The 56,567-nt window shown below is 72.6% G+C and carries 50 protein-coding genes, 7 tRNA genes and 2 pseudogenes (2 of these 59 only partly in view); 43 read left to right on the top strand and 16 right to left on the bottom strand.

The annotated features are described in order from the left end of the window. Positions 1–887, top strand: the 3' portion of a protein-coding gene (locus tag AMK22_RS22570) for an MFS transporter (protein ID WP_073787737.1). The gene continues 658 nt to the left of window position 1, outside the view; the window shows 887 of its 1,545 coding nt (coding positions 659–1,545); its start codon lies beyond the left edge, outside the window; its stop codon occupies positions 885–887. A 193-nt stretch (positions 888–1,080) separates the two neighbouring features. Here the strand turns inward: AMK22_RS22570 and AMK22_RS22565 are convergent, their stop codons facing one another. Continuing rightward, positions 1,081–1,752, bottom strand: coding sequence for a lysophospholipid acyltransferase family protein (locus tag AMK22_RS22565; RefSeq protein WP_073787735.1), 672 nt, complete (start codon positions 1,750–1,752; stop codon positions 1,081–1,083). Positions 1,753–1,986: 234 nt separating this feature from the next. Between AMK22_RS22565 and AMK22_RS22560 the strand changes: the two genes are divergently transcribed. The 3 genes and pseudogenes from AMK22_RS22560 (at position 1,987) to AMK22_RS22550 (ending at position 4,394) form a co-directional block, all read left to right on the top strand. Beyond that, positions 1,987–3,177 carry a glycerophosphodiester phosphodiesterase gene (locus AMK22_RS22560; protein ID WP_073787733.1) on the top strand — a complete coding sequence of 397 codons (1,191 nt, stop codon included), beginning with the start codon at positions 1,987–1,989 and terminating at the stop codon, positions 3,175–3,177. A 110-nt stretch (positions 3,178–3,287) separates the two neighbouring features. Next, positions 3,288–3,749, top strand: a pseudogene (locus tag AMK22_RS22555) (sigma-70 family RNA polymerase sigma factor); the annotation flags it as partial. A 141-nt stretch (positions 3,750–3,890) separates the two neighbouring features. Then, positions 3,891–4,394: a GNAT family N-acetyltransferase gene (locus AMK22_RS22550; protein ID WP_073787952.1), complete on the top strand. Its 504-nt coding sequence runs from the start codon at positions 3,891–3,893 to the stop codon at positions 4,392–4,394. A gap of 89 nt (positions 4,395–4,483) precedes the next feature. Here AMK22_RS22550 and AMK22_RS22545 read toward each other — a convergent pair whose 3' ends face one another. Both AMK22_RS22545 and AMK22_RS22540 read right to left on the bottom strand, forming a co-directional pair. Next, the gene (locus tag AMK22_RS22545; RefSeq protein WP_073787950.1) at positions 4,484–4,921 is read right to left on the bottom strand and encodes a hypothetical protein; all 438 of its coding nucleotides are present in this window, start codon (positions 4,919–4,921) and stop codon (positions 4,484–4,486) included. 25 nt (positions 4,922–4,946) lie between these two features. Next, positions 4,947–5,306, bottom strand: a complete 360-nt coding sequence (locus AMK22_RS22540; protein ID WP_073787731.1) for a hypothetical protein — start codon at positions 5,304–5,306, stop codon at positions 4,947–4,949. 641 nt (positions 5,307–5,947) lie between these two features. Between AMK22_RS22540 and AMK22_RS22535 the strand changes: the two genes are divergently transcribed. The 8 genes from AMK22_RS22535 to AMK22_RS22500 all read left to right on the top strand — a co-directional run bounded on the left by AMK22_RS22535 (position 5,948) and on the right by AMK22_RS22500 (position 17,338). Beyond that, the gene (locus AMK22_RS22535; protein WP_073787730.1) at positions 5,948–7,021 is read left to right on the top strand and encodes a methionine ABC transporter ATP-binding protein; all 1,074 of its coding nucleotides are present in this window, start codon (positions 5,948–5,950) and stop codon (positions 7,019–7,021) included. Further along, positions 7,018–7,689: a methionine ABC transporter permease gene (locus AMK22_RS22530; RefSeq protein WP_073787728.1), complete on the top strand. Its 672-nt coding sequence runs from the start codon at positions 7,018–7,020 to the stop codon at positions 7,687–7,689. Before AMK22_RS22535 ends, AMK22_RS22530 begins: the two co-directional genes overlap by 4 nt. 88 nt (positions 7,690–7,777) lie before the next feature. Further along, positions 7,778–8,635, top strand: coding sequence for a MetQ/NlpA family ABC transporter substrate-binding protein (locus tag AMK22_RS22525; protein WP_073787726.1), 858 nt, complete (start codon positions 7,778–7,780; stop codon positions 8,633–8,635). 115 nt (positions 8,636–8,750) lie between these two features. Beyond that, the gene (locus AMK22_RS22520; RefSeq protein WP_073787724.1) at positions 8,751–9,428 is read left to right on the top strand and encodes a GNAT family N-acetyltransferase; all 678 of its coding nucleotides are present in this window, start codon (positions 8,751–8,753) and stop codon (positions 9,426–9,428) included. A 115-nt stretch (positions 9,429–9,543) separates the two neighbouring features. Then, positions 9,544–10,773: a precorrin-6y C5,15-methyltransferase (decarboxylating) subunit CbiE gene (gene cbiE, locus AMK22_RS22515; RefSeq protein ID WP_073787722.1), complete on the top strand. Its 1,230-nt coding sequence runs from the start codon at positions 9,544–9,546 to the stop codon at positions 10,771–10,773. 333 nt (positions 10,774–11,106) lie between these two features. After that, positions 11,107–14,970 (top strand): nicotinate-nucleotide--dimethylbenzimidazole phosphoribosyltransferase, encoded by a 3,864-nt coding sequence (cobT, locus tag AMK22_RS22510; protein WP_073787721.1) that lies wholly within the window; start codon positions 11,107–11,109, stop codon positions 14,968–14,970. 187 nt (positions 14,971–15,157) lie between these two features. After that, on the top strand, positions 15,158–16,420 hold the full coding sequence (cobA, locus tag AMK22_RS22505; protein WP_073787719.1) for a uroporphyrinogen-III C-methyltransferase: 1,263 nt from the start codon (positions 15,158–15,160) through the stop codon (positions 16,418–16,420). Positions 16,421–16,519: 99 nt separating this feature from the next. Next, positions 16,520–17,338, top strand: coding sequence for a TrmH family RNA methyltransferase (locus AMK22_RS22500; protein WP_073787717.1), 819 nt, complete (start codon positions 16,520–16,522; stop codon positions 17,336–17,338). Between the two features lie 28 nt (positions 17,339–17,366). Here AMK22_RS22500 and AMK22_RS22495 read toward each other — a convergent pair whose 3' ends face one another. Beyond that, positions 17,367–18,719: a serine/threonine-protein kinase gene (locus tag AMK22_RS22495; protein WP_073787715.1), complete on the bottom strand. Its 1,353-nt coding sequence runs from the start codon at positions 18,717–18,719 to the stop codon at positions 17,367–17,369. A 570-nt stretch (positions 18,720–19,289) separates the two neighbouring features. Between AMK22_RS22495 and AMK22_RS22490 the strand changes: the two genes are divergently transcribed. The 3 genes from AMK22_RS22490 (at position 19,290) to AMK22_RS22480 (ending at position 21,062) form a co-directional block, all read left to right on the top strand. Next, complete coding sequence (locus AMK22_RS22490; protein WP_073787713.1) at positions 19,290–19,499, top strand: hypothetical protein; 210 nt, start codon at positions 19,290–19,292, stop codon at positions 19,497–19,499. Between the two features lie 247 nt (positions 19,500–19,746). Continuing rightward, positions 19,747–20,718 carry an aminoglycoside phosphotransferase family protein gene (locus AMK22_RS22485; protein ID WP_073787711.1) on the top strand — a complete coding sequence of 324 codons (972 nt, stop codon included), beginning with the start codon at positions 19,747–19,749 and terminating at the stop codon, positions 20,716–20,718. A 71-nt stretch (positions 20,719–20,789) separates the two neighbouring features. Next, the gene (locus AMK22_RS22480; protein ID WP_073787709.1) at positions 20,790–21,062 is read left to right on the top strand and encodes a TFIIB-type zinc ribbon-containing protein; all 273 of its coding nucleotides are present in this window, start codon (positions 20,790–20,792) and stop codon (positions 21,060–21,062) included. Between the two features lie 225 nt (positions 21,063–21,287). On the opposite strand, the gene AMK22_RS22475 is transcribed toward AMK22_RS22480, so the two are convergent. The 5 genes from AMK22_RS22475 to AMK22_RS22455 form a co-directional block, all read right to left on the bottom strand. Further along, positions 21,288–21,362 (bottom strand) — tRNA-Val (locus tag AMK22_RS22475). Positions 21,363–21,385: 23 nt separating this feature from the next. Then, positions 21,386–21,457 (bottom strand) — tRNA-Val (locus tag AMK22_RS22470). 18 nt (positions 21,458–21,475) lie between these two features. Continuing rightward, positions 21,476–21,547 (bottom strand) — tRNA-Val (locus AMK22_RS22465). 1 nt (position 21,548) lies between these two features. Next, positions 21,549–21,622 (bottom strand) — tRNA-Cys (locus AMK22_RS22460). Positions 21,623–21,660: 38 nt separating this feature from the next. Then, positions 21,661–21,733 (bottom strand) — tRNA-Gly (locus AMK22_RS22455). Between the two features lie 163 nt (positions 21,734–21,896). Here AMK22_RS22455 and AMK22_RS22450 point away from each other — a divergent pair. From AMK22_RS22450 to AMK22_RS22440, 3 genes are all read left to right on the top strand, one after another. Continuing rightward, positions 21,897–22,946, top strand: coding sequence for a chorismate-binding protein (locus AMK22_RS22450; RefSeq protein ID WP_073787948.1), 1,050 nt, complete (start codon positions 21,897–21,899; stop codon positions 22,944–22,946). Next, a complete protein-coding gene (locus tag AMK22_RS22445; RefSeq protein ID WP_073787707.1) occupies positions 22,946–23,767 on the top strand; it encodes an aminotransferase class IV in 822 nt (273 codons plus the stop codon). The genes AMK22_RS22450 and AMK22_RS22445 overlap by 1 nt, the downstream gene beginning before the upstream one ends. Positions 23,768–23,868: 101 nt before the next feature. Further along, entirely contained in the window at positions 23,869–24,705 is an 837-nt protein-coding gene (locus AMK22_RS22440) for a GNAT family N-acetyltransferase (protein ID WP_073787705.1), read from the top strand. A gap of 295 nt (positions 24,706–25,000) precedes the next feature. Here the strand turns inward: AMK22_RS22440 and AMK22_RS22435 are convergent, their stop codons facing one another. Next, positions 25,001–25,525: a DsbA family protein gene (locus AMK22_RS22435; RefSeq protein ID WP_073787703.1), complete on the bottom strand. Its 525-nt coding sequence runs from the start codon at positions 25,523–25,525 to the stop codon at positions 25,001–25,003. Between the two features lie 304 nt (positions 25,526–25,829). Here AMK22_RS22435 and AMK22_RS22430 point away from each other — a divergent pair, with 304 nt between their 5' ends. The 3 genes from AMK22_RS22430 to AMK22_RS40145 all read left to right on the top strand — a co-directional run bounded on the left by AMK22_RS22430 (position 25,830) and on the right by AMK22_RS40145 (position 27,888). Further along, positions 25,830–26,285, top strand: a complete 456-nt coding sequence (locus AMK22_RS22430) for a hypothetical protein (protein WP_073787701.1) — start codon at positions 25,830–25,832, stop codon at positions 26,283–26,285. Between the two features lie 151 nt (positions 26,286–26,436). After that, entirely contained in the window at positions 26,437–27,459 is a 1,023-nt protein-coding gene (locus AMK22_RS22425; RefSeq protein ID WP_073787699.1) for a LacI family DNA-binding transcriptional regulator, read from the top strand. 273 nt (positions 27,460–27,732) lie between these two features. After that, complete coding sequence (locus AMK22_RS40145) at positions 27,733–27,888, top strand: hypothetical protein (protein ID WP_199883293.1); 156 nt, start codon at positions 27,733–27,735, stop codon at positions 27,886–27,888. A gap of 4 nt (positions 27,889–27,892) precedes the next feature. Here the strand turns inward: AMK22_RS40145 and AMK22_RS22420 are convergent, their stop codons facing one another. Together AMK22_RS22420 and AMK22_RS22415 are read right to left on the bottom strand one after the other, a co-directional pair. After that, positions 27,893–28,465: a CGNR zinc finger domain-containing protein gene (locus tag AMK22_RS22420; protein ID WP_073787697.1), complete on the bottom strand. Its 573-nt coding sequence runs from the start codon at positions 28,463–28,465 to the stop codon at positions 27,893–27,895. Positions 28,466–28,822: 357 nt separating this feature from the next. Further along, positions 28,823–29,236: an SsgA family sporulation/cell division regulator gene (locus AMK22_RS22415; RefSeq protein WP_003959770.1), complete on the bottom strand. Its 414-nt coding sequence runs from the start codon at positions 29,234–29,236 to the stop codon at positions 28,823–28,825. A gap of 190 nt (positions 29,237–29,426) precedes the next feature. On the opposite strand from AMK22_RS22415, the gene AMK22_RS22410 reads away from it, so the two are divergent. Together AMK22_RS22410 and AMK22_RS22405 are read left to right on the top strand one after the other, a co-directional pair. Then, positions 29,427–29,918, top strand: a complete 492-nt coding sequence (locus tag AMK22_RS22410) for a TIGR02611 family protein (RefSeq protein WP_073787695.1) — start codon at positions 29,427–29,429, stop codon at positions 29,916–29,918. A gap of 54 nt (positions 29,919–29,972) precedes the next feature. Continuing rightward, positions 29,973–30,044, top strand: a tRNA-Val gene (locus tag AMK22_RS22405). A gap of 475 nt (positions 30,045–30,519) precedes the next feature. On the opposite strand, the gene AMK22_RS22400 is transcribed toward AMK22_RS22405, so the two are convergent. Beyond that, on the bottom strand, positions 30,520–33,066 hold the full coding sequence (locus AMK22_RS22400) for an SCO7613 C-terminal domain-containing membrane protein (RefSeq protein WP_199883292.1): 2,547 nt from the start codon (positions 33,064–33,066) through the stop codon (positions 30,520–30,522). A 92-nt stretch (positions 33,067–33,158) separates the two neighbouring features. Between AMK22_RS22400 and AMK22_RS22395 the strand changes: the two genes are divergently transcribed. Both AMK22_RS22395 and AMK22_RS22390 read left to right on the top strand, forming a co-directional pair. Next, positions 33,159–33,605 carry an SRPBCC family protein gene (locus tag AMK22_RS22395; RefSeq protein WP_073787691.1) on the top strand — a complete coding sequence of 149 codons (447 nt, stop codon included), beginning with the start codon at positions 33,159–33,161 and terminating at the stop codon, positions 33,603–33,605. A 39-nt stretch (positions 33,606–33,644) separates the two neighbouring features. Beyond that, positions 33,645–33,716 (top strand) — tRNA-Val (locus AMK22_RS22390). Between the two features lie 84 nt (positions 33,717–33,800). Here AMK22_RS22390 and AMK22_RS22385 read toward each other — a convergent pair. After that, a complete protein-coding gene (locus tag AMK22_RS22385) occupies positions 33,801–34,526 on the bottom strand; it encodes a 3'-5' exonuclease (protein ID WP_073787689.1) in 726 nt (241 codons plus the stop codon). Between the two features lie 156 nt (positions 34,527–34,682). On the opposite strand from AMK22_RS22385, the pseudogene AMK22_RS41115 reads away from it, so the two are divergent. From AMK22_RS41115 to AMK22_RS22375, 3 genes and pseudogenes are all read left to right on the top strand, one after another. Next, positions 34,683–34,868 (top strand): annotated as a pseudogene (locus AMK22_RS41115) (hypothetical protein); the annotation flags it as partial. 1,138 nt (positions 34,869–36,006) lie between these two features. Next, on the top strand, positions 36,007–37,992 hold the full coding sequence (gene thrS, locus AMK22_RS22380; protein WP_073787946.1) for a threonine--tRNA ligase: 1,986 nt from the start codon (positions 36,007–36,009) through the stop codon (positions 37,990–37,992). Positions 37,993–38,252: 260 nt separating this feature from the next. After that, on the top strand, positions 38,253–38,813 hold the full coding sequence (locus AMK22_RS22375; protein WP_073787688.1) for an HIT family protein: 561 nt from the start codon (positions 38,253–38,255) through the stop codon (positions 38,811–38,813). Positions 38,814–39,132: 319 nt separating this feature from the next. Here the strand turns inward: AMK22_RS22375 and AMK22_RS22370 are convergent, their stop codons facing one another. Both AMK22_RS22370 and AMK22_RS22365 read right to left on the bottom strand, forming a co-directional pair. Continuing rightward, positions 39,133–40,803 carry a hypothetical protein gene (locus tag AMK22_RS22370; RefSeq protein ID WP_073787945.1) on the bottom strand — a complete coding sequence of 557 codons (1,671 nt, stop codon included), beginning with the start codon at positions 40,801–40,803 and terminating at the stop codon, positions 39,133–39,135. Between the two features lie 158 nt (positions 40,804–40,961). After that, positions 40,962–43,184 carry an elongation factor G-like protein EF-G2 gene (locus tag AMK22_RS22365; protein ID WP_073787686.1) on the bottom strand — a complete coding sequence of 741 codons (2,223 nt, stop codon included), beginning with the start codon at positions 43,182–43,184 and terminating at the stop codon, positions 40,962–40,964. A gap of 428 nt (positions 43,185–43,612) precedes the next feature. Here AMK22_RS22365 and pgsA point away from each other — a divergent pair, with 428 nt between their 5' ends. The 15 genes from pgsA to AMK22_RS22290 form a co-directional block, all read left to right on the top strand. Next, complete coding sequence (gene pgsA / locus AMK22_RS22360; protein ID WP_073787684.1) at positions 43,613–44,284, top strand: phosphatidylinositol phosphate synthase; 672 nt, start codon at positions 43,613–43,615, stop codon at positions 44,282–44,284. Next, positions 44,281–45,261: a phosphatidylinositol mannoside acyltransferase gene (locus AMK22_RS22355; protein WP_073787662.1), complete on the top strand. Its 981-nt coding sequence runs from the start codon at positions 44,281–44,283 to the stop codon at positions 45,259–45,261. Before pgsA ends, AMK22_RS22355 begins: the two co-directional genes overlap by 4 nt. Beyond that, complete coding sequence (locus AMK22_RS22350) at positions 45,258–46,418, top strand: glycosyltransferase family 4 protein (RefSeq protein ID WP_073787661.1); 1,161 nt, start codon at positions 45,258–45,260, stop codon at positions 46,416–46,418. The genes AMK22_RS22355 and AMK22_RS22350 overlap by 4 nt, the downstream gene beginning before the upstream one ends. A gap of 91 nt (positions 46,419–46,509) precedes the next feature. Next, positions 46,510–47,055: a hypothetical protein gene (locus AMK22_RS22345; RefSeq protein WP_073787659.1), complete on the top strand. Its 546-nt coding sequence runs from the start codon at positions 46,510–46,512 to the stop codon at positions 47,053–47,055. A gap of 168 nt (positions 47,056–47,223) precedes the next feature. After that, a complete protein-coding gene (pdxS, locus tag AMK22_RS22340; RefSeq protein ID WP_073787658.1) occupies positions 47,224–48,144 on the top strand; it encodes a pyridoxal 5'-phosphate synthase lyase subunit PdxS in 921 nt (306 codons plus the stop codon). Between the two features lie 6 nt (positions 48,145–48,150). Continuing rightward, positions 48,151–48,744 (top strand): pyridoxal 5'-phosphate synthase glutaminase subunit PdxT, encoded by a 594-nt coding sequence (gene pdxT / locus AMK22_RS22335; protein ID WP_073787657.1) that lies wholly within the window; start codon positions 48,151–48,153, stop codon positions 48,742–48,744. A 63-nt stretch (positions 48,745–48,807) separates the two neighbouring features. Beyond that, positions 48,808–49,560: a YebC/PmpR family DNA-binding transcriptional regulator gene (locus AMK22_RS22330; protein ID WP_073787656.1), complete on the top strand. Its 753-nt coding sequence runs from the start codon at positions 48,808–48,810 to the stop codon at positions 49,558–49,560. A 138-nt stretch (positions 49,561–49,698) separates the two neighbouring features. Next, the gene (gene ruvC, locus AMK22_RS22325; protein WP_073787655.1) at positions 49,699–50,289 is read left to right on the top strand and encodes a crossover junction endodeoxyribonuclease RuvC; all 591 of its coding nucleotides are present in this window, start codon (positions 49,699–49,701) and stop codon (positions 50,287–50,289) included. Next, on the top strand, positions 50,286–50,912 hold the full coding sequence (gene ruvA, locus AMK22_RS22320) for a Holliday junction branch migration protein RuvA (RefSeq protein WP_073787654.1): 627 nt from the start codon (positions 50,286–50,288) through the stop codon (positions 50,910–50,912). The genes ruvC and ruvA overlap by 4 nt, the downstream gene beginning before the upstream one ends. Before the next feature lie 80 nt (positions 50,913–50,992). Then, a complete protein-coding gene (gene ruvB, locus AMK22_RS22315) occupies positions 50,993–52,066 on the top strand; it encodes a Holliday junction branch migration DNA helicase RuvB (RefSeq protein ID WP_073787653.1) in 1,074 nt (357 codons plus the stop codon). Positions 52,067–52,230: 164 nt separating this feature from the next. Then, positions 52,231–52,707: a preprotein translocase subunit YajC gene (yajC, locus tag AMK22_RS22310; protein ID WP_073787652.1), complete on the top strand. Its 477-nt coding sequence runs from the start codon at positions 52,231–52,233 to the stop codon at positions 52,705–52,707. Between the two features lie 146 nt (positions 52,708–52,853). Further along, positions 52,854–54,590: a protein translocase subunit SecD gene (secD, locus tag AMK22_RS22305; protein WP_073787651.1), complete on the top strand. Its 1,737-nt coding sequence runs from the start codon at positions 52,854–52,856 to the stop codon at positions 54,588–54,590. Between the two features lies 1 nt (position 54,591). Then, complete coding sequence (secF, locus tag AMK22_RS22300; protein WP_073787650.1) at positions 54,592–55,692, top strand: protein translocase subunit SecF; 1,101 nt, start codon at positions 54,592–54,594, stop codon at positions 55,690–55,692. Then, complete coding sequence (locus AMK22_RS22295) at positions 55,692–56,246, top strand: adenine phosphoribosyltransferase (RefSeq protein WP_073787649.1); 555 nt, start codon at positions 55,692–55,694, stop codon at positions 56,244–56,246. The genes secF and AMK22_RS22295 overlap by 1 nt, the downstream gene beginning before the upstream one ends. Positions 56,247–56,526: 280 nt before the next feature. Further along, on the top strand, positions 56,527–56,567 hold the 5' portion of the coding sequence (locus AMK22_RS22290) for a RelA/SpoT family protein (protein ID WP_073787648.1). It continues 2,524 nt past the right edge of the window; only the first 41 of its 2,565 coding nucleotides appear in the window; the start codon lies at positions 56,527–56,529; its stop codon lies beyond the right edge, outside the window.

Here is a 56,567-nt window from a genome sequence, read left to right as displayed (position 1 = left end):
TGATCGGTGTCGTGTACGCCGTCAAGGAGTTGGCCGCGCACGGGCTGGGCTGGGGTGCGTCCGTCGCCGGTCTCGGCGGTCTGGCCGCGCTCGGCTGGTTCGTACGCAGACAGCTCACGCTTCCCGCGCCGCTGCTGGACATGCGCCTCTTCCACCACCGCGGCTTCTCCGGCGCGGTCCTCGCGGACCTGCTGACCATCCTCGGCCTGTCCGGTCTGGTCTTCTTCCTGTCCCAGTTCCTGCAACTGGTGCAGGACCGCCGACCGCTGGAGGCGGGACTCGCCGAACTGCCCGCGACGGTCGGGGCCGTCGTCGCGGGTCTGGTCGCCGGGCGGGTGGCCCGCCACTACTCGGTGCGCGCGGTGGTGTCCGGCGGTCTCGGCGCGATCGGGCTGGCGCTCGCCGCGGTCACCGTGATCCACAAGGAGACCGGCTATCCGCTGATCGGTGCCGTGCTGCTGGTCGTCGGCGTCGGCGCGGGGTTCGCGTTCACCGTCACCGCGGACGTGATCCTCTCCAGCGTCCCGAAGGAGCAGGCGGGCGCCGCGGGCGCGGTCTCCGAGACGGCGTACGAACTCGGCGCGGCCCTCGGCATCGCCCTGCTCGGCTCCGTCGTCACCGGCGTCTACCAGGACTTCGTCACCCCGGAAGGCATCCCGGCCGCCGCCGCGGCAGCCGCCCACGACTCACTGGGCGGGGCCGTCGAAGCGGCCCACGGCCTACCGGCGCCGCAGGCCGACGCACTGGTCGCCGCGGGGCAGGAGGCGTTCGTCGAGGGGCTGCGGCTCGCGGCGGGCGCGGGCGCGGCGGTCCTGCTGGCGACCGCCGTCGCGGCCTGGTTCCTGCTGCGCGGCCAGAAGCTGGCGGAAGGCATCGTGCCCGAGTAGCCGCCCACCGCGCCGGCCGCCCCGAGCGGCGGCTCAGCGCCCCGGCCGCGCCCGAGTGGCGGCCCGCCGTCCGCCCGCGCAGCAGGAGCGTCGGGCGTACCGGCGGCACGCACACGAAATCCGGGCGGTGCGCACACGAAAGGGGTCCGTACCCACACCGGGTACGGACCCCCTCGCTCTGCCGTGCGTCAGCTCACGCGGCCTTGGCCTTCGTTGCGTACACGTCGACGTACTCCTGACCGGACAGCCGCATCACCTCGGCCATCACGGAGTCGGTCACCGCCCGCAGCACATAGCGGTCCCGGTCCATGCCCTCGTAGCGGGAGAATTCCATCGGCTCGCCGAAACGGACCGTCACCTTCCCGGGGCGCGGCAGACCGGCGCCGGTGGGCTGCAGCTTGTCCGTGCCGATCACCGCGAACGGCACCACGGGCGCGCCCGTCATCAGCGTCAGCCGAGCGATGCCGGTACGGCCCCGGTAGAGCCGGCCGTCGGGGGACCGGGTGCCCTCCGGGTAGATGGCGAAGGCCTTGCCCTCCTCCAGCACCCGACGGCCCGTCATCAGCGCGGCGACACCGCCCCGGCCGCCGTCCCGGTCCACCGGGATCATGCCGCAGCCCGTGAAGAACCAGGCCATCGCGCGGCCCTTGAGCCCCTTGCCCTTCACGTACTCGTCCTTGCCGATGTAGAACACCGGCCGGTCGCAGCAGATCGGCATGATCATGGAGTCGATGAACGTCAGGTGGTTGCCCGCGAGGATCACCGGACCGTCCCCGGGGATGTTCTCCGCGCCCTCCACCTGGGGGCGGAACATCAGGCGCAAAAACGGTCCGAGCACTGCCTTGATGAGCGCGAGTCGGGACAACGGTTCCTCCGGTGTAGCGGCCGGGCCGGCCGGGGCGCGGGATCGTGACGGTCCATGCAGGTGAGGACGATACTCGCGGGTACCCGCAGACCGCACGTCGGGTTCATCCAACGGATACCGGACGTTGACACGTGTTTGCGCCAAGTTCGTCCGGCTGCCGCTCCCTCGACGGTACGACTGCCTACGCTCGGCCCGCGTCCGACAGGTGCGAGACATCACACGCGAGGAGCATTCATGACAGAGCGCGCGCAGGCGGGTCCCGGCCGCAGAACGATGCTGGGGGCGGGGGCCGCCGTCCTGGGCACGGCCGCCCTCGGACTCGCCGGCGGAACGGCCGAGGCCGCCGGCACGACCGGCCGCGACGCCGCCGAACGGACGGGCCGGCCGGGCACGGGACACGGCTTCCGCCTCGACCTGCCGGTGCCCACCGTCATCGGGCACCGGGGCGCCAGCGGCTACCGGCCCGAGCACACCCTGGGCTCCTACCAGCTCGCGCTCGACATGGGGGCGCACGTCATCGAGCAGGACCTGGTACCGACCAAGGACGGCCATCTCGTCTGCCGTCACGAGAACGACATCACCGCCACCACCGATGTCGCCGCGCACCCCGAGTTCGTGAGCCGTCGGACCACCAAGACGGTCGACGGGGTCTCGCTCACCGGCTGGTTCACCGAGGACTTCACCCTCGCCGAACTGAAGACGCTGCGGGCCAAGGAGCGCATCCCTGGCACCCGGCAGAAGAACACGCTCTACGACGGCCGCTGGGAGGTCCCCACCTTCGAGGAGGTCCTGCGCTGGGCCGACCGCGAGGGCCGTCGGCGCGGAAGGCCGGTCTGGCTGTACGTCGAGACCAAGCACCCCACCTACTTCCGAGGTCTGGGCCTCGGCCTGGAGGAGCCCCTCGCCAAGCTGCTGCGCCGCTACAACCGCCACCGTCGCAACGCGCCGCTCATCCTCCAGTCCTTCGAGCCCAGCAGCATCCAGCGACTCTCCCGGCTCGTCGCCACGCCGGGCGTCGTCCTGCTCTCCGGGCCGTCCGAGCGGCCCTGGGACTTCGTCGCGTCGGGCGACCCGCGCACCGTCGCCGACCTGGTGAAGCCCGAGGGGCTGAAGTGGATCGCCTCCTACGCCCAGGGCATAGGACCCACCCTGGACCTGATCATCCCCAAGGACGCCTCCGGGCGGCTCACCGGGCCGACCACCCTGGTGCGGGACGCGCACGCCCATGGCCTGGTCCTCCACCCGTACACCATGCGCAACGAGAACTCCTTCCTGCCGGCCGACTTCCGGCGCGGCACGGACCCCGCCGCGTACGGCGACGCGTTCGGCGCCTTCCGGACGTACTTCGAGACGGGGATCGACGGCATCTTCGCCGACAACCCGGACACCGCCCTTCTCGCCGCGGCGGACTTCGCCGCCAGGTGACACCGGCCCGTACGCGGGACGTCGTCACCGCCCGGCCGGGGAATGCCCCGGTCGGGTGGTGAGCGCCGGACCGGGCGACCGGTTGTCGGGGCGGGGGAGTTGGTTGGGGCATGACCCTTCCCGATCCTGCCGCCGCGGCGAGCACCGCCACTTCCGCGGCCGTCGTCCACGCCCTCCGTCCGCTGGTGCACGCCGAGGCCGCGGCGGAGGCCACCACCTGCGCGACCGGGGCCGCGATCGAACCCGCCGACCTCGAACAGGCCGTCTGGCTGCGGCTGCTGGAACGGCTCGCGCGGGGCCGGCCACCGGCCGACACCGGCCGCTGGGTGCGCGAGACCGTGCGGGCGGAGGCCCGCCGGGCCCGACGCACCGCCCGGCGCGAACACCCCTACCGCGACGCGGCCTTCGCGGATCCGTCCGATGGACCCGAACGGACCGCCCTCGACGCAGAGGAACGCCGGGCCCTGCGTGCCGCGATCGGCCGGCTGCCCGGCCGATGCGCCCGGCTGCTGGCGGCGCTGCTCGCCCCCGAGGACCCGACCTACCGGGAAATCGCAGGGAAGTTGGGTATGTCACAGGGGAGTTTGGGCCCTATCCGTTCCCGATGCCTTGGATGTCTGCGCAGAATGCTCGCGGCGGAGGTTGTCGCTCCCGGCCCCCGGGGAAGGGAGCGTGAGACAACCGGTGGATCAGGTGGGCGGAGGCATGCGCACATGGGCATGAGCGTGATCATCTCGGCGGCGACGGCACAGGACGCCGAAGAGATCCTGAAACTTCAGTACCTCTGTTTCCAGGGCGAGGCCGAGCTGTACGGCAACTACCGCATCGATCCGCTCGTCCAGACGCTCGACTCGGTACGCGCCGAGATCGCCACACAACTGGTGTTCGTGGCGCGCCTGGGGGACGAGGTCGTCGGTTCGGTCCGCGGGTTCACCGACGAGGACGGCACCGGCCGGATCGGCAGGCTCTGCGTCCATCCCCGGCTCCGGGGACACGGGCTCGGCGCCCGGTTGCTGCGGGCGGCCGAATCAGGACTCGTCGACGAGCGGTCGGCCACCCGCTTCCTGCTGTGCACCGGGCATCGCAGCGAGAACAACCTCCGGCTGTACCAGCGCGCTGGATACGCCGCGGTGGGCAACGAGACCGGACGGGACGGCGTCCGGATGGTCCTGCTGGAGAAGGACGCGACCGCTCCCGTGTACGTGGCCAGCGCGTAGACACCGGGCACGGGGCGGACGGGCAAGGGCGCGGCGGGGTACGGGGGCCGGCGCGGTGCGCACCGGTTCCGCCCGGCGCGCACCCGCGGTCACGCGCTCTTCGCGCGGCGCAGCCAGATCATTCCGGTGACCGGCAGGATCACCGGAATGAACAGGTAGCCCATCCCGAAGTCGGACCAGACGGTGGCGTCCGGGAACGCCGAGGGCGCCACCATCGTCCAGGTCCCGACGACCAGCACACCCAGCAGCTCGGCGGCGCAGCACACCAGCGCCGACCTGCGCGCCCGCTCGCCGCCGCGCGCCAGCGAGTACGTGATGAACCCGTAGACGACAGCGGCACAGGCCGACAGCACGTAGGCGAGCGGCGCCTTGTCGAAGTCCAGGATCATCTGCACGATCGAACGGGACGCCGCGGCGACGGTGAAGACCCCGTAGAACCAGAGCAGCACCCGGCCGGGACCGGTGCCGAGGTCGAAGGGCCGCTGCTCGGCGGAGTCCGTCGCGGGGGTGCGGTCGGTGTCGGTCACGGTCGGTTTCCCCACTTGTCCACGGTCAGTTTCCCCAGATGTCGTAGAGCCGTACTTCGAGTACGGCCAGCACGACCGCTCCCGCCGACACCGTCACCGAACCCCACCGGGTCCGCTCGCTGAGCGACAGGAAACCGGCCGCGGGCACGGCGAGGAAGGCCCCGGCCAGATAGGCGATGAAGATCGCCGTACCCTGCTCCGGCCGCTCGCCGCGGGCCAGCCGCACGATGCCCACCACCAACTGGGCCAGTGCCAGCAGCAGGACCACGGCCATCCCGATGAAGTGCCAGTCCTTGGTCGGCTGGTCCCGGTACGCGGCCAGTCCGCACCAGGCGGCGAGGGCGAGCGCGGACACGGCGACCGCGACCGTCAGGGCGTCAAGCATGAAGCGAGGGTATTACGGGGAAGACGACGCCCCGCGTGCGCCCCCGTCCGACACCGACCGGTCCCGCGCGGACCGGGCCGAGTCGCCCCGCCGGCGCCCGCCGGATGTACGGACCGCGGTGGCGGCCCTCGCCCCGGATCGTGGCCTTGACCACAGCGTGCACCGCCGACGGGCCTGCGGCGCATGGCGCAGACAGCACGTGCCCGGCCGCATTTGTGCAGGTCACGGCCCCAGAAGCAGGAATCGTGGTGAGCGCGGGAGCGGGTCGGCCCGAGTGTCCACGGCTGTCCGCCATCCGGACGTATCGGCCGGGCGGAATCTGACATCTGTTTTACTTGGGACATGACCACGACGAGCAGCCGCACCCTTGCGACCGAGGCGAACATGACGCCCGGTGTTCGTCGTATGTGTCGAATGCGCACCTTCTGAGGGCCCCCGCCCGATCCTCGCGCCCCGAAGCGAGACCGAGCCCGCGCCGTCCGCACCCAGCGGAACGAGCCCTTCCGTGCACCGCCGCCCCGGCCATCACATGCCTCGCGACCGTGCCCGGCCCCGCTCGGGACGTCCGAACAGGTCTCATCAGACGAATGCCCCGTGCCCGGCGGACATCGCGCCGCGCACTCGACAGTGACGGAAACCCTGTGATCACCACTACGGGCCTCACGAAGGTCTATCAGGCGCGCGGCCGTGAGGTCACCGCGCTGGACGGCGTCGACCTGCACGTCCGCGAGGGCGAGGTGTACGGCGTCATCGGGCAGAGCGGCGCCGGCAAGTCGTCCCTCATCCGCTGCGTCAACCTCCTGGAACGCCCCACGTCGGGCACCGTGACCGTGGCCGGACAGGACCTCACCGCCCTCGCCGGCCGGGGACGGCGGGCCGGGAAGGAGCTGCGCGAGGCGCGCAGCCGCATCGGCATGGTCTTCCAGCACTTCAACCTGCTGGCCTCCCGCACCGTCCAGGCCAACGTCGAACTGCCGCTGGAGATCCTCGGTGTCGGCGCCAGGGACCGGTCCCGCAAGGCCCTCGAACTCCTCGGCCTGGTCGGCCTCGCCGACAAGGCCAGGGCGTACCCCGGCCAGCTCTCCGGAGGCCAGAAGCAGCGCGTCGGCATCGCCCGCGCCCTCGCCGGGGACCCCAAGGTGCTGCTCTCCGACGAGGCCACGTCGGCGCTCGACCCCGAGACCACCCGCTCCATCCTCCAGCTGCTGCGCGACCTCAACCAGCAACTCGGCCTGACCGTGCTGCTCATCACGCACGAGATGGACGTCGTCAAGACGGTCTGCGACTCCGCCGCACTGATGCGCAAGGGGCGCGTCGTCGAGTCCGGCACCGTCTCCGAACTGCTGGCCACCCCCGGCTCCGAGCTGGCCCGCGAACTCTTCCCCGTCGGCGGTACGCCCTCCGGCCCCGACCGCACGGTCGTCGACGTCACCTTCCACGGCGAGGCCGCCACCCAGCCGGTGATCTCCCAGCTCTCCCGCACGTACAACATCGACATCTCGATCCTGGGCGCCGCGATGGACACCGTCGGTGGCAAGCAGATCGGCCGGATGCGCATCGAACTGCCCGGCGGCTTCGACGAGAACGTCGTCCCGATCGGCTTCCTGCGCGAACAGGGGCTCCAGGCCGAGGTCGTGACCGACGGCGCCGGGAACACCGCCGGGACAACCACCGGGGGCACCCCCGCACCGCTCACCAAGGAGGTGGCGAAGTGACCTGGTCGGACATGCAGCCGCTGCTGGCCCAGGGGACCGTCGACACCCTCTACATGGTGCTCTGGTCCACCGTCGTCACCGTCCTCGTCGGACTGCCGCTCGGCATCCTGCTCGTCCTGACGGACAAGGGCGGACTGCTCCAGAACGCCGTGGTGAACAAGGTCGTCGGGGTGATCGTGAACATCGGCCGCTCGCTGCCGTTCATGATCCTGCTGATCGCCCTGATCCCCTTCACCACCTGGGTCGTCGGCACCTTCATCGGCCCCACCGCGATGATCGTGCCGCTCACCGTCGGCGCCGTCCCGTTCTTCGCGCGGCTCGTCGAGACCGCCGTCCGGGAGGTCGACCACGGACTCGTCGAGGCCGTCCAGTCGATGGGCGGATCCATCCCGACGATCGTGCGCAAGGTGCTGCTGCCGCAGGCGCTGCCCTCGCTCGTCTCCGGCGTCACCACCACCGTCATCGTGCTCGTCGGCTACTCCGCGATGGCCGGCGCGGTCGGTGGCGAAGGGCTCGGCTCCAAGGCCGTGACCTACGGATACCAGCGCTTCGACAACCAGTTCATGCTCGCCACCGTCGTGCTGCTCGTCGTCATCGTGAGCGTGATCCAGCTGATCGGCGACCTCGTGGTACGGCTGCTGGCCCGCCGCGGCCGCGCCACCACCTGACGCGCCGCCACCCGAGACCTCCGTTCCCCTCAAGCCCGAACTCCTTGTCCGGGCGCATCACCCTCATCACCAGAAAGAGGCACTTTTCGTGCGTAAGAACATCAAGATCACCGCGGCTGCCGCCGCCACCGCCGCCCTGGCCCTCGGCCTCACCGCCTGCGGCACGGACTCCGACCCCGCGTCCAAGGCGGACGGCGCCAAGGCCGACACCTCCAAGGCGCTCGTCATCGGCGCCTCCCCGACCCCGCACGCCGACATCCTGAACTTCGTCGAGAAGAACCTGGCGGCCAAGAAGGGCATCAAGCTGGAGGTCAAGGAGTTCACCGACTACGTCCTGCCGAACACCGCCACCGAGAACGGCCAGGTCGACGTCAACTTCTTCCAGCACCAGCCCTACCTCGACGACTTCAACAAGAAGAACAACACCCACCTGGTCTCCGTCGCCACCGTCCACCTGGAGCCCCTCGGCGTCTACTCCAAGAAGGTCGCGTCGATCGCCGAGATCAAGCCCGGCCAGACCATCGCGGTGCCCAACGACACCACCAACGAGGGCCGCGCCCTCCACCTCCTCGCCGACAACGGCCTGATCAAGCTGAAGGCGGGCGTCGGCACCGACGCCAATCTCGGTGACATCACCGACAAGAAGGGCCTGTCGTTCAAGGAGCTGGAGGCCGCGACCGTGCCCCGCGCCCTGAACGACGTCGACGCCGCCGTCATCAACAGCAACTTCGCGATCGGGGCCAAGCTCAACCCCACCAAGGACGCCCTGGTGCAGGAGAAGGCCGACGGCAACCCGTACGCCAACATCGTCGTCGTGAAGCAGGGCAACGAGAAGGACCCGCGCGTCCGGAAGCTCGTCGAGCTCCTGCACTCCGACGAGGTCAAGAAGTACATCGAGGACACCTACAAGGGCGCGATCGTCCCGGCCTTCGGCACCTCCTCCTGACCCTCGCGCACCCGGCCGCCGCACCGGCCGGACGAGCCCCGCGCACCCCGGCCCACGGGGTGCGCGGGGCTCCGTCGTACCGACCCGCCCATGCGCGCCGCCCGTCCGATGCGCCATGCTGTGCCTTTACACGGTCTTCGGCATGGAGCGGCGCATGACTTCCACCTTCCCGGACATCTCCATCAGCACGGACCGGTTGGTGCTGCGCCCGTTCGACATGGTGGACGTACCCGCGTACATCGAGATGATGAACGACGAGCTGGTCACCGCCTGGATCGACGCCCCCCACCCCTTCGGGCGGGTCGACGCCGAGCGCTGGGTGCGCCGGATCGCCCCCGCGCAGCGCACCACCGGTGACGGCATCGTCCTCGCCGTCACCGAGTTCCTCACCCAACGGCTCGTCGGCTCGGTCCGCCTGCACCGCACCGACTGGCGCACCCTCGCCGCCGAGGCCACGTACATCACCGCCCCCTGGGCGCGAGGCGAGGGATACGCCACCGAAGCCGTACTCGCGCTCGCCCAGTGGCTCTTCCGCGACCAGGGCTTCGAACGCATGGAACTGCGCACCCCCGCCGGAGACACCGCCGCCCAGCAGGTCGCCCAGAAACTCGGCTGCATCAGCGAGGGAGTCCTGCGCAACGCCCGCATAGCCCGCACCCGGACGGAGGACGGCGGCTGGACCGACATCAGGACCGACCTGATCGTGTGGGGCCTGCTCCCCGAGGACCTCGACGGCGTCGCCGAGCAACTCGCCGACGCGGGCGGCTACGGCGCCCGCGGCGACTGGCACTGACCCTTCCCCGGGGGCGCGGGCCCGTACCGGTACCGAGCGGGTACTCTCCCCCTCGCACCCCTTTCACGCATCCACGCACTTTTGACCTGCGACAACTCCAGGAGACTGACGACAGATGGCCGATCGGGTCACCGTGATCGGCTGGGACGGGTCGCCCCTGACCGGAGCGGCCACGGCCGCCCTCTCGGCCGCCACGCTCGTCGCCGGAGCCGCCCACCATCTCGCCCTGCCCGAAGTACCCGCGCACGCCGAACGCATCCGCCTGGGCTCCATCGACCTGGCCGCCCGCCGCATCGCCGGACACCGCGGCAGTGCCGTCGTCCTCGCCGACGGCGACCCCGGCTTCTTCGGAGTGGTACGCAACCTCCGCGCGCCCGTGCACGGGCTCGAAGTCGAGGTGGTGCCCGCGGTGTCGTCCGTCGCCGCCGCGTTCGCCCGCGCCGGGATGCCGTGGGAGGACGCCCGGATCGTCGTCGCCCACCCCCGCACCCTGCGCCGCGCCGTCAACGTCTGCCGCGCCCACCACAAGGTCGCCGTCCTCACCTCGCCCGGCGCGGGCCCCGCCGAACTCGCCCTGCTCCTCGAAGGAGTCCACCGCACCTTCGTCGTCTGCGAGGAACTCGGCACCGCGCGCGAACAGGTCAGCGTCGTCACCTCGGAGCGCGCCGCCGACCACGTCTGGCGCGACCCCAACGTGGTGATCGTCATCGGCGGCGGCTCCGAACCGCAGGCCGCCGGCGCCTGGATCGCCGGCCACGACCCCGGCGGGCCGCGCGGTGTACGTGGCTGGGCGCTGCCCCCCGAGGCGTACCCGGCCGATCCCCGGGGCGCGAGCGGCGAGGGCGAGTCGCCGGGCCTGCGCGCCGCCCAACTGGCCCTGCTGGGCCCCCGCACCGGGGATCTGCTGTGGGACATCGGTTCCGGTGGCGGGGCTCTGGCCGTGGAGGCCGCGCGCTTCGGGGCGGCCGTGCTCGCCGTCGACAGCGACCCCGCCGCCTGTGCCCGGACGGTGGCCGCCGCCCGCGCCTTCGGGGTCCAGGTCCAGGTCGTCGAGGGCCGGGCGCCGCAGGTGCTGGAGCGACTGCCGGAGCCCGACGTCGTACGGATCGGGGGAGGCGGCGTCGCCGTCGTCACCGCCGTCACCGAACGGCGGCCGGAACGGATCGTGACCCACGCATCGACACGCGACGAGGCCGAGGCGCTCGGCGCGGCACTCACCGGGCACGGATACGCCGTCCGGTGCTCGCTCCTCCAGTCCGTCGAACTCGACACATCGGCCTGGTCGGAGCGCGAACGCTCGGTCGTCTTCCTGCTCGCGGCGGCCCGTTCGGACCTCGCCCCCTGACCAGGTCGGCACGGAGCGCGAGGTAGGCTGGCCGATCGTTGCACCGCGGCTGGGCGTTCGTCGCTTCGTTCGTCAATGTCCGGAAAAGGGGACCGTTTTGGTCCCTGTTGTGGTACGGCAGAACCGGGGGACGCGCGACGTGGCGCAGTCCACAGCGGGCCGTGGCGAAATGAGCTGCCGCGGTGGCGAACGACCGGGAGAATGCGGTATGTCCGCGACTCTCTCGTGCCGTGCGGCGCGCCCGCTCGTTCTCATCGACGAGCATCGGCGCGGCGTGGTCGGGCGTCCCGGACGAAGGGCCGAACTAGCACTGACGATGGGCGAGGGGTACGCATGAGTGACACCGGCCAGATCCCGGGTGAGGGACTGCCGGAGAACGCAGGCACGGTGGAGCAGCCGGGCGTCGCCGCCCCGGCCGACTACGCCTACCTCGCCCCCTCCGACTACGCGCCCGAGGACGACGACCTCCTGCTCATGCCCAGCCCCCAGGGCGCCTGGAGCGACCCGCAGCCCGTTCCGGCCCCCGGCCAGTACCCCGACGCCGCCGCGCACGCCTCCGTGCCCGCGCAGGGCGGCCACGCGACGCAGGCGGTGCACGTCCAGGCATCCGACGAGTCGTCCGCGCGACCGCAGGGGTCCGTGCCGGTCCAGGATCCCGCCCGGGCACAGCAGCCCGTCCAGGCGCCGGTGCCGGTACCCGCGCAGGTCCCGGACGCATACGCCGGACAGCAGGCGACGACCGAGCCGCCGCCTGGTACGCACGCGCAGGGGGCCGGTGGCCAGGACTCCGGTTCCGTCGACCCCGGGGGCGCCCGCATTCCCGCGCCCGCCCCGCCCCCCGGGGCGACGCCCCAGCCCAAGGCCGCGCCGCGTCGGCCGCTGCACCGCGGTCCCGTCGCGGCGGACGGGCCGTCCTACGGCGGGACGCCGACCGGCGGTGTGGTCCGTTCGCTCGCCGACCGCGGCCCGGCGGGCGCACCCCAGCCCCAGGCCCAGCCCCAGCCCCAGGTACAGCCCGCGGCCGTCGCGCCGCAGGCCGGACCGCCCACCGCTGGGCCCGAGTACCTCCGGACGCCGGGCGGCGCGTCGGTGCTGCCCGGCCCGCAGCTGGGCCAGATCCTGCCGCAGGGCGGCAGCCCGTGGTCGGCCCCGGCGCCCCAGGCGCCTCCGCAGGCCGCCGCCCCGATGGCGGCGGAAGCCGTCGCGCCGGAAGCGCCGGGCGGGGAGTCCGCGGCCGTGGAGGCCGTCGTCCCGGAAGCAGCGGCCCCGGAAGCAGCGGCCCCGGAAGCAGCGGCCCCTGAAGCAGTGGCCCCTGAAGCGCCGGTCGCGGAAGCGGCTGCCGTGGAAGCCGTCGCTCCGGAAGCCGTCGCTCCGGAAGCAGTGGCCCCGGAGGCCGCCGTCGAGCCGGTCGTGGAACCGGTCGCCGGGCCCGCCGTGGAACCGGTGCCCGTGGCGGCACCCCCGGAGCAGGTCGTCGCGCCGGAGGCCGTGAGCGCCCCGGAACCCGCGAACGTTCCGGTGGCCGAGGCGGCTCCGGATCCCGCCGGGGCCCCGGTCGACGCGCCCGCCGAAGAACCGGTGGGCGCCGCCGCGCCGGTCGACGACGCGGTCGCCGGTGCGCCGGATGCCGGGACCGTCGCGCCGGCGGAGGCCGAGGCGCCGTCGGACACGACGCCGGACGCCGTGATCGAGTCGCCCGAGCCCGAGCCCGAGCCCGTGGCCGATGCGGCCGAGCCCGTCGAGGTCGTCGAAGCCGTAGCCGCACCGGAGCACGTGGAGGCCGGGCCCGCCGCCGAGGCCGTCACGGGCGCCGCACCCGTCGAGGTCCCGGTACCGGCGGACCAGGCGCCGGCTCCCGTCGCCGAGGAGGCCGTCGCGGCGGAGCCCGAGGACGCGGCGATCGCCGCCGAGCCGGTCCCGGCCGAGGCCGTGGAACCCGCGACCACCGAGGACACTGCCGCCCCCGAGGCCACGCAGGCTCCCGAAGCACCCCAGGCACCCCAGCCCGCGCAGGCTCCCGAGGCCCCCCAGGCCGTCGAGAACGCCGTACCGGCCGAGGACGCCTCCGCGCAGGCCACTGAGCAGAGCCCCGAGCAGCCCGTCGCACCGGCGCCCGTCCCGGTGGCCGAGACCGCCGCCGAGGTGCCGTCGGCCGTCGTCCCGGAGCCCGAAGCGGTCCCGGAGGCCCCCGAGGCGGTTGCGGAGCCCGAAGCCGTCCCGGAGCCCGAGGCGGTCGCGGAGGACCCCGAAGCGGTCCCGGAGGCCGTCGCGACCCCGGACGCTTCGACGCCCGCGGGGACCGCCCCCGCGCAGGTCCTCCCGGCCGTCGAGCCGCAGCCGGGACCGGAGGGCCACACCGGGCCCCCGGCGGTGCCGCAGCTTCCCGTGCAGGAGACACAGGCCCCCGTGCAGGAGGCGGAGGCCCACGAGGCGCCCGCGCCCGACGGGACCGGGGCCCCCGCCACTCCGCCCGCCCCCGGGTACGACGACGCCGAGCGCGAGGCCGTGCTCCGCGTCATGCGCGAGCGTCGCGACATCCGCAACGGCTTCCGCAGCGACCCGATCCCGCACGAGGTGCTGCTGCGCGTCCTCGAAGCCGCGCACACCGCGCCCAGCGTCGGCCACTCGCAGCCCTGGGACTTCGTCGTCATCCGCTCGGCGGAGACCCGCCGTTCCATGCACGAACTGGCGCAGCGTCAGCGCGACGCCTACGCCAAGTCGTTGCCCAAGGGCCGGGCCAAGCAGTTCAAGGAACTCAAGATCGAGGCCATCCTCGACACCCCGGTCAACATCGTCGTCACCGCCGATCCCACCCGCGGTGGCCGGCACACCCTCGGGCGGCACACCCAGCCGCAGATGGCCCCGTACTCGTCGGCGCTCGCCGTCGAGAACCTGTGGCTCGCCGCCCGGGCCGAGGGCCTCGGCGTCGGGTGGGTCAGCTTCTTCGACGAGCGCGAGATGGTCCGTGCCCTGGGCCTGCCCGAGCACCTGGAAGTCGTCGCGTATCTGTGCGTCGGATACGTCGACGAGTTCCCCGAGGAGCCCGAGCTGATGCAGGCGGGCTGGTCCAAGCGCCGTCCGCTGTCCTGGGTGGTCCACGAGGAGACGTACGGCCGCCGCGCCCTGCCCGGCGAGGAACCGCACGACCTGCTCCAGGAGACCATCTCCAACATCCGCCCGCTGGACGCCAAGGCGCTCGGCGAGGCGTGGGAGCGCCAGAAGCGGATGACCAAGCCCGCCGGCGCGCTCGGCATGCTGGAGATCATCTCCGCGCAGTTGTCGGGGCTCTCCCGGGTGTGCCCGCCGCCGGTCCCGGAGCCCGCGGCCGTCGCGATCTTCGCGGGCGACCACGGGGTGCACGCCCAGGGCGTCACCGCTTGGCCGCAGGAGGTCACCGGCCAGATGGTCGCCAACTTCCTCGGCGGGGGCGCGGTCTGCAACGCGTTCGCGGCGCAGGTCGGTGCCGAGGTCTGCGTGGTCGACGTCGGCGTGGCCATGGACCTGCCCGCGACCCCCGGTCTCCTCCCGCGCAAGGTGCGTGCCGGAACGGCCGACTTCACGACCGGCCCCGCCCTCACCCGCGAAGAGGTCCTCGCCTCCGTCGAGGTCGGCATCGAGACCGCCCGCGATCTGGTCGCGGCGGGCAACAAGGGCCTGCTGATCGGCGAGATGGGCATCGCCAACACCACCGCGTCGGCCGCGCTGATCTGCGTGTACACGGGCCTGGACCCGGCCGAGGTGACCGGCCGGGGCACCGGCATCAACGACGAGATGCACGCCCGCAAGGTCGACGTCGTCCGCCGCGCGCTGGAGCTTCATCAGCCCGACCCGGCCGACCCGATCGGCGTCCTGGCCGCGGTCGGCGGCCTCGAACACGCGGCGATGGCCGGCTTCCTGCTGGGCGGTGCCTCGCTCCGCACGCCCGTCATCCTCGACGGCGTCAGCGCGGGCGCCGCGGCCCTGGTCGCCCGCGCGATCGCCCCCGAGGCCCTCGCCGCCTGCATCGCGGGCCACCGCAGCGCCGAGCCCGGCCACGTCGCCGCGCTCAACAAGCTGGGGCTGCGCCCGCTCGTCGACCTCGACCTCCGCCTCGGCGAGGGCACGGGCGCGCTGCTGGCGCTGCCGATCGTGCAGAGCGCGGCCCGTGCGATGCACGAGGTGGCGACGTTCGACGCGGCAGGCGTCACGGAGAAGTAGTGCGGTGGGCCTCCCCGGGCGCCGGGGAGGCCCACCCGTCCGCACCGCGGCTCCCGCGTGCCACTTCGGCCCGCGCCCGACGCGTATCGTGGACCCACCCGCGAACCTCGCATCACCCCACGTCACAGCCGCTCCACCGCCGCAGCGGCCGTCGCACTCCGACCCCGCACGAGGAGCCCGCACCGCCATGGCCGAGCACGCAGACCGCGCCGATCACCCCGCGTACCCCGTCGGACTGCGACTCGGCGGGCGCCGTGTCGTCGTGGTCGGCGGGGGCCAGGTCGCCCAGCGCCGCCTTCCCGCGCTCATCGCGGCGGGCGCCGACATCGTCCTCGTCTCGCCGACCGCGACCCCGTCCGTCGAGGCCATGGCGGACGCCGGTGAGATCCGCTGGGAGCGCCGCCGGTACGCCGACGGGGACCTGGCCGATGCCTGGTACGTCCTGATCGCCTCCGACGACACCGCGGCCAACGACGCCGCCTCCACCGAGGCCGAACGCCACCGCGTCTGGTGCGTCCGCAGCGACGACGCCGACGCCGCCACCGCCTGGACCCCGGCCACCGGCCGAGGCGAGGGCGTCACCGTCGCCGTGCTCACCACCGACACCCACGGCCGCGACCCGCGCCACTCCGCCGCCGTCCGCGACGCCATCGTCGAGGGACTGCGCGACGGCAGCATCGCCGCGCCCCACCACCGCACCCGCACGCCCGGCGTCGCCCTGGTCGGCGGCGGCCCCGGCGACCCCGACCTGATCACGGTGCGCGGACGCCGCCTCCTCGCCGAGGCGGACGTCGTCATCGCCGACCGCCTCGGCCCGCGCGACCTGCTCGACGAACTCCCCCCGCACGTCGAGGTGATCGATGCCGCGAAGATCCCGTACGGCCGCTTCATGGCCCAGGACGCGATCAACCAGGCGCTCATCGAGCACGCCAAGGCAGGCAAGGCCGTCGTACGGCTCAAGGGCGGCGACCCCTTCGTCTTCGGCCGCGGCATGGAGGAGGCACTGGCGCTGGCCGCCGAGGGCATCGCCTGCACGGTCGTCCCCGGCATCTCCAGCTCCATCTCCGTGCCCGGCGCGGCGGGAATCCCCGTCACCCACCGGGGCGTCGCCCACGAGTTCACCGTCGTGAGCGGCCACGTCGCCCCCGACGACGCACGCTCACTGGTCGACTGGCAGGCCCTCGCCAGGCTGCGCGGCACGCTCGTGCTGCTGATGGCCGTCGACAAGATCGGCGCCATCGCCCGTACCCTCATCGCCCACGGCAAGGCCCCCGAGACCCCCGTCGCCCTGATCCAGGAGGGCACCACCGCCGCCCAGCGCCGGGTCGACGCGACGCTCGCGACCGTCGCCGAGCGCGCCGCCGCCGAGGACGTACGCCCCCCGGCCGTCATCGTCGTCGGCGACGTCGTGGCGATCGGCACGGACACCGCGCCGCCCCGCGCCGAATGACCGGCACCCACACCTCCCGCCCCGCACAGAGTAACCGGCGGTAACGGAACTTCCGTCAAGCCGTTGGCACCACACACCGGACAAGGCAGTATCGAACCCGTGGCTGACCTCATCACCGTCGACGACCCCGACGACCCCCGCCTGCGCGACTACACCGGACTCACCGACGTCGAACTCCGGCGCAGACGGGAGCCCGCCGAGGGCCTCTTCATCGCCGAGGGCGAGAAGGTGATCCGACGCGCCCGGCACGCCGGGTACGAGATGCGGTCGATGCTGCTGTCCGCGAAGTGGATCGACCTGATGCGCGACGTCATCGACGAGGTCCCCGCCCCGGTGTACGCGGTCAGCCCCGAACTCGCCGAACGGGTCACCGGCTACCACGTCCACCGCGGCGCCCTCGCCTCGATGCAGCGCAAGCCGCTGCCGGACGCCGCGGAACTCCTGGCGAAGGCCCGCCGGGTGGCCGTCATGGAAGCCGTCAACGACCACACCAACATCGGGGCGATCTTCCGCAGCGCCGCAGCCCTCGGCATGGACGCCGTCCTGCTCTCCCCGGACTGCGCCGACCCGCTCTACCGGCGCTCCGTCAAGGTGTCGATGGGTGCGGTCTTCTCCGTGCCGTACGCCCGTCTCGACACCTGGCCCAAGGGGCTGGAGACGGTACGGGAGGCCGGCTTCGAACTCCTCGCCCTGACTCCGGACGAAAAGGCGGACAGCATCGACCGGGCGGCCCCGCACCGGATGGACAAGGTGGCGCTGATGCTCGGCGCCGAGGGCGAGGGACTGTCCACCCGGGCCCTCGTCGCCGCCGACCGATGGGTCCGCATCCCCATGGCGCACGGCATCGACTCGCTGAACGTGGGAGCGGCCGCCGCCGTCGCGTTCTACGCCGTGGCCTCGGGCCGCCCGCAGTCCTGAGCGGCCGTGGGAGCCTCCGCGGCCGGCCCTAACGGAGCCCCGGGCCCCGGATTCCGCTCGCGTCCGCGTCGGTCTTCCCGGTCCCGCTCCCGTCGTGCCGCTGCGGCTCGACCTGCGTGCGTTCCGTGCCCAGTCCTCGGGCCGGACCCTGGCAGCCCTGCGCCACCGCGATGCCCAGCGCCACCAGCAGCGTCACCACGACGAAGACGACGAGGCGCTGGCGCAGCAGCCGCGGGTTGGCGGGGCGACGGCCCGTCGAGGTCGTGCGGGTCCCGGGCCGGGTGCCCGGACGGCCGTTCGTCCCGTGCGTGCGCCTGCCGGACCGGGTGGTGTCACGCACCTGCTGGGGCCGCGAACCGCCCGTGCGCGGCGCCCCGGGACGCGACGGCGCCACCTGCCGACCGCTCTGCGGCTGCCTCTGCTGCTGTTGTCGCCGGCGGGGCGCCGGGGGAGCCGTCCGCCGGGTCCGCTGCTCGGTGTACGGGCCCCCGCTGCGGCCCGTCGGCCGGTCCAGCTCCCGCGCCGAACGCTGCACCGGAGGGCGGCTCTCGTGCAGCCCCTGTGCCTCCCGCGCCGCGATCTCCTTGAGTCGCATGGAGAGTTGGAGCGTGCTCGGGCGTTCCTGAGGGTCCTTCGCCAGGCAGGCGCTCACCAGCGGCGCCAGCGCGTCGTGCACGTCGTACAACTGCGGTTCCTCGTGCACCACGCGGTACAGCATCACCTCGGAACTGCCGTGTCCGAAGGGCGAGTCCGCCGTCGCCGCGTACGCCAGCGTGGCACCGAGCGAGAACACGTCCGTCGCGGGTGTCACGGCAGCGCCGCGCACCTGCTCGGGAGCGAGGAACCCGGGCGACCCGACGGCCGTGCCGACGTGCGTGAGCGTGGAGGCCCCGGTCGCCCAGGCGATCCCGAAGTCGATGATCCGAGGGCCCTTGGGGGAGAGGAGGATGTTCGACGGCTTCAGGTCGCGGTGGACGACCCCCGCCTCGTGCACCGCCACCAGCCCCTCGGAGAGCGCCGCCCCGATCGAGGCCACCTCGGCCGCCGACAGCGGGCCCTCCTCGGCCACCTTGTCGTGGAGCGAGGGCCCGGGCACGTACTGCGTGGCGAACCACGGGCGGTCCGCGTCCAGATCGGCGGCCACCAGCCGTGCCGTGCAACCCCCGCGGATCCGCCGCGCGGCGGACACCTCGCGAGCGAACCGCGAACGGAACTCCTGGTCCTCCGCCAGATCCGGCCGGATCACCTTGAGCGCCACCCGCTGTCCCCGCCGGTCCGAACCGAGGTAGACGACACCCATTCCGCCCGCGCCGAGCCGCCGGTGCAACCTGAACGAGCCGACGACACGCGGGTCCTCGCGCCGGAGCCGCATCATCGCCATTTTCTGCCCATCCCCGCTGCCTGGTACGCCTGACGAGCACAGCTTACGTACCCGGCGCCCGGGGCGCTCAGAGGCCGCGCCCTCGCCCGCCGATCGTTTACCGGTGCATGGCACGGTCCATGACGACGTGTGGGCGCGCTGCGGTTCCCTCGACGTGTGGAACGGGGCATCAAGAGAGGTGTGCCGACGTGGTGTTGACGCCGGGGCCGCGGTCCGGACGAATCGGCCCCCGCACTCCGGGCACGGTGCGCCCGGAGCCGCGGGGACCGTGCGGCGCACCTGGGGCCCGCCGCTCCCGGGGCGCGACGCGTGAGTGACATCACGCCCGCGGGGCCGGTCACCGGGACCCGCCGGTTCGTCCCGGTGAATCCCCGGGGGACCCGGCGGCCGATCTCCACCCAGGGGAGTACGACGACCGGCCGCGGCTCCTCCTCCGGGATGCCCGGCATTCGGTACGCGGGCATGACGCCGTCCCTCTCCCGCCTCCCTAGTGTTGGGATCAAGCGGTGGGCGGCACTCGTCCCCCGAGGTCACTCGCCCGCCGCCCCACATTCGGTCAGGAGAGGAAACATGGCGGACACGGCAACGCGGACCATGATCCGTGCACGGGGAAGCAGGCTCCACGCCTCCTTCCGCCGTCGCTCGTCGTCCGGCCACCGCCACCCGCTGGTGGCGACGGCGATGGTTCTTCCCCTGGCGGCCCTGCTCGTGGTCGTCTTCGGCGGCTGGGACGCGGTGGTCACACAGGCGTCGTCCGTGGGCGTGATGCTGGGGCGCTGAGCGGCGCCCCGGGTCCGGAAGAGCGGTCCGGACCGGGACATCCGGCCAACAACCCCGTGGGGACGGGGGTGCGGCGGACGGCAGCGTTTGTCCGGTCAGCTGGGGAGCTGACCGGACATCGCGCTGTCCTGGTCCTTTCCGGCCGCGTACGCTCGTCGCCGGGCACGGTGCGACGGGCCGGCCCGCGTCCGTCCACCACCGGGCCCCGCACGGACCGGCCCGCGTCCGTCCGCCACCGGGGGAGACCGTGACCACCGCAGTCGTACGGGCGCTGGGCGCCCTCGCCCACCGGGCCGCCCACCCGCCGTCCGGGACCGCCTGCGCCTGCCCACCGCCAAAGACGCTCGCGGACCGGGCGGACGGAACGGTGGTCCGCAGCGGACCCGTCGTGGCCAAGGCCCACGCCCCCGGCACCCCCGTCCCCGACCTGCTGACCCGTATCGCCCTCGCGGACCACCCCCGGCTGACCGGCATCCTGCTCGCCCCGCTGCGGCCCCGGCCCGACGAGGCGTCCGCCGTTCTCCACGGTCGCCCCGTCACTCTGTGGCCGCACGGCGAGCCCGTCGACCCGGACGATCCCGATGCGGCCCCCTGGGGGGAGGCGGCCGCGCTGCTCGCCGCGCTGCACCGCACCCCGCCCCCTTCCTCCCTCGCCCTCCCGCCCATGCGGGGACCCGCCAAGGCGGCGCTCGCCGTCGCCCGGATGCGCGCCGCCCGGCCCGACGACCCGGCGACCGCCCCCGTACTCGCGGCCTGGCTGCGCCTGCCCGCCTGGGCCCGCGGCGAGGCCACGCCGCCCGCGCACCGCGCGCGCTTCCTCTGCCACGGCGATCTGCACCTCGGACAACTCGTCCGCCACCCCGCGCCGCAGGGCCCCTGGACGCTCATCGACATCGACGACGCCGGACTCGGCGACCCCGCCTGGGACCTCGCCCGCCCCGCCGCCTGGTACGCGGCCGGGCTGCTTCCGCCCGACGTCTGGCTGCGGTTCCTCGATTCCTACCGGGCGGCGGGTGGACCCGCCGTACCCGCCGGGGGCGACCCCTGGCCCGAACTGGACGTCCCGGCCCGGGCCCTCACCGTGCAGACCGCCGCGCTGGCGTACGCCAAGTCCGCGGCGGAGGGCCGGGCTCCGGACGAGGTGGAGCGGGCGGTGATCGACGCCTGTGTCCGAATCGCCTCCCTCCCGTCCGAGTTGGCGGCCGAACACACGTCGTAGGCTGAACCGGCCGTCGGCGGGTAAGCCGTCCGGCGGCGGCCACCCGACGGCGAGGAGTTGAGAGTCGAATCATGCAGTGTCCCAAGTGCCACGCACCCATGCACACCTACAACCGCAACGGCATACAGATCGAACAGTGCAGCGGCTGCCGGGGGATCTTCCTCGACTACGGCGAGCTGGAGACCCTGACCCGCATCGAGGCGCAGTGGACGCAGCAGGCCCCGCCCGCGCCGCCCGCCCCCCAGGCGTACCCGGCCGCGCCGGCCCCCGCCTGGGGCGCGCCGCAGCACCACGGCGGTCACTACCGTCACAAGAGCTTCGGCCGCATGCTCTTCTCGTCCTGATCCCCGCCCCCGCGGGGGCGGACACCCGTTCTCCCGCGCGGGGGACACCGGACTCTCCTCAGTGGGGGACACCGGCCGACGACGCACCGCGGGTCCGGACACCACCCGTCCGGGCCCGCGGTGCGTTCCCGCCCCGCCCCCGCCGTCCACGGGCGTGACGCGGAGACCATGGCGTGCCGCGGAAACGGAAAAACCCCCGGTCGTCAAGACGACCGGGGGTTTCGGTGGTGCGCGATACTGGGATTGAACCAGTGACCTCTTCCGTGTCAGGGAAGCGCTCTCCCGCTGAGCTAATCGCGCAGGGTGAACCCGCGTGTACTGCGTGCGCGATACTGGGATTGAACCAGTGACCTCTTCCGTGTCAGGGAAGCGCTCTCCCGCTGAGCTAATCGCGCGGGATCCTTGCGGACCAGTGGACGATACTGGGATTGAACCAGTGACCTCTTCCGTGTCAGGGAAGCGCTCTCCCGCTGAGCTAATCGTCCTTGGAGGTGGAGACGGGATTTGAACCCGTGTAGACGGCTTTGCAGGCCGTTGCCTCGCCTCTCGGCCACTCCACCACGAGTGAGGGTTCGGGAAGACCCCCCACCTTTCTGCGAGCGGACGACCAGGTTCGAACTGGCGACCTCAACCTTGGCAAGGTTGCGCTCTACCAACTGAGCTACGTCCGCTTGTCTTTCCCGGTCCGCTTCCGCGTCCCGGCGACGTGTTGAACTCTAGCGGATTCCCGGGCCAGTACAAAAACACGTTTGTGCAGCGTGCTGGCGCGCGTCCGTCCCGGAAGCCCTACGGGTGCGCCGTTCTAGACTCGACGACGTGCACGACCTCGCTCCCATGGCCCGCTTCGGCGGTCTCGTCGCGTCCGGCCTGCGGGACGTGACCAGTGATCCCGCGGCCCTCGAATCGTCCGGCTTCTGGGCCGTCTCCGCCGACTTCGAGGGCCGCCTCGTCTGCGCGCGCTTCGACACCGTGCGTACGCAGGAGGTGCCCGCGCCGGTGCGCGGGGCCTGGCGCGGACCCGCCGCCGACGCCTGGACCTCGTCCCTGGACCGTGCCGCGTACATGGAGGGTGTACGCCGGATCCGTGCGTACATAGCGGCGGGCGAGGTCTACCAGGCCAACCTCTGCCGGGTGCTGACCGCGGTACTGCCCGACCCGGCGGCGGACGTGGACGCGCTCACCGCGCTCCTGGCGCGCGGCAACCCCGCCCCCCACGCCGGAACGATCCGGTTGCCCGCGCACGGCGTGGAGATCGCCACCGCTTCCCCCGAACTCTTCCTCGGCCGGGACGGACGCACCGTGGAGTCGGGCCCGATCAAGGGCACCGGGCGGACCGAGGACGACCTCCTGGACAAGGACCACGCCGAGAACGTGATGATCGTCGACCTGGTCCGCAACGACCTCGGCCGGATCTGTGCCACCGGATCGGTCACGGTCCCCGACCTGTGCGTGGTGGAGAAGCATCCGGGCCTCGTCCACCTCGTCTCCACCGTGCGCGGAGAGCTGGCCGAGGGAGCCGGGTGGCCGGGACTCCTCGCGGCCGCCTTCCCGCCCGGTTCCGTCACCGGGGCGCCCAAATCCAGCGCCCTGCGCATCATCGAGGAGCTGGAGACCGCGCCGCGCGGCCCCTACTGCGGCGGCATCGGCTGGGTCGACGCCGATCGCCGCAGGGCCTCCCTGGCCGTCGGCATACGGACCTTCTGGATCGACCGGACATGGAGCGCGCCGGTCCTCCGGTTCGGCACCGGGGCCGGCATCACCTGGGGCTCGGACCCCGAGCGAGAGTGGGACGAGACCGAACTCAAGGCGTCGCGGCTGCTCGCCGTGGCGTCGGGCGAACACGAAGCGACCGACGAACACGAACCGACTGGAGGAATCGCGTGATGAGGATGTGGGTCGACGGCGCACTGAGGGACGCCGACGAGGCCCGGGTGTCCGTGCTCGACCACGGGCTGACCGTGGGCGACGGCGTCTTCGAGACGGTCAGGGCCGTCGACGGCAGGCCCTTCGCCCTCACCCGCCACCTCGACCGGCTGGCCCGCTCGGCCCGCGGCCTCGGCCTGGCCGAGCCCGACCTCGACGAGGTGCGCCGCGCCTGCGCCGCCGTCCTCGACGCCAACCCGATGCCGCTGGGCCGGCTGCGCATCACGTACACCGGTGGGGTCTCGCCGCTCGGCTCCGACCGCGGCGACGCCGGTCCGGGCCTCTTCGTCGCCCTGGGCGAGGCGACCCGCCGACCCGACAGCACCGCCGTGATCACCGTTCCCTGGACGCGCAACGAGCGCGGCGCGCTGGTCGGGCTCAAGACCACGTCGTACGCCGAGAACGTCGTGGCGCTCGCCCGTGCCCATGAGCACGGCGCCTCGGAGGCCCTCTTCGCCAACACCGTCGGACGGCTCTGCGAGGGGACCGGTTCCAACGTCTTCGTCGTGCTCGACGGGCAGCTGTACACCCCGCCCGTCGCCTCCGGCTGTCTCGCCGGAATCACCCGCGCGCTGGCCGTGGAGTGGACGGGGGCCCAGGAGACCGACCTGTCGTTCGACGTCCTGGAGCGGGCGGAGGAGATCTTCCTGACCTCCACCCTGCGCGATGTGCAGGCCGTCCACCGGGTGGACGGCCGGGAGCTGCCCGGTGCTCCCGGACCGGCCACCGCGAAGGCCATGCGGATCTTCGACGAGCGGGCCGGGAACGACCTCGACCCGTAGACGTGTTCGCCCGCGGTTTCGCGGACCGCGGTGCCGGGTCCGCGGAACCGAATCCGTGAAACGGGGTGACGAGCCGGGCGTCGGCGGATAGAACAACACCGATGACCACCACCATCCGGCCGACCGGGCCGATTCGGGAAGGCACCGACGGTGCGAGGAACCGCGCGTACGACGTGTGCGACAACGGACGGCCCGTGGGGACCGTCGAGATCGGTACGGATCCGGCGTTCGGTACGACAGCCGGTGTGCTGCGTTCCCTGAACATCGCCGAGCCGACGCGGCGGCGCGGGCGCGGCACCATCGCCGCGCTCGCCGCCGAGGAGGTGCTGCGCGCCTGGGGCTGCACCCGGGTGTCCGTCGAGGTGCCCGCGGGCAACGAGGCGGCGGCACGACTGGCGGCCGCCCTCGGCTACACCGAGCGCGGCCGCAACATGACCAAGGACCTCGGCCCGACGGCGCCGCCGTTCCCCGAGGGCGTCGCCGCCCGGCCGATGACGCCCGAGGAGTTCGCGCACTGGCACGAGACCGCCGTCGAGGCGTACGCGCGGTCCTGGACCGAGCGGGGCGTCCCGGCCGAGCAGGCGATGCGCAAGTCCCGGTCCGACCACGCCCGGGATCTGCCGGACGGCCTGCGCACCGAGGGCGCGCACTTCCACGTCCTCGTCCACGACGGTGTGGTCGTCGGGTACGTCTGGGTGACGGTGCGGGGGACCGGCCGGGGCGGACCGGCCGGGTACGTCTTCGACGTCGGGGTGGGGGAGGAGCACCGGGGTCACGGCTTCGGGCGCGCCCTGATGCTGCGGGCGGAGCACATCACGCTGGACGCGGGCGCCCGCAGCCTCGGGCTGCACGTCTTCGCCGCCAACACACCGGCCCTGCGGCTGTACGAGTCGCTCGGCTACCGCACCACGCGCCACCACCTGACCAAGCCCCTCTAGGCCCCTCCAAGCCCCTCTGGGCCGCGTCGTCGAAGTGCCGTCGTTCGGCCGGAGGCCGGGCCGTGCGGCGTCCGGTGCTTCTCCCCGGGTTCTCGGCTACGCTCGAACGGGCCGGACCCCGTTGCAAGGCGGAGGATCGCCCCCGCACCGGACGTACGAGGACGGGTCCGACAGCGCCGCGAGCGTGTGCGCCAGGCGTCGCACGGCAGACGGCACTTCGACGACACGACCTGGGCCCCCGGCGCCCCTCTCGGCACCGGTCCGCTCCCGGGCGGAGGCCGCGCGGTGCGGCGGGTCAGCCCCGGTCGGTGCCTTCGGCGAGCAGCCGGTCGGCGATCTCCTCGATCCGTTCGCGCAGCCCGTCCTGGCTCTTGCCGCCGTCCAGCCGCTCGCCGCCGATCACGTACGTCGGGGTCCCGGTGACCCCGATCGCCTTGCCCTCGGCCTGATCGGCGTCGACGATCAGCATGTGCCGCCCGTCGATCAGTGCGGTGTCCATCTCCTCGGCGTCCAGGCCGAGTTCGCGCGCCACCTCGATCAGCAGCGGCTCACCGGAGCGGTCCAGGTCGCCGCAACGGGCGAGGACCGCCTCGACGTACGGCCGGCCACGGCCCTGGGCCGCGGCCTCCTCGGCAGCCTGCGCGGCGGCGTAGGCGTGCTTGTGCTTCTCCAGGGGGAAGTGCCGCAGCCGCACCTCCAGCCGGTCTCCGTACCGGGCCCGCAGGGCCTGCACGTCGGAGAGGGCGCGGTGGCAGTCGGGGCACTGGAGTTCGCACCAGACGTCGAGGACGAGAGGGGCCGCGGGGGTCGAATCGCTCATGCGGCCAGTCTCGCAGGGCCCGCCGCGACGGCCCAATCGGCTCCGGGGCCGCCGGAGCCGTACCGGGAACCGCCGGTACGGCGGACCGGGTGGCGCCGAGACGGCGGATCCGGCGGAGTGCTCCTCGGGGCGCCCGAGGAACCTCCCCGGGGCGTGCCCGGATCGGCACCTGGGGAGGATCCCGGCCCTGAGATCACCCTGAAGTGATCCGGGACCGTGGCCGCCCGGCCGTCGGCCGGTGCAGGATGGAAGGGACGTTTCTCTCGTGGGGCGTCAGACGTTTCGCTCGTACCTGGAGGCTCCGATGCTTGCCGAGACCATCTGCTCCGCGGCGTCCGCGGCGGGCCTGGGCATCGCCGCCGTCACCGCGTACCGGAAGCGTTTCCTCGCCGCGACCCGGATCGCCGCCTACTCCCTGGTGCCGATTGGCCTGGTCCTGACCGGTGTCGTGGAGTGGGTCGCCGGGATCGCCTTCAGGCCGAGCGTGTGGCTCGGCTTCGGACTGCTCGCCGTCGCCTGGGTGCTGTTCATGACGACCCGCGCCGTCGAACGCCGGGGGTCCGGCACCCGCAAGGAACGCAGGGCGGCCGAACGGGCGGCGCGCGGCGGAGCCGTCGCCCCCGCCGCGTCGGCACCCTCGCTCGGCTCCCCGGGCGCCCGCACGCAGCCGGTTCCGGGTACGAAGACCAGGCAGTCGTCCGCGTCCCCCGACGACGACTTCAGCGACATCGAGGCCATTCTGAAGAAGCACGGCATCTGAACGGCGCGCCGCCCCGCCCTCCACCCGGTGGGGCGGCGTGGGTCCGCCGGCGGGCCCGCCGGAGCCGCGACGCGGAGCCCGCGCGACGGCTTCGTACGATGGGGCGACGCCGCGCACCGGCGCGGCGGAGGGCATCAGTGGGGCAGGGCGAGTGGCGCGCGTGGCAGGGATCAAGGATGTGGCCCGGCAGGCCGGGGTCTCCGTGGGCACCGTGTCCAATGTGATCAACCGGCCCGAGGCGGTGTCGCCGGAGACCCGGGCCCGGGTACTGGCCGCCATCGAGGAGCTCGGCTACGTGCGCAGCGAGTCGGCCCGTCAGCTGAGGGCGGGCCGCAGCCGGATCGTGGCGCTGCTCGTCCTCGACATGGGCAACCCGTTCTTCGTCGACGTGGCGCGGGGTGCCGAACGCGCCGCCCGGGACGCCGGGCTCGGAGTGATGGTCTGCAACAGCGACCAGAGCCCGTCGGAGGAGGCCGAGTACCTGGGTCTCTTCGCCGAGCAGCGGGTGTGCGGGGTGCTGGTCACCCCGGCCGATCCGACCGGTCGCAATCTGGAGGCGTTCCGCCGCCACGGGATCCCGTACGTCCTGGTGGACCGGGTGGCGTCCGGTGCGGACGGGTGCGCGGTCTCCGTCGACGACGTGCGCGGCGGGGTTCTGGCCGTCGGACATCTGCTCTCCTCCGGGCACCGCTCGGTGGCCTATGTCAGCGGTCCCGACGACCTGCAGCAGATCAGGGACCGGCGTGAGGGTGCGCTGTCGGCGCTCGCCGACGCGGGACTGCCGTCCGAGGCCCTCGTCGAGATTCCCTGCGACCGGCTGGACGTGACGGCGGGCCGGGACGCCGGGGCCCGGCTCCTCGGCCTGGCGCCCCGGCCCACCGCGGTGTTCTGCGCCAACGACCTGCTCGCTCTCGGTGTGCTGCAGGCGCTGTACGCGGCGGGCGTGCGGGTGCCGCAGGACGTCGCCCTCGTCGGCTACGACGACATCGAGTTCGCCGCCGCCGCTGCCGTACCGCTCACCTCGGTCCGCAGGCCCGCGGCCGTGATGGGCCGGATGGCCGCGGAACTGCTGCTCGAGGAGGCCGACGACGCCGGCGGCACGCACGAGCACCGCAGCGTGGTGCTCCGGCCGGAACTCGTGGTGCGCGCCTCCAGCACGCCGCCGACGAGCTGACCGGGCCGGACTCGGCCCCTCTCGTCATGGTCGGATTCGGTCCCTCCCGCCACGGTCGGACGCCCATTCCGCGTACGCCAATTCGCTTCGAAGAGGGCGGAGTTGGGAGGTGTCGCCGTCAATAGCGGGATTCCGCACGGCCGTCGGGCCGAATGGCTGGCGGAAGATCGGACGGAGAAGCGAACGCATGTGTCCCTGAAGCGGGTGAACTCCCCTTCCGAGAAGGATGGTTGGCCGTGAGCAGGCTCCGAGGTGCGTCATGATCGTTCCGAGATGGTCGACACTTCCCGGGGCGATGTCCCCGCAAGCCCTGCCGAAGAGCCGCGTGGTTGCCTCTTCGCGCTGTCCCAGCCCCCTTTGATGATCTTCCTCGGGGTGATCGGCAGCCTGCTGCTGATGGCCGCGTTGCATGATCTGTTCATGCTGTGAGCGGTCAGCCGGCCGCTTCCTTGCGGCGCGCCCGGTACGCGGCCACGTGCAGACGATTACCGCAGGTGCGGCTCGAGCAGTAGCGGCGTGAGCGGTTGCGGGAGAGGTCCACGAAGGCGTGCCGACAGTCCGGAGCCTCGCAGTGGCGCAGCCGCTCCTGCTCGCCCGCCACCACGATGAAGGCCAGTGCCATGCCGCAGTCGGCCGCGAGGTGGTCGGCGATCGAGGCGTCCGGCGCGAAGTAGTGCACGTGCCAGTCGTAGCCGTCGTGGTTGCTGAGCTGGGGCGTGGTGCCGGCGGCGGCCACGAGGCCGTTCACGAGCGTGGCGGCGGTCTGCGCGTCGTCCGTCGCGAAGATCGTGGCGAAGCGTGTCCGCACGTCCCGTACGGCCCGCAGGTCCTTCTCGTGCAGCTCGCCCACGCCGCTGATGCGATGGCGGCGCGCGAAGTCGTGGAGCGCCGCGACGTCGGGGAGGCCGTCGGCCTGCCCGCCCTCCGGCCGCCCGTTCGCCGGTGCGGTGTTCAGCAGATCGACCACCGTGTCGAGGGCGATCCGGGTGTCGTGGGGGATCAGCACGCTTTCGCTCCCTGGCCTCCGGCGGGCGGCGCCCGCAGTCGATGCCGGCTGACTCTACTGGCTCGGTGCCGCCGCACAGAGGGCCCGGAGGGCCCCTGAACGGCCGGAAGAGCGCATACCGGCCATGCCCGGGCGGTCGAGACGGCGAGTGCTCGTCCGGGCCCGGGGCGGGCCGCCGCGGCCGGGAAGGGGGGCGGTGCCGGGCGACGGTGGAGGGAAGCGTGCTCCGGAGGGGGCGTGCGCCGACGCCGTCACCACGGTGGATTCCGTGATGACGGCGTCGACGTCACCCTGTGTGGTTTTCCGCGCGGCGCCGTCTCCCCGAGTCGGACGGCGCCGTGCAGCTCTCGGCCTGGCTCAGCTCTCGGCCAGGATGTGTGAGAGCTCCGTGTCGAGGTCGAAGTGACGATGCTCGGTGCCGGGTGGAACCGCGGCGTCGGTCCTCTTCAGGAACGACTCCAGGGCCCGTGCCGGGGCCTCGAGCAGGGCTTCGCCCTCCGGGGAGCTCAGTGCGATGCAGACGACCCCCTGGCCGTGACTACGAGATGGCCAGACGCGGACGTCTCCGGTGCCGGTGGGCCGGTGCAGCCCTTCGGCGAGAAGGTCACGGGCAAAAACCCATTCGACCGTTTCCTCCGCTCCGGTGTGGAAGGTGGCGTGCACGGCATAAGGATCGGCCGTGTCATACCGCAGGCCCGCAGGTACAGGCAGTGATGACTCGCTCGACACAACGAGGCGCAGGTGCAGCTCGCAGCTGACCGTGGTGTTCATAAGCGCCAGGGCCTTTCGCTCAGTGTGCGCTCGGGGATTCGCACGTCGGCGAAATCGACATGCCACCTACGGTGGCGTTGTAAACCCCTCTGACCTTTTTGTGTTCCTTCGGGTCGCTCGTACGGCGCTGTGTAACTTCGGGTTATACGGCCATTCCGGTGATGAAGTCCGTTCCGGTAGGTTGGCTGTCGTGAATGCGGAGAGCGATGAGCGGGCCGGTGACGCCGCGGCGGCGGAGCCCGGACGCGCCACGGGGGACGTGGCCGAGGGGACGCCCGAAGACACCTCGGGGAGTGTGACGAAGGAGGAGGGCGCGCTCGGCTCCCGGGCGCCCGGCTTCATCAAGGCCTCCAGGGCCCTGCACCTGAGCTGGCAGGTCGGCGTCTTCGTGGTCGGCCTCGCGGTGGTCGTGGCCGGGGTCGTGATGCTGCCGCTACCGGGCCCCGGCTGGCTGGTGATCTTCGGTGGCATGGCGATCTGGGCGACCGAGTTCGTCTGGGCGCAGCTGGTCCTGCGCTGGACCCGGCGGAAGGTCACCGAAGCCGCTCAGCGAGCCCTCGACCCCAAGGTCCGGCGGCGCAACGTCATCCTCACGGTGGTCGGCCTGGTGATCGCCGCGGTGCTGGTGGGGATCTACGTCTGGAAGTTCGGCATCACCATGCCCTGGAAGATCCACGAGTGACCCCGGAGTGGTCATGAGGGGCCGCTGACATGGGGTAATGTTTGGCCTGCGCCCGGGCGATTAGCTCAGTGGGAGAGCGCTTCGTTCACACCGAAGAGGTCACTGGTTCGAACCCAGTATCGCCCACCGGGACGAAGGGGCCCATGAGACCGAAGAGTCTCATGGGCCCCTTCGCGTCGTGCGGAACGACCGGATGCCGGGCGCGTTCGAGAATTCCTGCTCCGTCCTCGCGCGCGAGAAGACGGAGTCCTTTGTTGGGGAACTGTCGTTCGAATCTTGGGTCGGTGCGGCTTCCGGCGCGCCTCATTCGCATTTCCCTCGCGCACCGCTAAGAGGACGGCCCTTTGGGCAAGCGGAATTCCCGGCGAGTTCGGTGCGCGGGACCGCTTGAACGCAGTTCCCCGGCGGCTTGCCGAACTCCGCCACAATTCCCGGCCGGTGCGACGGAATTCGCTGAATTCCGTTCGGGCCGGGGACAGTTCGGCCGAGCGCCTGCGCTTCTGCGGGTGGTGCCGGGGCAGGGCGTCCGCGGCGCACGGGCGGGGGACCGGACCGGCCCGTGGCCCGTGGGGGCGACCGGACCGGCCCGTACGGCGGACCGTCAGCGCATGCGGCCCAGAGCCTCCTTGAGACGCCGTGCGTCGCGCAGCCGCTGCTCGTACGTGGCACCGACCACCAGCAGCAGCACCCCGGCCAGCGCGGGCGGCACCCAGCGTGGCAGGGCGTCGACGACCTGGACGACGTACGGCGCGAGTTCGTGCACGGCGTCCAGGGCCAGCACCGCGCCACCGATCAGCAGCAGGGCCTGAAGCCGCAGCCGCGCACCCAGCAGCGTGATCACCAGCGCCGCCGTGCCCAGCAGCAGCGGCCGCGGCCAGTCCGGATCGGACCACGCCGCGAAGAGGCTCGGCACCAGCGTGGCCGCGAGCCCCGCCCCGTACGCCGTCCACGACGACGCCTCGGGATCACGACGGCGGCGCAGCTCGCCGACCACCAGCGCGGGCACCGTCACCGGCAGGGTGTACGCCTCGGGGGCGAGGACGCCGGAGGCCGACAGCCTCAGCCAGGCCGCCAGGACGAACAGTGTCGTCGCCGCGTACCCGGCGACCGGCCGCCGCTCGGGCCGCAGGGCCGTACCCGCCGCCAGCACCCCGCACAGCGCCAGCACCAGGGCCAGGAACGCCCGGTCCGGGACCGCCATGCCGACCGCCACCACCGCGGCCACGGCCCCGGCCGCCTCCACCGCGAGCGCCGGGGGCCGGCCCCGCAGCCACGCCCCGACCAGCACCGTCAGCGCGGGGACGACGAGCACTACCGGGGCCGCCCGGTGCGCGTCGAGCCCCAGCGACGCCCCGGCCGCGAGGGCCAGCACCGTCGCGCACGCCACCGCCCCGCACGCCGCCACCGCCTGCGCGATGTGCAGCACGTCCTCCCGCCGCGCCGCCCGGACGGTCGGTGCCGCGGGCCGATTCCTTGCCGCCGAAGCCGCCACGTCGCCGATCACCACCGCGACCGCCCCCGACACCACCAGCAACACCCCGAACACCGCGTACGTCGTCGCTTCAGCCGCGAGCGACAGCAACCCCGTACTCCCTGCGCCGACCAGACCGCACACCAGCGCGGCCGTTCCCACCGCGCCGTTCCCGCGACGCAGCGCCCGCACCGCCCCCGCGAACAGCGCGACGACCAGCAACAGCCACACCGCCACGGCCGCCGCGTACGACAGTCCGAGCACCGCCGGGGTCACGGTGAGCCCCGCCCAGCCGAGCACGACCGCCACGGCCCCCGCCACGCCCCGCCACGCCGGGCCCGGCGTCGCGCCGACGATCCGCACCGCGCGCGTCCACCACCGGTGCGCCGCCGCGGCCAGGACGGCCACCAGCAAGAGCACCACCGGGGCCGAGCCCATCCGGGACCACGCCAGGTCCGCCGCGCCCAGCGCGCCCCGGGCACCGCCGTCCGGCGCGCCCGCCCACACCCGCGCCAGCTGCGACACCGCGCCCGTCAGCGACAGGACGACCGGAGGCAGCGAGGTCAGCACAGCCGCCGCGACCACCGACGCGGAGGACCACACCACCCCCTGCCCGACCCGGCGCGGCAGCGGGGCCCGCACCACCGCCGACAGCGCCAGCCCGCACAGCAGATAGGCGAGCACCGACCAGCCCCAGGGCTGCCCGGCGCGCAGCACGCCGCCCACCGCGGCCACGGTGCACCACCCGGCCACCACACCACCGCCGACCGCGAACCCGGTCGGCGCGCGCCACGCCGCCGACACCGCGACCGCCGCCCCCGCGAGCAGCAGCGCCGCCGGGGCCAGCGCGGCCCCCGCCGTACCGGACGTCAGCGACAGCGTCAGGCCGATCAGCAGCCCCACCGGGCCCGTCATCCAGCACCCCGTGCAGGCCGTCACCTGCACTTCGAGACTCTTGCCCCGCAACGCGATCACGCCGTCCATCGCCGCCGTCACCAGCAGCGCCCAGCCGAACGCCGAGGCCCCGGCCCCCGCCGACCACGCCCACAGCAGCAACGGGAACTGCGCGCTCACCACCGCCAGGGGCAGCGGCAGCCGCAGCCGGTCCAGCAGCAGGCCGTACCCGGCCCAGAGCGCCGCCAGCACCGCCGAGGCCACCGCGGCGAACCCGGGGCCGTCGGCGTCCGGCACCGCCACCCGGTGCAGCGCGTACGCGTCCAGCACCATCAGCACCGAGGCCAGCGCGGCGACCGATTCCGCCGTCGCGGGCAGCCCGCGACGCAGCAGCACGGCGGGCACGCCCAGCGCCGCGAACGTCACCACCGCGAGCACCGCCGAACGGCCGGCGATGCCCATCTCGCCCCAACTGACCAGGGTGAACGCGATCGCCGCGACCGTCAGCAGCAGGCCGCCCAGAGTGAGCAGCACGTTGCGGACGCCGCGCTGCCCGGCCGGCGTGCCGGACACACCCGGCGGGGCCGCGAACGGGACCGGCGGACGGTCCGGAGACGGCCCGGGCGGAGCGGCGTACGGCGGCGTGGGCGGCACGGCGGGTCGCGACAGCACGCTCACCAGCCAGGCACGGCGGACGAGCAATTGGGACCGGCGGGCGTCCAGTCGGGCCAGTTCGCGATCGAGGAGCGCCAATTCCTCCGCGGGCGGCGGCACGTGTTCCATGAACGGGAGTGTGGCCGTGGCCCCGGCATCGGACATGCGTGCGGATACTCAGATCCCCGCATGAGTACACCGCGGCCACGGAGACTGGGGGCATGGACTGGAACCGCTACCGCTTCACCAGCATCTGGGACCTGCCCGCCCCGCCCGCCGCCGTCTACGCGGTCCTCGAACGGGCCGACGACTACCCGCGCTGGTGGCGGCAGGTCCGCGAGGTCACCCCGCTCGATGCCGCCACCCGCACCACCCGGATCCGCTCCGTCCTCCCGTACGGCCTCGTCGTGACCATGCGCGAACGGCTCCGCGACCCCCGCGCCGGCGTGCTGGAGGCGGAGCTCGGCGGTGACCTGGAGGGCTGGGCCCGGTGGACGGTCACCGCGCGCGGCACGGGCAGCCGGATCGTCTACGAACAGGAGGTGGAGGTGCGCAGGCGGCTGATGCGGCTTCTCGCGGTGCCCGGGCGCGTCGTGTTCCTGGCCAACCACGCCTTGATGATGCGTGCCGGACGCCGGGGTCTCGCGGCCCGGCTGGAAGCGGTTTGAACCGGAGCCGCCGGGCCCTGTATGGTTCAACCCGTTCCCGGGCGATTAGCTCAGTGGGAGAGCGCTTCGTTCACACCGAAGAGGTCACTGGTTCGAACCCAGTATCGCCCACCGGGAGAGGCCGGTCCGTCAGCGGAAACGACGGACCGGCCTCTGTTGTCGTGTCACCGCGGCCCGCGACGTGTCTCGGCGGGCTCACGCCGCGCTGGGGAGCGCAGGGCGCAGCGGCCATGCCGGATCCACCGCTTCCTCCGTGCCGTTCTTCGCGAACCACGCCTGCAGGCCGCGCGCCTGCGCCGCGTGCCACACCGCCTGCAAGGAGTGCAGTTCGGCCGGCGTGAGCCGCTCCAGGCGGGAGGAGAAGCGCCGTCCCACCGCCCGCACCAGCTCCAGCGATGCCGTCGCGTCGGCCGAGGCGTCGTGCGCGCCGTCCAGGGCCACCCCGTACAGCGCGCAGAGATCGGTGAGCGTCCGCCGCCCCTTGCGGTAACGGTCCAGGTGTTTGTCGAGCACGCGCGGATCCAGCACGCACAGCGGCACGTTCTGCAGGCGCCCGGCCAGTGACGACGCCCGGTGCCTCCTCAACTCGCGGTCCAGCAACGTCAGATCGAACGGAGCGTTCATCACGACGAGCGGCCGCCCGGCCGTGCACTGCTCGGCCAGCGCACGCGCCAGCTCCTCCATCACCGGTGCCGGCCAACGGCCGTTGCGCTGGAGGTGGTCGTCCGTCAGTCCATGGATCTCGGTGGCCCGGGGCGGCACGGGAACCCCCGGATTCACCAGCCACCGGGTGACCTGCACCCGGCCGCCCGCCGTTTCCTGGACGACGAGGGCGGCCGAGACGATCCGGTCCTCCTCGACGTCCACGCCCGTCGTCTCCGTGTCGAAAGCGGCCAGCGGCCCCTCGTACCAGTGAGTCATCCCCGAACTCCTCGCACCCGTAAGGCGGATGGCGGTCCCCGCCCGCATCGCTGATACCCGCGCCCGTGGTCCCGTACGCCGGTTGCGGGCCGTCCCGTGTGGTGACAACTCAGCTCCCGGGCAAGGAAGTTGCCCGGGACCTCCATCGAAGAACCCATGGGAGCGGCCCGGAAGCCGCCCGCAGCCGTGGCGCTCGCGCGGTCCGAACCGAGCGGGCTGGTGCCGCGGCGGACCGCACCGCCGCGCGGCACACTCGCCACCGCCTGCGCGGAGACCCTTCAGGTGGGCCACCTGCACGCGGTCGCCGCGGCGGCGGGATGCTCCCTCTCACAGCCCTTCCCCGGTGGGACGCGGCTCCCGGACCGGCCGGGGACGTCCCCGCCCCGGCCCGGTCGACCCCGCCGTCCTCGGCACGCTGCTCGCACGGCATGGCTGACGCCGGGGCGGGGCCGCCGGGCGCTACGCGGCGCTGTCCGCCCGGGCGCGCGCCGGGCACCGCGGGGCGCGCCGCCGCCGGGCACGGGCGGCCCTCGCGGGCGTCCTCGTCGGCCCGGCGTCCGACGGCCGCAGGCTCGCCGCGTTCGTCCCCGCGGATACGGGGCGTGCCGTCGCCGTACGGCCCCGCCACGCCCTGCACACCACCAGGGCGGCCGTGGACCACAGCGGGCGACTGGCCGCTTCGAGGCGTTCGACGACGCGGTCGCGGCCGGTGTGTGCCGGGAGCTCACCGAGGCCGTCGTCGCCCCGGTCCGGGGATCGGAGGGGGCCCGCGTCGCCCTGGAACGGACGCCCGCGGCCGGTGTCCCCCGAGGGCCGCCCGCCCCGCCCCGAGCCGGTCGAGTCCACCCCCGGCGAGCTGCCCGCCCTGCGCGGGGCCGACGCCCGCCACCTCCGGGACGAGCCCGTCGTCAGCGTGCGGATCACCGGCACCGTCGTCCGGCTGCGCCGTTCGCAGCCGCGTGGTGCGGGGATCGTGCGGCTGAGGGCGCCGACCGGTGCCGAGGTGCACCACGTGCGGCTGGAGCCGGACGGGCAGGCGTACGAGATCGCCGGCCACGTGCACCCGGCGGGCCTGCCGGTCCGGGGGAGGGCCGGCTGGAGAGCCGGGGCGGGTTCCGGCGCCCGACCCGGGGTCTCGCGGGTGGCGCCCGTGCGCGTCGACGAGGCGGAGCGCCACCGGCTCATGAAGACGCTCCGGGGCGGCGCCGACCCCGTCGAGGAGGAGGCACGCGGACGAGGAGGGGCATGCGGGCCAGGACGGGTGCGCGGGCGCATAGCGCCGTCCGCCCCTCCCGCCCCTTCCGCCGTGCGCGCACCACCGTCCGCGCGTCCGCACGGACCCGTTCGGGAGGGCGCCCGCCGGGGGAGCGGCGGGCTTCGCCGCCAAACCGTTTCGCAGAGGGGGCCCGCGGCTCGGTACGATTCGTATCGCACGCCCATCGACGAGAGCGTGCGTTCCCCCCTGAGTCAGGAGAGACCGGTGTCAGACGTCCGTGTGATCATCCAACGCGATTCCGAGCGGGAAGAGCGCGTGGTGACGACGGGCACTACGGCCGCCGAGCTCTTCCCCGGCGAGCGCACCGTCGTCGCGGCCCGGATCGCCGGTGAGCTGAAGGACCTCGCGTACGCCGTCGCCGACGGCGAGGTCGTCGAGCCCGTCGAGATCTCCTCCGAGGACGGCCTGAACATCCTGCGGCACTCGACCGCGCACGTCATGGCGCAGGCCGTGCAGCAGCTCTTCCCCGAGGCCAAGCTGGGCATCGGCCCGCCGGTCAAGGACGGCTTCTACTACGACTTCGACGTCGAGAAGCCGTTCACGCCCGAGGATCTCAAGGCCATCGAGAAGAAGATGCAGGAGATCCAGAAGCGGGGGCAGCGGTTCTCGCGCCGGGTCGTGACCGACGAGGCGGCGCGCGAGGAGCTCGCCGACGAGCCGTACAAGCTGGAACTCATCGGTATCAAGGGCTCCGGTTCCGTCGAGACCGCGGGCGACGGCGCGGACGTCGAGGTGGGCGGCGGCGAGCTGACCATCTACGACAACCTCGACCCGAAGACCGGCGAGCTGTGCTGGAAGGACCTCTGCCGCGGCCCGCACCTGCCGACCACACGGTTCATCCCGGCGTTCAAGCTGATGCGGAACGCAGCGGCGTACTGGCGCGGCAGCGAGAAGAACCCCATGCTCCAGCGCATCTACGGCACCGCCTGGCCCACCAAGGACGAGCTGAAGGCGCACCTGGAGTTCCTGGAGGAGGCCGCCAAGCGCGACCACCGCAAGCTCGGCAACGAGCTGGACCTCTTCTCCTTCCCGGACGAGATCGGCCCGGGTCTCGCGGTCTTCCACCCCAAGGGCGGTGTCGTCCGGCGCGCCATGGAGGACTACTCGCGGCGGCGCCACGAGGAGGAGGGCTACGAGTTCGTCTACTCGCCGCACGCCACCAAGGGCAAGCTCTTCGAGAAGTCCGGTCACCTGGACTGGTACGCCGACGGCATGTACCCGCCCATGCAGCTCGACGACGGGGTGGACTACTACCTCAAGCCGATGAACTGCCCGATGCACAACCTGATCTTCGACGCGCGGGGGCGTTCGTACCGCGAACTGCCGCTCCGCCTCTTCGAGTTCGGCACGGTGTACCGGTACGAGAAGTCCGGCGTGGTGCACGGTCTGACCCGCTCGCGCGGCTTCACGCAGGACGACGCGCACATCTACTGCACCAAGGAGCAGATGGCGGACGAGCTCGACCGCACGCTGACCTTCGTCCTGAACCTGCTGCGCGACTACGGTCTGACCGACTTCTACCTGGAGCTGTCCACCAAGGACCCGGAGAAGTTCGTCGGCTCCGACGAGGTGTGGGAGGAGGCCACCGAGACGCTGCGCCAGGTCGCCGAGAAGCAGGGCCTCCCGCTCGTCCCGGACCCGGGCGGCGCCGCGTTCTACGGCCCGAAGATCTCGGTGCAGGCTCGGGACGCGATCGGCCGCACCTGGCAGATGTCGACGGTGCAGCTCGACTTCAACCTGCCCGAGCGCTTCGACCTGGAGTACACCGGCCCGGACGGTTCCAAGCAGCGCCCGGTCATGATCCACCGCGCCCTGTTCGGTTCCATCGAGCGCTTCTTCGCGGTGCTCCTGGAGCACTACGCGGGGGCGTTCCCGGTGTGGCTGGCCCCGGTGCAGGCGGTCGGCATCCCGATCGGCGACGCCCACATCCCCTACCTCCAGGAGTTCGCGGCCGAGGCTCGGAAGCGGGGCCTGCGGGTCGAGGTCGACGCCTCGTCCGACCGGATGCAGAAGAAGATCCGCAACGCGCAGAAGGCGAAGACGCCGTTCATGATCATCGTCGGTGACGAGGACATGAACGCGGGCACGGTGTCGTTCCGGTACCGCGACGGCTCGCAGGAGAACGGCATCGCCCGTGACGAGGCGATCGCCAAGCTCGTCGACGTGGTGGAGCGCCGCGTGCAGGTGTGACCCGCCGGTCCGGGAGCCCGCCTTCCGGACGGTCCGCGCCGGTGAGCGCGGGAGCAGGGCCCCGGGAGCCGACCGCCCCCGGGGCCCTGTGCCGTTCCGCCCGCGGCGAGCGCCCGCATCGGGGCGCTTGGCGGCGGGAGCCGCCTACGGCGCGGTCCGCGACGCAGACCCCGCCGGGGCGGCCGGGCGCCCGTCGCCCCGGACTCGGAGTGCGCCCGCGGGTGCGGCCCCGGCCACTCGTCGCCACGGAGCGAAGCAATATGCTGATCGGCATGACGAGTGAGCCGGAGCAGCAGATCGGAGTGGGGACGCCCGACGCCTTTCAGCGCCTGTGGACGCCCCACCGGATGGCGTACATCCAGGGCGAGAACAAGCCGACCGGTTCGGAGGCCGGTGACGGCTGTCCGTTCTGTGCGATCCCGTCGAAATCGGACGAGGACGGGCTTGTCGTCGCGCGCGGTAGCAGCGTCTACGCCGTCCTGAACCTGTATCCGTACAACGGTGGGCATCTCATGGTGGTGCCGTACCGGCACGTGGCCGACTACACGGAGCTGGACGGTCCCGAGACCATGGAGCTGGCGGACTTCACCAAGCGGGCGATGGTCGCCCTGCGGGTGGCGTCCGGGGCGCACGGGTTCAACATCGGGCTCAACCAGGGGGCTTCCGCGGGGGCCGGTATCGCCGCTCACCTCCACCAGCACCTGGTGCCGCGCTGGGGCGGCGACACCAACTTCATGCCGGTCATCGGGCATACGAAGGTGCTGCCGCAGTTGCTCGCCGACACGCGCGCGATGCTGGCCGCGGCCTGGCCGACGGACTGATTCCGGTGGACGGACCGGTCCCCGGCGGCGGGCCCGGCTCCGGGCGGCCGACCGGCCGGACCCGGTCCTGACCGACGGACCGGATCCGGCCGCGTGCCGGGCCGCCGGCCCGTGGGTCCCGGCGTGGGCCCGCGCGTCCGGCGGTTCGAGTCCGGCCGTGACCATGCGGAAAGGCCGCCCCACGCGCCGGACGACGGTGTGTCGTCCGGCATGCGGGGCGGCCTTCGTGCGTCCGGACCCGTGGCGCGGACCGAGCCGGGGCGGCGGTGCCCGTCGTCCGCGCCGGGCCGCGGGAGCCCGACGCGATCCGCAGGCGGTGTCACGCGTCGTACAGGTCGGCCTTGCGCGGGGTCGGGTCCTGCACCATTCCGCTCAGCACCATCGAGCGGTTGTCGAAGCGCTCCGTGTCGACGCCGTTCTCCTCCAGGACATGCAGCGCGGCGCTGTGCACGGCGCGCAGCACGGGAGTGGCCGCGCGCATCGCGTCGTCCGCCATGAAGCGGTGCCGCCACGGCTTCTCGGCCCAGGCGTGGCGCAGACCGAACGGCTCGGGCAGGGCGATCTTGCCGCCCAGGTAGTCGAGCAGCGGCGGATACCAGGTCAGCGGGGCGCGCAGGGCGAGACGCACGACCTCGGAGGCATCGACCAGCGGGAGGGTGATGTCGCGCGTCTCCCAGAACCGGACGGTCTTGTTGACCGTCTTCGTCTTCGCCGAGGGCTTGCTGGTGAAGAGCGAATGGACCGGGCCGAGCGCATGACCGGTGACCTCGATGCGCAGGGTCTCGTAGAGCACCGTGACCGTGATCATCATGGTGATGACCAACTGGCCGTCCCAGAGGGTGAACTGGACGCCCAGATAGTGCCGGTCGCCGCCGCCGAACTGCTGGTGGTTGCAGATCCGCTGTATCTCGTGCGGCTTGATCTGGAACGTGGCCACGTCCTCGCCGTCCGGACGGGACACCGAGTCGGCGTTCTCACCGACGGGCGACACGATCCAGTGGGTGACCGACGGCGTGGGGAATCCCCCCGTGTTCAGTGGGCCGCGCTCCAGCTGCTTGAGCTGGTCGTGGACGGCTCGAATCAGATCCCAGCTCCGGAAGCGGTTGAACTCCTTGTCGGGGTCCTTGGAGACGAGTTCCTCGGCGAGCTGCCAGCTTCCCCACCGGGTCCCCATGCCGAGGATCCCCTTGGGGCCCGCGTAGAAGACCGAGTTGGACTGCTGCTCCGCGGAGAGCTTCTCCAGGCTCTGGCGCAGCGCCTCGCGGGAGGTCTCGCTGGGGTTCTTCGGCGAGGCCTCGGGGACCTTGGCGACGATGCCGCCGCCGGAGAGCAGCCCCTCCCAACGGGCGCGCAGGTCCTTGGCGGAGGACTCGGCGATCCGTTTGGCGACGTACCAGCCGATGACGGGCGCGACGATCATCGCCCGTGCGTAGATCGCCAGGAAACCGGTGAGCGGGAGTTGGAGCAGGAGGAGCAGGGCCACGATGCCGACGACCGGCAGCAGGAGGTTGCCCAGCGAGGAGAGCGCCTTGTCCTTCGTCCTGCCGAGCCCGTCGCGCAGCCTGAACGCGATGACCCACAGGAGCATCCCGGGCAGGAAGAGAACGCCGAACAGGACCGTGACGGCGGTCAGTTTGATGTCGCGGGCCCGGCGCAGACGCGTCGCGGACAGGCAGTGCTCGACGACCATCCGCGGGTCGCTCCCGAAGGACTGGATGAGCGCCTTGCGGGCACCGCCCAGTGTGCGTTCCTGCACGGCACGGGAGAACGCCTCACCGAGGTTGGGCTTGAAGTAGTCGGACTTGAAGAACTTCGAACGCCCCGCTTTCACCTCCGACTTGTGCCACTCGCTGTTGGCGTCGAGGATCTTCTCCACGGGGCTGTCGCGGTACGCCGCGGAGGCGAGGGCGTTCGTCGCCACCGCCGCTCCGCCCGAACCCTGGATCGGGATCTGCGCTCCGGGAGAGAAATCGAATCCTTCGTTGGCCACCGTCGCCCCCACTCACCGCCGAGGAACCACTCCTGCGGCTGTTTCCCAACTGCCGTGCCCCGCACACCTTCTGAGCTGGGACCACAGGGTAACGTCCGGACCCCCGCGTCGTCCGCCCCTGTGGACAAACGGCGGACGGGGCAGGGCGGTGTGAGTGATTACACGCCAACGGGGCTGATTTCCTGCTGCTCGCGGATACGTTCCGCCAGCCGCGGGGGCATCGGTTCGTGCCGGGCGTACGCCCGGTCGAACCGCCCGGTGCCGTGGGAGAGGGAGCGCAGGTCGACGGCGTAGCGTCCGATCTCCAGCTCCGGGACCTCGGCTCGCACGAGCGTGCGTCCGGGGCCGGACTGTTCGGTGCCGACGACCCGGCCGCGCCGCCCGGACAGGTCGCTCATCACCGGCCCCACGTACTCGTCGGGCACCAGGACCCGGATCTCGGCGACCGGTTCCAGGAGCTGGATGCGGGTGTCCGCCGCGGCCTCGCGCAGGGCCAGCGCGCCCGCGGTCTGGAACGCGGCGTCGGAGGAATCCACCGAGTGCGACTTCCCGTCCCGCAGTGTGACGCGTACGTCGACGAGCGGATATCCGGCCGCCACTCCGCGGGCCGCCTGGGCGCGCACCCCCTTCTCCACGGACGGGACGAACTGACGGGGCACCGCCCCGCCGACCACCTCGTCGACGAACTCGAGGCCCGACCCCGGCGGCAGCGGCTCCACGTCGATCTCGCAGATGGCGTACTGGCCGTGCCCGCCGGACTGCTTCACGTGCCGGCCCCGTCCGCCGGCAGGCGCGGCGAAGGTCTCGCGCAGTGCCACCTTGTGCGGCACGGCGTCGACCCGGACCCCGTAATGGCTGCGCAGCCGGTCCAGGGCGACGTCCTGATGGGCCTCGCCGAGACACCACAGCACCACCTGGTGGGTGTCCTGGTTCTGTTCGAGACGCAGGGTCGGGTCCTCCGCGACGAGCCGTGCGAGCCCCTGGGAGAGCTTGTCCTCGTCCGCCTTGCCGTGGGCCCTGACGGCCAGCGGCAGCAGCGGGTCCGGAGCGGCCCAGGGCTCCATCAGCAGCGGCAGGTCGCTGCCGGAGAGGGTGTCCCCGGTCCCGGCGTCGCCCAGCTTGGCGACGCAGGCCAGATCACCGGCGACGCACGCGGTGAGCGGGCGCTGCTGGGCGCCGAAGGGCGAGGAGAGCGCCCCGACACGCGCCTCGGACTCGTGGAAGGGGGTCTCCCGGCCGGGTTCGGCGAGGCCGTGACCGAAGATGTGGACGGTGTCGTCGGGGCGCAGCGTGCCGGAGAAGACCCGTACGAGCGACATCCGGCCGACGTACGGGTCGGAGGTCGTCTTGACCACCTCGGCGAGGAGCGGGCCCTCGGGGTCGCAGGTCAGGGCCGGGGCCCGGGCGCCGTGCAGCGGGGTGACCGCGGGCAGGGGGCGTTCCCGCGGGGCGGGGAGACCGCCGGTGATCAGGTCCAGGAGTTCGACGGTGCCGACGCCCTGACAGGCCCCCTCCGCGGCGGGGGCAGCGGCGAGGACGGGGTGGAACGCGCCGCGCGCGACGGCGCGTTCCAGGTCGCCCAGGAGCGTCTCGACGTCGATGTCGGCGCCGCCCAGATAGCGGTCCATCAGGGTCTCGTCCTCGCTCTCCGCGATGACGCCCTCGATGAGCCGGTCGCGCGCCTCACGGAGCGGGGCCCGCCCGCTCTCGTCGGGGGGCGTCTCCCGGCGCTCGCCCGAGGAGTAGTCGAGGACACGCCGGGTGAGGAGCCCGGTGAGCCCGGTGAGCGGGGCGTGGCCGTCGGCGCCCGCGGGGCCGTGCACCGGCAGGTAGAGCGGGAGCACGGCGTCGGGGTCGTCGCCGCCGAGGGCCTCGCCGCAGATCCGGGTCATCTCGTCGAACGAGGTGCGCGCGGTGTCCAGGTGGGTGACGACGATGGCGCGCGGCATGCCGACGGCGGCGCACTCGTCCCACACCGCCCGGGCCGTGCCGGCCACCGCGTCGGCCTCCTGGGCCGCCGACACCACGAACAGGGCCGCGTCCGCCGCCCGCAGACCGGCCCTGAGCTCCCCGACGAAGTCGGCGTACCCCGGGGCGTCCAGCAGATTGATCCGGCAGCCGCCCCAGACGACGGGCACCACCGAGAGCTGCACGGAACGCTGCCGCCGCCGTTCGATCTCGTCGTAGTCGGAGATGGTCGCGCCGTCCTCGACCCGGCCCGCCCGGTTGACCGCCCCGGCCGTCTGCGCCAGTGCCTCGACGAGGGTGGTCTTGCCGGAGCCGCTGGGGCCGACCAGCACCACGTTCCGCAGGGACGGGGGCGGGTCGGCCGTCGCCGCCCCGCCGGCGGCCCCGGTGTGTGCGTGTGTCCTGTCGCCCATGATGCGTGCCTCCCAGGTAGTGGCCCGGATCGGGAAGGAGAACCTGCGCGATGTGGGAAGAAGGCCGCACGGGCACGGGGAGCCCACGCGGCGGCCACCGCCGACGCCCGCGGTAATTCGAGCTTTCCACTCGGGCCGGGCCGCGTCCATCCGTCGCCGTCCCCGGCCCGTGTCCGACGCCGTGACCTGCGGTGTCCGCCCGCCGCGGCACCGGCCGGCCGCGCCCGCGCGTTCCCGGGCCGCCGGGCGGGTTCTCGGGCCGCGTCCGCGGTGCGCCGGGCCGCTTCCGTACCCCGCCGCGCAGCGGCCGTCCGTCGTGCGCCCCGGCGGGCGGCCGGGTGCCGGGGGGTGGAGTCCGGCGGGCGTGACTACGATGGGCCAGCCGGAGGCCGAAGGGGCCGCCCGGCCCACAGACCCTCGGGAAGGCCATGCTGAACAAGTACGCGCGTGCCTTTTTCACGCGTGTCCTCACGCCGTTCGCCGCACTGCTGCTCCGTCTCGGCGTGAGCCCCGACGCGGTCACCCTGATCGGTACGGCAGGAGTGGTGGCGGGTGCGCTGGTCTTCTTCCCCATGGGGGAGTTCTTCTGGGGCACGGTCGTCATCACGATCTTCGTCTTCTCCGACCTCGTCGACGGCAACATGGCCCGGCAGGCCGGGATCTCCAGCCGCTGGGGCGCGTTCCTCGACTCGACCCTCGACCGGGTCGCCGACGGCGCGATCTTCGGCGGCTTCGCGCTCTGGTACGCGGGCCGGGGCGACGACGACGTGATGTGCGCGGTCGCGATCTTCTGTCTGGCGAGTGGCCAGGTGGTGTCGTACACGAAGGCGCGCGGCGAGTCGATCGGGCTGCCGGTCGCGGTCAACGGGCTCGTGGAGCGCGCCGAGCGGCTGGTGATCTCGCTGGTCGCCGCCGGGGTCGCGGGCCTGCACACCTTCGGCGTCCCCGGTGTCCAGGTCCTGCTGCCGATCGCGCTGTGGATCGTCGCCGCGGGCAGCCTGGTCACGCTCGTGCAGCGGGTGGTGACCGTGCGCCGCGAGTCCGCCGAGGCCGACGCGGCCGATGCTGCCGCCGGGCGGGGGAGCGGGGCGGCGCGGTGAGCGACGCGAGGGGCGACGCGCCCACCGGGCTGCGGGACCGGCTGACCGACGGCCTGTACGGGCTCGGCTGGACCGTGGTCAAGAAGCTTCCCGAACCGGCCGCCCGCGGCCTCTTCCGTACGCTCGCCGATCAGGTCTGGAAGCGACGGGGCAAGGGGGTGCTGCGGCTGGAGGCGAATCTGGCTCGCGTCGTGCCCGGGGCGTCACCGGCCCGGCTCGCCGAACTCTCCAAGGCCGGGATGCGTTCGTACATGCGCTACTGGATGGAGTCGTTCCGGCTGCCCACCTGGAGCCCGGCACGGATCAAGGCGTCCATAGAGGTCGCCGACGCGCACCGGCTGACCGAAGGCCTCGACGCCGGCCGCGGCGTCGTCCTCGCCCTGCCGCACCTGGCGAACTGGGACCTGGCGGGCGCCTGGGTGACCACCGAGCTCAAGGTCCCCTTCACCACGGTCGCCGAGCGGCTGAAGCCCGAGACGCTGTACGACAGGTTCGTGGCCTACCGCGAGGGACTCGGCATGGAGGTGCTCCCACACAGCGGCGGTGCCGCCTTCGGCACCCTGGCACGGCGGCTGCGCGCGGGCGGCCTGGTCTGCCTGGTCGCCGACCGAGACCTGTCCTCCTCCGGCGTCGAGGTGAGCTTCTTCGGCGAGAGCGCGCGCATGCCCGCCGGACCCGCCCTGCTCGCTCAGCAGACCGGCGCGCTGCTGCTGCCGGTGACGCTCGGCTACGACGACACGCCCGTGATGAAGGTGCGGGTCCACCCGCCGGTCCCGGTCCCCGAGTCGGGCAGCCGCGCGGAGAAGACGTCCTCGATGACGCAGGCGCTGGCCGATGCCTTCGCCGTCGGGATCGCCGATCACCCGGAGGACTGGCACATGCTGCAACGACTCTGGCTCGCGGATCTGGGGCCCCGGAACGGGAAGAAGGACCGGGCGGACGCACAGGACCGGGAGAACGGGGAGGTCCGCCCGTGAAGATCGGCATCGTGTGCCCGTACTCCTGGGACGTGCCCGGCGGAGTGCAGTTCCACATCCGGGACCTGGCCGAGCACCTGATCCGGCTCGGTCACCAGGTCTCGGTGCTGGCCCCCGCCGACGACGAGACGCCGCTGCCGCCGTACGTGGTCTCGGCGGGCCGGGCCGTGCCCGTGCCGTACAACGGCTCCGTGGCCCGGCTGAACTTCGGCTTCCTGTCGGCCGCGCGGGTGCGGCGCTGGCTGCACGACGGCACCTTCGACGTCATCCACATCCACGAGCCGACCTCGCCGTCGCTGGGGCTGCTCGCCTGCTGGGCCGCGCAGGGGCCGATCGTCGCCACGTTCCACACCTCCAACCCGCGCTCCCGGGCCATGATCGCCGCGTACCCGATCCTGCAGCCCGCGCTGGAGAAGATCAGCGCGCGCATCGCGGTGAGCGAGTACGCGCGCCGGACCCTGGTCGAACACCTCGGCGGCGACGCCGTCGTCATCCCGAACGGCGTCGACGTCGGCTTCTTCGCCTCCGCCGAACCCCGGCCCGAGTGGCAGGGCGGCACGATCGGCTTCATCGGACGCATCGACGAGCCCCGCAAGGGCCTGCCCGTCCTGATGCGGGCGCTGCCCACGATCCTCGCCGCACGCCCGGACACCCGGCTCCTGGTGGCGGGCCGGGGCGACGAGGAGGAAGCCGTCGCCCAGCTGCCGCCGGAGATGCGCGGGCGCGTCGAATTCCTCGGCATGGTGAGCGACGAGGACAAGGCACGACTGCTGCGCAGCGTCGACGTGTACGTCGCCCCCAACACGGGCGGCGAGAGCTTCGGGATCATCCTGGTCGAGGCGATGTCGGCCGGCGCACCGGTCCTGGCCAGCGATCTGGACGCGTTCGCGCAGGTCCTGGACCAGGGCGCGGCGGGGGAACTCTTCGCCAACGAGAACGCCGACGCGCTGGCGTCGGCCGCCATCGGGCTGCTCGGCGACCCGGACCGGCGCGCGGAACTGCGCGAGCGGGGCAGCGCGCACGTGCGGCGCTTCGACTGGTCGACGGTCGGCGCCGACATCCTCGCGGTGTACGAGACCGTGACGGACGGCGCGGCGTCGGTCGCGACCGACGAGCGCACGGGGCTGCGCGCACGCTTCGGACTGGCACGGGACTGACCGGACGCGGGACCGGGAAGGGCACCGGCCCGGGGGCCGGGCCCGGCCCGTGCTCCGGGCCGCGCACGCGCCGACGGTAGCCTTGCCGCCCGTGATCGAAACCCTTATCTGGATCGCCGTCGCGCTCGTCGCGATCGGCATGTACCTCAGCTGGACCGCGGGACGGCTGGACCGGCTGCACACCCGCATCGACGCCGCCCGCGCCGCCCTCGACGCGCAGCTGCTGCGCCGTGCCTCGGTGACCCAGGAACTGGCGACGTCGGGTGTGCTCGATCCGGCCGCGTCCATCGTGCTGTACGAGGCCGCGCACGCCGCCCGTCAGGCGGAGGAGGAACAGCGCGAGGTCGCGGAGAGCGAGCTGAGCGCCGCGCTGCGGGCGGTGTTCGGCGAGACGGCGCAGGTGGAGGCCGTGAAGGAGATCCCCGGCGGCCAGGAGGCGGCACTCGAACTCGCCGCGGCCGTGCGCCGGGTGCCGATGGCCCGGCGCTTCCACAACGACGCGGTGCGCGCGGCACGCGCCCTGCGCCGCCACCGCACCGTGCGGTGGTTCCGGCTGGCCGGGCACGCCCCGTTCCCGCTCGCCTTCGAGATGGACGACGAACCGCCGGTGGCCCTCGCCGACCGTCCCGCCGGCTGATCCCGGCGGCCGTTCCCGCGCGTGACCGGGGTCACGAGCCGCCCCGTACGCGTCCAAAACGATCCACCGGCCTCGCATTGGCCCTTGAAGTGGACCGCTCCCGGAGAGTTTGCTCAGCCCTGCACCAATCAGCGCTTTTCAGTGACTTTCTCCGAGTGAGGTCGATCCGTGTCCACCCTCCCCACCACCCCGCAGTCCGCCGACTCCCCGGCCACCGGCACCGCCCGCGTCAAGCGCGGCATGGCCGAGCAGCTCAAGGGCGGCGTGATCATGGACGTCGTCAACGCGGAGCAGGCGAAGATCGCCGAAGACGCGGGCGCCGTGGCCGTCATGGCACTGGAGCGGGTGCCGGCCGACATCCGCAAGGACGGCGGAGTGGCCCGCATGTCCGACCCGAACATGATCGAGGAGATCATGGAGGCCGTCTCCATCCCGGTGATGGCCAAGTCCCGCATCGGCCACTTCGTCGAGGCCCAGGTCCTCCAGGCACTCGGCGTCGACTACATCGACGAGTCCGAGGTCCTCACCCCGGCCGACGAGGTCAACCACAGCGACAAGTTCGCGTTCACCACCCCCTTCGTGTGCGGCGCCACCAACCTCGGCGAGGCCCTGCGCCGCATCGCCGAGGGCGCGGCCATGATCCGCTCGAAGGGCGAGGCCGGCACCGGGAACGTCGTCGAGGCCGTCCGTCACCTGCGCCAGATCAAGAACGAGATCGCCCGCCTGCGCGGCTACGACAACAACGAGCTGTACGCCGCCGCCAAGGAGCTGCGCGCCCCGTACGAGCTGGTCAAGGAGGTCGCGGAGCTCGGCAAGCTGCCTGTGGTGCTCTTCTCCGCGGGTGGCGTCGCCACCCCCGCCGACGCGGCCCTGATGCGCCAGCTCGGCGCCGAGGGCGTCTTCGTGGGCTCCGGCATCTTCAAGTCCGGCGCCCCGGCCAGGCGCGCCGCCGCCATCGTGAAGGCCACCACCTTCTACGACGACCCGAAGGTCATCGCGGACGCCTCCCGGAACCTGGGCGAGGCCATGGTCGGCATCAACTGCGACACCCTGCCCGAGGCCGAGCGCTACGCCAACCGCGGCTGGTAAGCACCGATGAGCGACACCCCTGTGATCGGAGTCCTGGCCCTCCAGGGCGACGTACGGGAGCACCTGATCGCCCTGGCCTCGGCGGACGCCCAGGCCAGGCCGGTCCGGCGCCCCGAGGAACTCGCCGAGGTCGACGGCCTGGTTCTGCCCGGTGGCGAGTCCACCACGATGTCCAAGCTGGCGTCCCTGTTCGGCATGCTGGAACCGCTGCGCGAGCGGATACGGGACGGGATGCCGGTCTACGGCACCTGCGCCGGGATGATCCTCCTCGCCGACAAGATCCTCGACCCGCGCTCCGGACAGGAGACGCTCGGCGGCATCGACATGATCGTGCGCCGCAACGCCTTCGGGCGTCAGAACGAGTCGTTCGAGGCCGCCGTGGAGGTCGCCGGAGTCGAGGGCGGCCCCGTCGAGGGCGTCTTCATCCGGGCCCCCTGGGTGGAGTCGGTCGGTGCGCGGGCCGAGGTGGTGGCCGAGCACGGCGGCCACATCGTCGGCGTGCGCCAGGGCAACGCGCTGGCGACGTCCTTCCACCCGGAATTGACCGGAGATCACCGTGTTCACGCCTTGTTCGTGGACATGGTGCGCGAGGTCGGCTGATTCGATCCCGGTAGGATCTCCCGGGTTCGGATCGATTTTTTGGTGACGCGAAGGAGAAGGCAGATGTCCGGCCACTCTAAATGGGCTACGACGAAGCACAAGAAGGCCGTGATCGATGCCAAGCGCGGCAAGCTCTTCGCGAAGCTGATCAAGAACATCGAGGTCGCGGCCCGCACCGGCGGTGTGGACCCCGATGGAAACCCGACCCTTGTGGACGCGATCCAGAAGGCGAAGAAGAGCTCCGTACCGAACAAGAACATCGATTCCGCGGTCAAGCGCGGCGGTGGTCTCGAAGCGGGCGGGGTCGATTACCAGACGATCATGTACGAGGGTTATGGCCCGAACGGTGTCGCGGTGCTCATCGAGTGCCTCACCGACAACCGGAACCGTGCCGCCTCCGACGTACGCGTCGCGATGACCCGCAACGGCGGTTCGATGGCCGACCCCGGTTCGGTCTCGTACCTCTTCAACCGCAAGGGCGTCGTCATCGTCCCCAAGGGCGGGCTGACCGAGGACGACGTCCTCGGTGCCGTGCTCGACGCGGGCGCCGAGGAGGTCAACGACCTCGGCGAGACCTACGAGGTCGTCAGCGAGGCCACCGACCTGGTCGCGGTCCGTACGGCGCTCCAGGAGGTCGGCATCGACTACGACTCCGCCGAGGCCAGTTTCCTGCCCACCATGCAGGTCGAGCTGGACGAGGAGGGCGCGCGCAAGATCTTCAAGCTGATCGACGCCCTGGAGGACAGCGACGACGTCCAGAACGTCTTCGCCAACTTCGACGTCTCGGACGAGGTCATGGAGAAGGTCGACGCCTGAGCCGGGCTCGGCACAGCCTTCACGCACGGGCCGACGGGGGACACGCCCCGTCGGCCCGTCGCATTGCCCGACGCATTGTCAGTGCGAGCCGATAGCCTGCGGGAACAGTTGACCGATCGGTACGGAGGGGGATCACCCATGCGGGTACTCGGCGTCGACCCGGGGCTGACCCGGTGCGGTGTCGGTGTCGTCGAGGGCGTGGCCGGCCGGACCCTGACGATGCGCGGCGTCGGCGTCGTCCGCACCCCGGCCGAGGCGGAGCTCGGCCACCGCCTGGTCGCCATCGAACGCGGAATCGAGGAGTGGCTTGACGAGCACCGCCCCGAATTCGTCGCCGTGGAGCGGGTCTTCAGCCAGCACAACGTCCGCACGGTGATGGGCACCGCCCAGGCCAGCGCCGTCGCGATGCTCTGCGCGTCCCGCCGCGGCATACCCGTCGCGCTGCACACCCCGAGCGAGGTCAAGGCGGCCGTCACCGGCAGCGGCCGTGCCGACAAGGCACAGGTCGGCGCCATGGTCACCCGGCTCCTGAGACTCGACGCCCCGCCGAAACCGGCCGACGCCGCCGACGCCCTCGCCCTCGCCATCTGCCACATCTGGCGCGCCCCCGCCGTCAACCGCCTCCAGCAGGCGCACGCGGCGGCCGTCGGCGCGTCCCGAACCTCGCGCGCGCCCCGTAGCCCCGCGGTCCGTACGCTCGCGCCCCCCGTCCGGAAGGTCCCCCGATGATCGCCTTCGTCAGCGGCCCCGTCGCCGCGCTCGCCCCGACCACGGCCGTGATCGAGGTCGGCGGCGTCGGCATGGCCGTCCAGTGCACCCCGAACACCCTCGCCGGCCTCCGGATCGGCGAGGAGGCCCGGCTCGCCACCTCCCTCGTCGTACGGGAGGACTCGCTCACCCTCTACGGCTTCGCCGACGACGACGAGCGGCAGGTCTTCGAGCTGCTCCAGACCGCCAGCGGCGTCGGCCCGCGGCTGGCCCAGGCCATGCTCGCCACGCACAGCCCCGATGCCCTGCGGACCGCCGTCGCGACCGGCGACGAGAAGGCGCTCACGGCCGTCTCCGGCATCGGCAAGAAGGGCGCGCAGAAACTCCTCCTCGAACTGAAGGACAGGCTCGGTGAGCCCGTCGGCGCCCGGATCGGCCGGCAGGGCGTCGGCACCGCCGTCACCCCGTCCTGGAGCGACCAGCTGCACGCCGCGCTGATCGGCCTCGGCTATGCCGCCCGGGAGGCCGACGACGCGGTCGCCGCCGTGACCCCGCAGGCCGAGGCGGCACTCGCCGAGAACGGGCAGGCCCCCGTGCCGCAGCTGCTGCGGGCCGCGCTCCAGACCCTCAACCGCGCGCGCTGACAGGAGCGCGCACCCGGGCACACCCCGACGCCGCGCCGGGCACCGCACGGCACCGAAACACCCGAGGCGGGACAGACTGAATGAACTGGGACGAGACCGGACCCGACACCGGCGAACGACTCGACGAGCGTCTCGTCGACGCGGGCGCGGACGGCGAGGACACCGCGGTCGAAGCCGCGCTGCGACCGAAGGACCTCGACGAATTCGTCGGCCAGGAGAAGGTGCGCGAACAGCTGGACCTTGTCCTCAAGGCGGCCAGGGCCCGCGGCGCCACCGCCGACCACGTCCTGCTCTCCGGCGCCCCCGGCCTCGGCAAGACCACCCTCTCCATGATCATCGCGGCCGAGATGGACGCCCCCATCCGGATCACCTCGGGCCCCGCCATCCAGCACGCGGGCGACCTCGCCGCGATCCTCTCCTCGCTCCAGGAGGGCGAGGTCCTCTTCCTCGACGAGATCCACCGCATGTCGCGGCCCGCCGAGGAGATGCTGTACATGGCGATGGAGGACTTCCGGGTCGACGTGATCGTGGGGAAGGGCCCGGGAGCCACCGCGATCCCGCTGGAACTCCCGCCCTTCACCCTGGTCGGCGCCACCACCAGGGCAGGGCTGCTGCCGCCCCCGCTGCGCGACCGCTTCGGCTTCACCGGCCACATGGAGTTCTACGCCCCCACCGAACTCGAACGCGTCATCCGGCGCTCGGCCCGCCTCCTCGACGTGGCGATAGACGAGGACGGCGCCGCCGAGATCGCCGGGCGGTCCCGCGGCACCCCGCGCATCGCCAACCGGCTGCTGCGCCGTGTCCGTGACTACGCCCAGGTCAAGGCCGACGGGCGGATCGACCGACCGGTCGCCTCCGCCGCCCTCGGCGTGTACGAGGTCGACGTACGTGGTCTCGACCGGCTGGACCGGGCGGTGCTCCGCGCGTTGCTCACGCTGTTCGGCGGCGGCCCCGTGGGCCTGTCGACCCTGGCGGTCGCCGTGGGCGAGGAACGCGAGACGGTCGAGGAGGTCGCCGAGCCGTTCCTCGTCCGGGAAGGGCTGCTGGCCAGGACGCCGCGCGGGCGCGTCGCGACCCCCGCGGCCTGGGCCCATCTCGGTCTTGTCCCTCCTCAGCACGGCGGAAAGGGACAACAGGGTCTGTTCGGGGCGTGACGCGTCACAGGTTCACCCGGACAGGAACCAACGAGGGGCGTCGGGCGTTGTTCCATCGATGCGGACTCGCCTAGACTCCGCCGATGCCGCCCCAATGGGTCGGTGTACCCACCCCCGAAGACCAGGCCGCCCTTCAGCGCGGTCGTGCGAAGGAAACTCGTCCCGTGAATCTCGTGTCTCTCCTCCCTTTCATCGTGCTCATCGGGGCCATGTTCCTGATGACGCGGTCCGCCAAGAAGAAGCAGGCGGCCGCCGTCCAGATGCGTGACGAGATGCAGCCCGGCGCCGGTGTCCGGACGATCGGGGGCATGTACGCCACCGTCAAGGAGGTCCACGACGACACGGTTCTCCTGGAGGTCGCCCCCGGCGTCCACGCCGTCTACGCCAAGAACGCCATCGGTGCCGTTCTCGACGACGCCGAGTACAACCGCATCGTCCACGGCGACGACAGCGCCCTCGACCTCGACGGCACGGTCGTCCCGGACGACGCCTCCTCGCTGACCGAGGCGGACGCCGCGTCGGACACCTCGGACGACGCCGGGATCGATCTGGGCAAGAAGGCCGACGACGCCGAGCCGAAGGACGCCGGGTCCGGCAAGAAGTCCGAGGGCAAGACCGACGGCGAGGCCGACGCGAAGTAGTCGCGCGAACCGGGGATGCCGTGGGCCCACGGGCGTCCGGCACTCCCCGGCCCGTGCGATCTTCTGCGGGGTGGGTCCCCACTACACTTCGTGGCCGCTCGGGCGCGTACCCGGCTCGGGGCGGTTGGACAGGGAGAAACGAGAAGGTGGCAGCACCGAAGAAGAGCCGGGGACCGGCCGGCGGTCAAGGCAGGCCGGGGCGTTCCCTGGCTCTGATCCTGATCGCCATGGTCGCCCTCACCGGAGGGATGTTCCTGGCTGATCAGCCGACGCCACGACTGGGCATCGACCTGGCGGGCGGCACGTCCATCACGCTCAAGGCGCAGAGCCAGCCCGGCAAGCCGAACGCGATCAACCAGACGAACATGGACACGGCGGTCGGCATCATCGAGCGCCGTGTCAACGGTCTGGGTGTCTCCGAGGCCGAGGTCCAGACCCAGGGCCGGGAGAACATCGTCGTCAACATCCCCAAGGGGACGAACTCGCAGCAGGCCCGGGAGCAGGTCGGCACGACCGCCCAGCTCTACTTCCGGCCGGTGCTCAGCATGGCGGCCGGCGGCCCCACGCCCAAGGGCACCGCCAGCCCCTCGCCCTCCGGGTCGCCGAAGCCGAGCGCGTCCGCCGCCACCGGTGAGAAGGCGTCCGGTTCCTCGGCCACTCCCTCGGCCACCGCGACCACCCAGGGGCGCGCGGTCACCGGCGCCCTGACGAAGGACACGCCCAGCCCCGGGGCGTCCGACGATCCCAAGGCGTCCACGACCCCCCCGGCCGCCGCCGACCAGGCCGGGACCGCGCTGGAGAAGAAGTTCGCCGCCCTGGACTGCTCCACGAAGGCCGGCCGCGCAGCGGCCGGTGCCAACGTGAAGCCCACCGAGCCCACCGTAGCCTGTGACTCCACCGGCGAGGCCAAGTACATCCTCGGCCCGGCCGAGGTCTCCGGCACGGACGTGGACAGCGCCAAGGGCGCGATCAACCAGCAGACCGGCCAGTGGATCGTCCAGATGGAGTTCACCAAGGGCGGCGCCAAGAAGTTCCAGAAGATCACGGGCCGGCTCGCGCAGCAGCAGACCCCGCAGAACCAGTTCGCCATCGTGCTCGACGGCGAGGTCGTCTCCGCCCCCTACGTACGCGAGGCGCTGAGCGCCAACGCCGAGATCTCCGGCAGCTTCGACCAGCAGTCCGCCGAGGACCTGGCCAACGTGCTCTCCTACGGTGCCCTGCCGCTCAGCTTCAAGGAGCAGACGGTCACCACCGTCACGGCCGCCCTCGGTGGCGAGCAGCTCCAGGCGGGCCTGATCGCCGGCGCCATCGGCCTGGCACTGGTCGTCATCTACCTGGTCACCTACTACCGCGGCCTGGCGTTCATCGCGCTTCTGAGCCTCCTGGCCTCGGGCATCCTGACCTACACGCTCATGTCGCTGCTCGGCCCGGCCATCGGGTTCGCGCTGAACCTCCCCGCGGTCTGCGGGGCCATCGTGGCCATCGGTATCACCGCGGACTCCTTCATCGTGTACTTCGAGAGGATCCGCGACGAGATCCGCGAGGGCCGCACCCTGCGCCCTGCCGTCGAGCGGGCCTGGCCGCGCGCCCGGCGCACCATCCTGGTCTCCGACTTCGTGTCCTTCCTCGCCGCGGCGGTGCTCTTCGTCGTCACGGTCGGCAAGGTCCAGGGCTTCGCCTTCACGCTGGGGCTCACCACCATCCTCGACGTGGTCGTGGTCTACCTCTTCACCAAGCCGGTCATGACGCTGCTGGCCCGGACGAAGTTCTTCTCCAGCGGTCACCCGTGGTCCGGCCTGGACCCGAAGCGCCTCGGTGCCAAGCCGCCCCTGCGCCGCTCGCGGCGTGTCAACGCCCGTACCGACCACCCGAAGGAGGCGTGAGATGTCGCGACTCGGCACTCTCGGCGCCCGTCTCTACCGCGGCGAAGTCGGCTACGACTTCATCGGCAAGCGCAGGATCTGGTACGGCGTCTCCATTCTGATCACCATCACGGCCATCGTCGGCTTGGCGGTCAGCGGCCTCAACATGGGCATCGAGTTCAAGGGCGGTGCCGTCTTCACCACCCCGAAGACGAGCGTGACCGTCAGCGAGGCCGAGGACATCGCGACCGAGGCCTCCGGCCACCAGGCGATCGTCCAGAAGCTCGGCAACGGCGGTCTGCGCATCCAGATCACCGAGGTCGACACGGCGAAGTCCGACGAGATCAAGGACCTGCTCGCCAAGGACCTCTCCGTCCCGGAAGAGAAGATCGCCGCCGACCTGGTCGGTCCCAGCTGGGGCGAGCAGATCGCCAACAAGGCGTGGACCGGTCTCGGCGTCTTCATGGTCCTCGTGGTGATCTACATGGCCATCGCGTTCGAATGGCGCATGGCGATCGCGGCCCTGGTCGCGCTGATCCACGACCTCACCATCACGGTCGGCGTCTACGCGCTGGTCGGCTTCGAGGTCACCCCGGGCACCGTGATCGGTCTGCTGACCATCCTCGGGTACTCCCTGTACGACACGGTCGTCGTCTTCGACAGCCTCAAGGAGAGCACCGTCGACGTCACCAAGCAGACCCGGTGGACGTACGGCGAGATCGCCAACCGCTCGATCAACGGCACCCTGGTCCGCTCGATCAACACCACCGTCGTGGCCCTGCTCCCGGTCGCCGGCCTGCTGTTCATCGGCGGCGGCGTCCTGGGCGCCGGCATGCTGAACGACATCTCGTTGTCGCTGTTCGTCGGCCTCGCCGCCGGTGCGTACTCCTCGATCTTCATCGCCACCCCGCTCGTCGCCGACCTCAAGGGGCGCGACCCGCAGATCAAGGCGCTGAAGAAGCGGGTTCTCGCCAAGCGTGCGGCCGCCGCCGCCAAGGACGAGTCCGCCGGGGACGAGGATCCCGGCGACGACCTCCCGCAGGACACCGCGCCCGCCGCCGCGGTCGTCGGCCAGCGCCAGCAGCCCCCCAGGGGCCGCGGCCGGACCCCCGGGAATCACTGATGACCAGCAGCACCACCGAAAGCGTCCGGGAGCTTCTGCTCAGCAGGATCCGTGACATCCACGACCACCCGAAGCCGGGTGTGGTCTTCAAGGACATCACCCCGCTGCTGGCGGACCCGACGGCGTTCGCGGCCCTCACCGACACCCTCGCGGAGCTGTGCCTGCGGCACGGCGCCACGAAGATCGTCGGACTCGAGGCGCGCGGCTTCATCCTGGCCGCCCCGGTCGCGGTGCGGGCCGGTCTCGGCTTCGTGCCCGTCCGCAAGGCGGGCAAGCTTCCCGGAGCCACCCTCAGCCAGGGCTACGAGCTGGAGTACGGCACCGCCGAGATCGAGATCCACGCGGAGGACCTGTCCGCCGACGACCGGATCATGGTCATCGACGACATCCTCGCGACCGGCGGCACCGCGGAGGCGTCGCTGGAACTGATCCGGCGGGCCGGTGCCGGCATCGCGGGCGTCGCGGTCCTCATGGAGCTCGGCTTCCTCGGCGGCCGGGCCCGCGTGGAGCGGGGCCTGGCGGGCGCGCCGCTGGAGGCCCTCATCCACGTGTGAGCGCTCGAGAAGGCATGAACCGGGTGACCAGACGCTGTTCTGGTCACCCGGTTCTCTTCGTGTGCGCACCGCCGCGCGGACGGCCGCCCGGCCCGGGGTCCGGCACACGGCGGGAGCCGGCGGGGCCCGCACCGAGGCCGGGAGCAGGTGTGCGGCGAGGCCGGGAACAACCGGCTGCCGGTCCGTCGTTGTGAGGGGTCTCACCGTCCCCGGGGGAGGACCGGCCGCCGGCTCGATACGATGGCCTTTCCGGGAGTCCGGACCCGCACGAGGAGCGCTCTTGCCAGACGAGGCCCAGCCAGTCGCCGCCCCGCAGCCCGA

The sequence above is a fragment of the Streptomyces sp. CB01580 genome, from assembly GCF_001905795.1.
Lineage (GTDB): Bacteria > Actinomycetota > Actinomycetes > Streptomycetales > Streptomycetaceae > Streptomyces.
The sequence above is the reverse complement of the archived record's forward strand: the minus strand, read 5'-3'. Positions and strand labels throughout refer to the sequence as shown.

Coding starts and splice junctions, on each gene's coding strand:
- pdxT (WP_073787657.1), top strand. CDS start 48,151: ATGAGCGACACCCCTGTGATCGGAGTCCTGGCCCTCCAGGGCGACGTA.
- AMK22_RS22445 (WP_073787707.1), top strand. CDS start 22,946: ATGAGGATGTGGGTCGACGGCGCACTGAGGGACGCCGACGAGGCCCGG.
- AMK22_RS22430 (WP_073787701.1), top strand. CDS start 25,830: ATGCTTGCCGAGACCATCTGCTCCGCGGCGTCCGCGGCGGGCCTGGGC.
- AMK22_RS22560 (WP_073787733.1), top strand. CDS start 1,987: ATGACAGAGCGCGCGCAGGCGGGTCCCGGCCGCAGAACGATGCTGGGG.
- AMK22_RS22495 (WP_073787715.1), bottom strand. CDS start 18,719: ATGGCGATGATGCGGCTCCGGCGCGAGGACCCGCGTGTCGTCGGCTCG.
- AMK22_RS22435 (WP_073787703.1), bottom strand. CDS start 25,525: ATGAGCGATTCGACCCCCGCGGCCCCTCTCGTCCTCGACGTCTGGTGC.
- ruvB (WP_073787653.1), top strand. CDS start 50,993: ATGAACTGGGACGAGACCGGACCCGACACCGGCGAACGACTCGACGAG.
- cbiE (WP_073787722.1), top strand. CDS start 9,544: ATGGCCGATCGGGTCACCGTGATCGGCTGGGACGGGTCGCCCCTGACC.
- AMK22_RS22440 (WP_073787705.1), top strand. CDS start 23,869: ATGACCACCACCATCCGGCCGACCGGGCCGATTCGGGAAGGCACCGAC.
- AMK22_RS40145 (WP_199883293.1), top strand. CDS start 27,733: ATGGTCGACACTTCCCGGGGCGATGTCCCCGCAAGCCCTGCCGAAGAG.
- AMK22_RS22385 (WP_073787689.1), bottom strand. CDS start 34,526: ATGACTCACTGGTACGAGGGGCCGCTGGCCGCTTTCGACACGGAGACG.
- AMK22_RS22415 (WP_003959770.1), bottom strand. CDS start 29,236: ATGAACACCACGGTCAGCTGCGAGCTGCACCTGCGCCTCGTTGTGTCG.
- AMK22_RS22330 (WP_073787656.1), top strand. CDS start 48,808: ATGTCCGGCCACTCTAAATGGGCTACGACGAAGCACAAGAAGGCCGTG.
- cobT (WP_073787721.1), top strand. CDS start 11,107: ATGAGTGACACCGGCCAGATCCCGGGTGAGGGACTGCCGGAGAACGCA.
- AMK22_RS22400 (WP_199883292.1), bottom strand. CDS start 33,066: ATGGAACACGTGCCGCCGCCCGCGGAGGAATTGGCGCTCCTCGATCGC.
- AMK22_RS22295 (WP_073787649.1), top strand. CDS start 55,692: ATGACCAGCAGCACCACCGAAAGCGTCCGGGAGCTTCTGCTCAGCAGG.
- AMK22_RS22490 (WP_073787713.1), top strand. CDS start 19,290: ATGGCGGACACGGCAACGCGGACCATGATCCGTGCACGGGGAAGCAGG.
- AMK22_RS22550 (WP_073787952.1), top strand. CDS start 3,891: ATGGGCATGAGCGTGATCATCTCGGCGGCGACGGCACAGGACGCCGAA.
- AMK22_RS22395 (WP_073787691.1), top strand. CDS start 33,159: ATGGACTGGAACCGCTACCGCTTCACCAGCATCTGGGACCTGCCCGCC.
- AMK22_RS22480 (WP_073787709.1), top strand. CDS start 20,790: ATGCAGTGTCCCAAGTGCCACGCACCCATGCACACCTACAACCGCAAC.
- ruvC (WP_073787655.1), top strand. CDS start 49,699: ATGCGGGTACTCGGCGTCGACCCGGGGCTGACCCGGTGCGGTGTCGGT.
- AMK22_RS22375 (WP_073787688.1), top strand. CDS start 38,253: ATGCTGATCGGCATGACGAGTGAGCCGGAGCAGCAGATCGGAGTGGGG.
- ruvA (WP_073787654.1), top strand. CDS start 50,286: ATGATCGCCTTCGTCAGCGGCCCCGTCGCCGCGCTCGCCCCGACCACG.
- cobA (WP_073787719.1), top strand. CDS start 15,158: ATGGCCGAGCACGCAGACCGCGCCGATCACCCCGCGTACCCCGTCGGA.
- AMK22_RS22540 (WP_073787731.1), bottom strand. CDS start 5,306: ATGCTTGACGCCCTGACGGTCGCGGTCGCCGTGTCCGCGCTCGCCCTC.
- pgsA (WP_073787684.1), top strand. CDS start 43,613: ATGCTGAACAAGTACGCGCGTGCCTTTTTCACGCGTGTCCTCACGCCG.
- AMK22_RS22365 (WP_073787686.1), bottom strand. CDS start 43,184: ATGGGCGACAGGACACACGCACACACCGGGGCCGCCGGCGGGGCGGCG.
- secF (WP_073787650.1), top strand. CDS start 54,592: ATGTCGCGACTCGGCACTCTCGGCGCCCGTCTCTACCGCGGCGAAGTC.
- AMK22_RS22520 (WP_073787724.1), top strand. CDS start 8,751: ATGCTGTGCCTTTACACGGTCTTCGGCATGGAGCGGCGCATGACTTCC.
- AMK22_RS22450 (WP_073787948.1), top strand. CDS start 21,897: ATGGCCCGCTTCGGCGGTCTCGTCGCGTCCGGCCTGCGGGACGTGACC.